The sequence below is a fragment of the Streptomyces sp. NPDC019396 genome (assembly GCF_040632375.1).
Lineage (GTDB): Bacteria > Actinomycetota > Actinomycetes > Streptomycetales > Streptomycetaceae > Streptomyces.
Genome location: NZ_JBEYBS010000012.1, coordinates 1 through 56,854, shown reverse-complemented (window position 1 = coordinate 56,854; position 56,854 = coordinate 1). Strand labels below are relative to the sequence as shown.

General features: G+C 71.3%; 50 protein-coding genes and 1 pseudogene. 33 read left to right on the top strand and 18 right to left on the bottom strand.

The features are described from left to right. Positions 1-3: 3 nt before the first annotated feature. The gene (locus ABZ532_RS15945) at positions 4-984 is read right to left on the bottom strand and encodes a hypothetical protein (protein ID WP_361283030.1); all 981 of its coding nucleotides are present in this window, start codon (positions 982-984) and stop codon (positions 4-6) included. Positions 985-1,065: 81 nt separating this feature from the next. On the opposite strand from ABZ532_RS15945, the gene ABZ532_RS15940 reads away from it, so the two are divergent. Next, positions 1,066-3,630, top strand: coding sequence for a helicase C-terminal domain-containing protein (locus ABZ532_RS15940; RefSeq protein WP_361283028.1), 2,565 nt, complete (start codon positions 1,066-1,068; stop codon positions 3,628-3,630). Positions 3,631-3,761: 131 nt separating this feature from the next. Here ABZ532_RS15940 and ABZ532_RS15935 read toward each other — a convergent pair whose 3' ends face one another. After that, entirely contained in the window at positions 3,762-4,349 is a 588-nt protein-coding gene (locus ABZ532_RS15935) for a winged helix-turn-helix domain-containing protein (RefSeq protein ID WP_361283026.1), read from the bottom strand. Positions 4,350-4,464: 115 nt separating this feature from the next. Here ABZ532_RS15935 and ABZ532_RS15930 point away from each other — a divergent pair, with 115 nt between their 5' ends. After that, the gene (locus ABZ532_RS15930) at positions 4,465-5,412 is read left to right on the top strand and encodes a DUF2218 domain-containing protein (RefSeq protein ID WP_361283024.1); all 948 of its coding nucleotides are present in this window, start codon (positions 4,465-4,467) and stop codon (positions 5,410-5,412) included. 163 nt (positions 5,413-5,575) lie between these two features. Here ABZ532_RS15930 and ABZ532_RS15925 read toward each other — a convergent pair whose 3' ends face one another. Further along, positions 5,576-6,682, bottom strand: coding sequence for a DUF5937 family protein (locus tag ABZ532_RS15925; RefSeq protein WP_361283022.1), 1,107 nt, complete (start codon positions 6,680-6,682; stop codon positions 5,576-5,578). A 200-nt stretch (positions 6,683-6,882) separates the two neighbouring features. Next, positions 6,883-8,154 carry a beta-eliminating lyase-related protein gene (locus ABZ532_RS15920; protein WP_361283020.1) on the bottom strand — a complete coding sequence of 424 codons (1,272 nt, stop codon included), beginning with the start codon at positions 8,152-8,154 and terminating at the stop codon, positions 6,883-6,885. A gap of 204 nt (positions 8,155-8,358) precedes the next feature. Here ABZ532_RS15920 and ABZ532_RS15915 point away from each other — a divergent pair, with 204 nt between their 5' ends. From ABZ532_RS15915 to ABZ532_RS15870, 10 genes are all read left to right on the top strand, one after another. After that, positions 8,359-9,294 (top strand): DUF2520 domain-containing protein, encoded by a 936-nt coding sequence (locus ABZ532_RS15915; protein ID WP_361283018.1) that lies wholly within the window; start codon positions 8,359-8,361, stop codon positions 9,292-9,294. Next, positions 9,291-10,439, top strand: coding sequence for a pantoate--beta-alanine ligase (gene panC, locus ABZ532_RS15910; RefSeq protein WP_361283016.1), 1,149 nt, complete (start codon positions 9,291-9,293; stop codon positions 10,437-10,439). The genes ABZ532_RS15915 and panC overlap by 4 nt, the downstream gene beginning before the upstream one ends. After that, positions 10,436-12,244, top strand: a complete 1,809-nt coding sequence (locus tag ABZ532_RS15905) for an L-aspartate oxidase (RefSeq protein ID WP_361283014.1) — start codon at positions 10,436-10,438, stop codon at positions 12,242-12,244. The genes panC and ABZ532_RS15905 overlap by 4 nt, the downstream gene beginning before the upstream one ends. Further along, positions 12,241-13,284 carry a carboxylating nicotinate-nucleotide diphosphorylase gene (nadC, locus tag ABZ532_RS15900; protein WP_361283012.1) on the top strand — a complete coding sequence of 348 codons (1,044 nt, stop codon included), beginning with the start codon at positions 12,241-12,243 and terminating at the stop codon, positions 13,282-13,284. Before ABZ532_RS15905 ends, nadC begins: the two co-directional genes overlap by 4 nt. Beyond that, entirely contained in the window at positions 13,284-14,081 is a 798-nt protein-coding gene (locus ABZ532_RS15895; RefSeq protein WP_361283010.1) for a type III pantothenate kinase, read from the top strand. Before nadC ends, ABZ532_RS15895 begins: the two co-directional genes overlap by 1 nt. 114 nt (positions 14,082-14,195) lie before the next feature. Further along, positions 14,196-14,837 (top strand): hypothetical protein, encoded by a 642-nt coding sequence (locus ABZ532_RS15890; RefSeq protein WP_361283008.1) that lies wholly within the window; start codon positions 14,196-14,198, stop codon positions 14,835-14,837. 13 nt (positions 14,838-14,850) lie between these two features. Beyond that, positions 14,851-15,048: a hypothetical protein gene (locus ABZ532_RS15885; protein ID WP_361283006.1), complete on the top strand. Its 198-nt coding sequence runs from the start codon at positions 14,851-14,853 to the stop codon at positions 15,046-15,048. A 191-nt stretch (positions 15,049-15,239) separates the two neighbouring features. Continuing rightward, complete coding sequence (locus ABZ532_RS15880) at positions 15,240-15,779, top strand: BlaI/MecI/CopY family transcriptional regulator (protein WP_361283302.1); 540 nt, start codon at positions 15,240-15,242, stop codon at positions 15,777-15,779. Between the two features lie 9 nt (positions 15,780-15,788). Beyond that, positions 15,789-16,328: an amino-acid N-acetyltransferase gene (locus tag ABZ532_RS15875; protein WP_361283004.1), complete on the top strand. Its 540-nt coding sequence runs from the start codon at positions 15,789-15,791 to the stop codon at positions 16,326-16,328. Between the two features lie 167 nt (positions 16,329-16,495). Then, positions 16,496-16,831, top strand: a complete 336-nt coding sequence (locus ABZ532_RS15870) for an Lsr2 family protein (protein ID WP_361283002.1) — start codon at positions 16,496-16,498, stop codon at positions 16,829-16,831. Here ABZ532_RS15870 and ABZ532_RS15865 read toward each other — a convergent pair. Then, a complete protein-coding gene (locus ABZ532_RS15865; RefSeq protein ID WP_361283000.1) occupies positions 16,810-17,421 on the bottom strand; it encodes an SCO3374 family protein in 612 nt (203 codons plus the stop codon). The two genes, ABZ532_RS15870 and ABZ532_RS15865, sit on opposite strands and share 22 nt — an antisense overlap. Positions 17,422-17,894: 473 nt before the next feature. Between ABZ532_RS15865 and ABZ532_RS15860 the strand changes: the two genes are divergently transcribed. Further along, entirely contained in the window at positions 17,895-20,420 is a 2,526-nt protein-coding gene (locus ABZ532_RS15860) for an ATP-dependent Clp protease ATP-binding subunit (protein WP_361282998.1), read from the top strand. Between the two features lie 86 nt (positions 20,421-20,506). Here ABZ532_RS15860 and ABZ532_RS15855 read toward each other — a convergent pair whose 3' ends face one another. Continuing rightward, the gene (locus ABZ532_RS15855) at positions 20,507-23,431 is read right to left on the bottom strand and encodes an NACHT domain-containing protein (protein ID WP_361282997.1); all 2,925 of its coding nucleotides are present in this window, start codon (positions 23,429-23,431) and stop codon (positions 20,507-20,509) included. A 478-nt stretch (positions 23,432-23,909) separates the two neighbouring features. Between ABZ532_RS15855 and ABZ532_RS15850 the strand changes: the two genes are divergently transcribed. Beyond that, positions 23,910-24,518: a M23 family metallopeptidase gene (locus ABZ532_RS15850; RefSeq protein ID WP_361282995.1), complete on the top strand. Its 609-nt coding sequence runs from the start codon at positions 23,910-23,912 to the stop codon at positions 24,516-24,518. Between the two features lie 75 nt (positions 24,519-24,593). Here the strand turns inward: ABZ532_RS15850 and ABZ532_RS15845 are convergent, their stop codons facing one another. Then, the gene (locus ABZ532_RS15845; protein WP_361282993.1) at positions 24,594-25,166 is read right to left on the bottom strand and encodes a helix-turn-helix domain-containing protein; all 573 of its coding nucleotides are present in this window, start codon (positions 25,164-25,166) and stop codon (positions 24,594-24,596) included. A 124-nt stretch (positions 25,167-25,290) separates the two neighbouring features. Here ABZ532_RS15845 and ABZ532_RS15840 point away from each other — a divergent pair, with 124 nt between their 5' ends. Next, positions 25,291-26,970 carry an MDR family MFS transporter gene (locus ABZ532_RS15840; RefSeq protein ID WP_361282991.1) on the top strand — a complete coding sequence of 560 codons (1,680 nt, stop codon included), beginning with the start codon at positions 25,291-25,293 and terminating at the stop codon, positions 26,968-26,970. 127 nt (positions 26,971-27,097) lie between these two features. Here ABZ532_RS15840 and cseC read toward each other — a convergent pair whose 3' ends face one another. The 5 genes from cseC to ABZ532_RS15815 all read right to left on the bottom strand — a co-directional run bounded on the left by cseC (position 27,098) and on the right by ABZ532_RS15815 (position 31,798). Beyond that, complete coding sequence (gene cseC, locus ABZ532_RS15835) at positions 27,098-28,426, bottom strand: two-component system sensor histidine kinase CseC (RefSeq protein WP_361282989.1); 1,329 nt, start codon at positions 28,424-28,426, stop codon at positions 27,098-27,100. 102 nt (positions 28,427-28,528) lie between these two features. Further along, entirely contained in the window at positions 28,529-29,233 is a 705-nt protein-coding gene (gene cseB, locus ABZ532_RS15830; protein WP_361282987.1) for a two-component system response regulator CseB, read from the bottom strand. A gap of 37 nt (positions 29,234-29,270) precedes the next feature. Continuing rightward, the gene (locus ABZ532_RS15825; RefSeq protein WP_361283300.1) at positions 29,271-29,915 is read right to left on the bottom strand and encodes a hypothetical protein; all 645 of its coding nucleotides are present in this window, start codon (positions 29,913-29,915) and stop codon (positions 29,271-29,273) included. A gap of 59 nt (positions 29,916-29,974) precedes the next feature. Continuing rightward, positions 29,975-30,601, bottom strand: a complete 627-nt coding sequence (locus tag ABZ532_RS15820; RefSeq protein WP_361282985.1) for a SigE family RNA polymerase sigma factor — start codon at positions 30,599-30,601, stop codon at positions 29,975-29,977. A 270-nt stretch (positions 30,602-30,871) separates the two neighbouring features. Beyond that, positions 30,872-31,798, bottom strand: coding sequence for an A/G-specific adenine glycosylase (locus ABZ532_RS15815; RefSeq protein ID WP_361282983.1), 927 nt, complete (start codon positions 31,796-31,798; stop codon positions 30,872-30,874). Between the two features lie 295 nt (positions 31,799-32,093). Here ABZ532_RS15815 and ABZ532_RS15810 point away from each other — a divergent pair, with 295 nt between their 5' ends. Next, the gene (locus ABZ532_RS15810; protein ID WP_361282981.1) at positions 32,094-32,894 is read left to right on the top strand and encodes a hypothetical protein; all 801 of its coding nucleotides are present in this window, start codon (positions 32,094-32,096) and stop codon (positions 32,892-32,894) included. Continuing rightward, positions 32,827-33,123 (top strand): annotated as a pseudogene (locus ABZ532_RS15805) (Tn3 family transposase); the annotation flags it as partial. The gene ABZ532_RS15810 and the pseudogene ABZ532_RS15805, both read left to right, overlap by 68 nt. A gap of 211 nt (positions 33,124-33,334) precedes the next feature. Here ABZ532_RS15805 and ABZ532_RS15800 read toward each other — a convergent pair. Beyond that, on the bottom strand, positions 33,335-33,727 hold the full coding sequence (locus ABZ532_RS15800; protein WP_361283298.1) for a DUF302 domain-containing protein: 393 nt from the start codon (positions 33,725-33,727) through the stop codon (positions 33,335-33,337). Positions 33,728-33,906: 179 nt separating this feature from the next. Here ABZ532_RS15800 and ABZ532_RS15795 point away from each other — a divergent pair, with 179 nt between their 5' ends. From ABZ532_RS15795 to ABZ532_RS15780, 4 genes are all read left to right on the top strand, one after another. Then, positions 33,907-35,271: an MBL fold metallo-hydrolase gene (locus tag ABZ532_RS15795; protein ID WP_361282980.1), complete on the top strand. Its 1,365-nt coding sequence runs from the start codon at positions 33,907-33,909 to the stop codon at positions 35,269-35,271. A 36-nt stretch (positions 35,272-35,307) separates the two neighbouring features. After that, positions 35,308-35,673 carry a rhodanese-like domain-containing protein gene (locus tag ABZ532_RS15790; protein ID WP_361282978.1) on the top strand — a complete coding sequence of 122 codons (366 nt, stop codon included), beginning with the start codon at positions 35,308-35,310 and terminating at the stop codon, positions 35,671-35,673. Further along, positions 35,670-36,413, top strand: a complete 744-nt coding sequence (locus tag ABZ532_RS15785) for a sulfite exporter TauE/SafE family protein (protein WP_361282976.1) — start codon at positions 35,670-35,672, stop codon at positions 36,411-36,413. Before ABZ532_RS15790 ends, ABZ532_RS15785 begins: the two co-directional genes overlap by 4 nt. 136 nt (positions 36,414-36,549) lie before the next feature. After that, on the top strand, positions 36,550-37,125 hold the full coding sequence (locus ABZ532_RS15780; protein WP_361282974.1) for a rhodanese-like domain-containing protein: 576 nt from the start codon (positions 36,550-36,552) through the stop codon (positions 37,123-37,125). A gap of 114 nt (positions 37,126-37,239) precedes the next feature. Here ABZ532_RS15780 and ABZ532_RS15775 read toward each other — a convergent pair whose 3' ends face one another. The 3 genes from ABZ532_RS15775 to radA all read right to left on the bottom strand — a co-directional run bounded on the left by ABZ532_RS15775 (position 37,240) and on the right by radA (position 40,744). Continuing rightward, positions 37,240-37,521 (bottom strand): metal-sensitive transcriptional regulator, encoded by a 282-nt coding sequence (locus ABZ532_RS15775; protein ID WP_010358257.1) that lies wholly within the window; start codon positions 37,519-37,521, stop codon positions 37,240-37,242. Positions 37,522-38,156: 635 nt separating this feature from the next. Continuing rightward, positions 38,157-39,290: a DNA integrity scanning diadenylate cyclase DisA gene (gene disA, locus ABZ532_RS15770; protein WP_361282972.1), complete on the bottom strand. Its 1,134-nt coding sequence runs from the start codon at positions 39,288-39,290 to the stop codon at positions 38,157-38,159. A gap of 44 nt (positions 39,291-39,334) precedes the next feature. Beyond that, on the bottom strand, positions 39,335-40,744 hold the full coding sequence (radA, locus tag ABZ532_RS15765; protein ID WP_361282970.1) for a DNA repair protein RadA: 1,410 nt from the start codon (positions 40,742-40,744) through the stop codon (positions 39,335-39,337). A gap of 270 nt (positions 40,745-41,014) precedes the next feature. Between radA and ABZ532_RS15760 the strand changes: the two genes are divergently transcribed. Further along, on the top strand, positions 41,015-42,826 hold the full coding sequence (locus ABZ532_RS15760; protein WP_361283296.1) for a hypothetical protein: 1,812 nt from the start codon (positions 41,015-41,017) through the stop codon (positions 42,824-42,826). A 53-nt stretch (positions 42,827-42,879) separates the two neighbouring features. Here the strand turns inward: ABZ532_RS15760 and ABZ532_RS15755 are convergent, their stop codons facing one another. After that, a complete protein-coding gene (locus ABZ532_RS15755) occupies positions 42,880-43,878 on the bottom strand; it encodes a hypothetical protein (RefSeq protein ID WP_361282969.1) in 999 nt (332 codons plus the stop codon). A 40-nt stretch (positions 43,879-43,918) separates the two neighbouring features. Here ABZ532_RS15755 and ABZ532_RS15750 point away from each other — a divergent pair, with 40 nt between their 5' ends. The 4 genes from ABZ532_RS15750 (at position 43,919) to ilvD (ending at position 48,433) form a co-directional block, all read left to right on the top strand. After that, positions 43,919-44,851: a Ppx/GppA phosphatase family protein gene (locus ABZ532_RS15750; protein WP_361282968.1), complete on the top strand. Its 933-nt coding sequence runs from the start codon at positions 43,919-43,921 to the stop codon at positions 44,849-44,851. Between the two features lie 53 nt (positions 44,852-44,904). Beyond that, positions 44,905-45,777 (top strand): sugar phosphate isomerase/epimerase, encoded by an 873-nt coding sequence (locus ABZ532_RS15745; protein WP_361282966.1) that lies wholly within the window; start codon positions 44,905-44,907, stop codon positions 45,775-45,777. Further along, entirely contained in the window at positions 45,774-46,385 is a 612-nt protein-coding gene (locus ABZ532_RS15740; RefSeq protein ID WP_361282965.1) for a TetR family transcriptional regulator, read from the top strand. Before ABZ532_RS15745 ends, ABZ532_RS15740 begins: the two co-directional genes overlap by 4 nt. Before the next feature lie 197 nt (positions 46,386-46,582). Then, positions 46,583-48,433: a dihydroxy-acid dehydratase gene (ilvD, locus tag ABZ532_RS15735; RefSeq protein ID WP_361282963.1), complete on the top strand. Its 1,851-nt coding sequence runs from the start codon at positions 46,583-46,585 to the stop codon at positions 48,431-48,433. 62 nt (positions 48,434-48,495) lie between these two features. On the opposite strand, the gene ABZ532_RS15730 is transcribed toward ilvD, so the two are convergent. Further along, on the bottom strand, positions 48,496-50,727 hold the full coding sequence (locus ABZ532_RS15730; protein WP_361282961.1) for a serine/threonine-protein kinase: 2,232 nt from the start codon (positions 50,725-50,727) through the stop codon (positions 48,496-48,498). Positions 50,728-50,884: 157 nt separating this feature from the next. On the opposite strand from ABZ532_RS15730, the gene ABZ532_RS15725 reads away from it, so the two are divergent. The 7 genes from ABZ532_RS15725 (at position 50,885) to proC (ending at position 56,539) form a co-directional block, all read left to right on the top strand. After that, the gene (locus ABZ532_RS15725; RefSeq protein WP_361282959.1) at positions 50,885-51,202 is read left to right on the top strand and encodes an SH3 domain-containing protein; all 318 of its coding nucleotides are present in this window, start codon (positions 50,885-50,887) and stop codon (positions 51,200-51,202) included. A 43-nt stretch (positions 51,203-51,245) separates the two neighbouring features. After that, positions 51,246-51,761: a hypothetical protein gene (locus tag ABZ532_RS15720; RefSeq protein ID WP_361282957.1), complete on the top strand. Its 516-nt coding sequence runs from the start codon at positions 51,246-51,248 to the stop codon at positions 51,759-51,761. A gap of 108 nt (positions 51,762-51,869) precedes the next feature. Next, the gene (gene sigJ, locus ABZ532_RS15715) at positions 51,870-52,847 is read left to right on the top strand and encodes an RNA polymerase sigma factor SigJ (protein WP_361282955.1); all 978 of its coding nucleotides are present in this window, start codon (positions 51,870-51,872) and stop codon (positions 52,845-52,847) included. Next, entirely contained in the window at positions 52,774-53,937 is a 1,164-nt protein-coding gene (locus ABZ532_RS15710) for an FAD-dependent oxidoreductase (RefSeq protein WP_361282953.1), read from the top strand. Before sigJ ends, ABZ532_RS15710 begins: the two co-directional genes overlap by 74 nt. 60 nt (positions 53,938-53,997) lie before the next feature. Further along, on the top strand, positions 53,998-54,798 hold the full coding sequence (locus ABZ532_RS15705; protein ID WP_361282951.1) for an ABC transporter ATP-binding protein: 801 nt from the start codon (positions 53,998-54,000) through the stop codon (positions 54,796-54,798). Next, positions 54,795-55,628 (top strand): ABC transporter permease, encoded by an 834-nt coding sequence (locus ABZ532_RS15700; protein WP_361282949.1) that lies wholly within the window; start codon positions 54,795-54,797, stop codon positions 55,626-55,628. Before ABZ532_RS15705 ends, ABZ532_RS15700 begins: the two co-directional genes overlap by 4 nt. Positions 55,629-55,729: 101 nt before the next feature. Continuing rightward, positions 55,730-56,539 (top strand): pyrroline-5-carboxylate reductase, encoded by an 810-nt coding sequence (gene proC, locus ABZ532_RS15695; protein ID WP_361282947.1) that lies wholly within the window; start codon positions 55,730-55,732, stop codon positions 56,537-56,539. Positions 56,540-56,854: the final 315 nt, after the last annotated feature.

The window sequence follows — 56,854 nt, the reverse complement described above, 5'->3', positions numbered from 1 at the left end:
CGGTCAGGACCTGCGGGCGCGATGGACCAGATACAGCGCCGTCGCGATCGCCGCGCCTCGTACCACCCACGGCCATGTCCCCGTGAGGACATCCGCCATGGCGTCGCCGCCGGCCGGGATCGGTTCGCCCCAGCGGCCGTTGACGCGCCCCCACAGCCAGACCGCGGTGCCACCGGCGACCACGCCGGGGAGGCCGAGGACCGCCCATTTCGCCTGGGTGCGACTGAGGGCGCGGGAGGCGTAGGCGAGCAGCCAGCCGAGGCCGAGCGTCAGCCAGGAGCCGAGGATCGTGCCGATGGCCAGCAGGGCGGCGGCGACGAGGAGGAGCGGGCTGCCGAGCGAGCGCCGGGCGGCGGGTGCCCCGACCGCCTCCACGCCACCGCGATGACGGCGCAGCCGGGTCAGCCACCGGTGCCGGGCGGGCGCGGACGGCTCGGCGTCCGCTTCCGCCGCTTCCGCCGCGTCTGCCCCGTCCGCCTCCGCGTCCTCGACCGGCGGGGGCTTCAGTATTTCGGGGATCTCCACGCCGCCGACGAAGCCGCCGATCGCGCTGTCACCCGGCTCGGGCCCGATGCGCCACCAGTCGGGTTCGCCGTCGGACGAGCCGAGTTCGTCCATCCCGGCCAGGTGCGGTGGCGACGCGGCGGACTCCGAAGCCCTGCGCGGACGCGGCACGCGCGGCGGCCGGCCCGGGGCGATCCTGCTGGTCCTTGCTGTTCCGCTGACCTCGCTGACCTCACTGGTCCCACTCGGACCGTCGGGCGACGCCGCCGCCACCACCTCGTCCGGCGTGCCGAGGCGTCCCAGGATGCGGCGTACGGTCGCCGGGCTGTCGGCGCCCTGCTTCGCACGCTGCCGGTCGATCTCGCTCCGCAACGACGACACGAGCTGCATCCTGGTCCCCGAGGGCAGCTGGTGCCGCTGAGCCAGGTCGCCGACCCGGCTCAGATAGTCGAAGACAAGCTGGTCGCTCTCGATCCCCACGGCCGCCCTTCCGCAGCGCGCCCGTACCGGTGGGCGCCCTGGCCCGACGTTAGCGCGCGAGCAGGGGCTAACGTGGGGCGGATGGGGACCGGTGAGCTCGATCGGGAGGCGCACGTGCCCGCACGCACGGTCGGCGAAGACGATGTCAAAGGTGACAACGGAGGCAGCGGCGACGGCGGTACGCCGCGCTCGGCGCCCCGTACCTTGGCGGAGGCGCTGCGCGCCCGCGGGGACGGGGGGCTGGCGGAGCTGCTGCGGGCCCGCCCGGATCTGCTGACCCCGGTGCCGAACGACATCACCCAGCTCGCCACCCGCGCCGGCACCCGCGCGTCCGTCGTACGGGCCCTGGAACGGCTCGACCGTTTCACGCTCCAGACCGCGCAGGCGCTGGCGGTGGCCGCCGAGCCCGCCTCGTACGCCACCGTCCTCGGCCTGCTCGCGGGCGACACCGGCGACACGCGCGAGCCGACCACCGATCCGGCCGCGGATCCGGCGATCGCGGCCGCCCTGCCCCGTGCCCTCGCCGTGCTGCGCGCGCATGCCCTCGCCTGGGGCGACGACGACCAGCTGAGGCTGGTGCGCACCGCACGCGAGCTGCTCACCCCGTCCCCGTCGCACCCCTCGCCGACCGGGCTCGGGCCGACCGTCGCCGAGTCCACGGCGGGTATGTCGCCGGGGCGGCTCCAGGAGATCCTCGCCGCCGTCGGGCTGCCTGCGACGCATGACTCCGTGTCAGCGGTGGGCGAGCTGACGGCGCTGTTCACGGACCGGGAGCGGATGGCGAGGCTGCTGGACACCGCTCCGCCGGAGGCGCTCGCGGTGCTGGACCGGCTGGTGTGGGGGCCGCCATACGGGGAGGTGACCGCGGATCCCACGCCACCCGTGCGCTGGCTGCGGGACCACGGGCTGCTGCTGCCGGCGTCGCCGCGCACGGTGGTGCTGCCGCGTGAGGCGGCGCTGCATCTGCGCGGAGGCCGGGCGCACCGGGAGCCGGAGCCGGTGGCCCCGGAGGTGGTGGTTGCCACCGAACACCGTCCACAGATTGTGGACAGTACGGCGGCCGGTCAGGCGTACACCGCGCTCGCCACCGTGGAAGAACTGCTCAAGGACTGGCAGACGGGCGGGCCCGCGGTGCTCAGGGCCGGCGGGCTGAGCGTGCGCGACCTGAAGCGGACGGCGGCGGCGCTGGACGTGACGGAGCCGATCGCCTCGTTCTGGATCGAACTCGCCTACGGGGCAGGGCTCCTGGCATCCGACGGGGAGGCCGACGAACGTTACGTGCCCACGCCCGCGTATGACGCGTGGCTGGACCTCCCGGCCGCCGAACGCTGGACGGAACTGGTCGCGGTATGGCTCGCCGCGACCCGTGTCCCGGGCCTCGTGGGCGGCCAGGACTCCAAGGGCCGCACTCTCGCGGCGCTCGGCCCGGATCTGGACCGCGGCGCCGCGCCGGAGGTGCGGCTGCGGGTGCTGCACCTACTGGCGGAGCTCCCGGCCGGTGCTTGCGCCGACGCGGACTCGGTGCTGGCCCGGCTGCGCTGGGAGCGGCCGGCGCGGCCCGTGCGTGTGGACGCCGTGGACCTGCGCTCGCGGATCGCGGGCTGGACCCTCATGGAGGCCGAACTCCTCGGTCTCACGGGCCGCGGCGCCCTCTCCGCGGCGGCGCGCGCCCTGCTCGCCGCGGACACGCCCGCCGACCAGGCCAGGCTCGCGGCCACGGCCATCGCGCCGCTGTTCCCGCCCCCGCTGGACCATGTGCTGCTCCAGGCCGACCTCACGGCGGTCGCCCCCGGCCCGCTGGAGAGACCGCTCGCCGACGCCCTCGACGTACTCGCGGACGTGGAGTCGAAGGGTGGCGCGACGGTGTACCGGTTCACGCCGGCCTCCGTACGACGCGCCCTCGACGCCGGGCAGGCGGCGGCGGATCTGCACGCCTTCCTGACCAGGCACAGCCGTACGCCCGTGCCGCAGCCGCTGAGCTATCTGATCGACGACGTGGCCCGCAAGCACGGCCACCTGCGGATCGGCGCGGCCTCCGCGTACGTACGCTGCGACGACGACGCCCTGCTCGACGAGATCCTCGCGGACCGCCGCTCCCAGCCCCTGCGCCTGCGCCGCCTCGCCCCCACGGTGCTGGCCGCCCAGGCCGACCCCGCGAGCCTGCTGGAGGGGCTGCGCGCGATGGGCTACGCACCGGCCGCAGAGTCCGCCGAAGGCGATGTCCTGATCACCCGCGCCGACAGCCGCCGCACCCCGCCCCGCACCCCACCGGTTCCGGTCCCCGACGGCCCCCCGTCCCCGGACGACACCCTGCTCGCCGCCGCCGTGAAGGCGATCCGCGCCGGGGACCTGGCCGCCACCGCCACCCGCAAGCCCGCAACCACCGAGACCGCGGCGGACGGCCGGCTCCCCCGCACCACCCCCGCCGAAACCCTCGCCACCGTCCAGGCCGCGGCCCTCACCGGCTCCGCCCTCTGGATCGGCTATGTCAACGCGGAAGGCGCCGCCAGCCAGCGGGTCATCGCACCCGTGCGCGTGGAGGGCGGCTTCGTCACCGCCTACGACCACACGGCCGACGAGGTGCGCACCTATCCGCTGCACCGCATCACGGGCGTCGCGGAACTCGCGGACGAGCCGCACTCCTGACTGCGCGGGACCGCCCGGTCCGGTTCGTGGCCTGAGCGGGTCATGGCAAAGGCCGCGTATCCCGGATCAGGATCCGTCGCCGGTACGTGGCCGGAGCACGGCCACGGTGAAGGCCGCGTACCGCGGGGTGATCAGTGCGCGTCGTCCGGCGGCAGGCTGGGGACGTCGGCACGGAAGAGGCTGACCAGCAGCCCGTACGGCCGGCCGTGTGCGGGGTCCGCCGGATGCGGTTCCGAGGTCATCGCGCGGAGGCGGGCCTCCAGCGCGTGAGCCTCGGTGTCGGTGAGCCAGAGGTGGCGCAGCGCGGTGTGGGAGGGTTCGCCGGGCCGGTCCGGTGCCATCTCGCCGAGTGCGGCATTGATCAGGAACTCCCGCCCGACGGGCGCGTCCTCGTGGACCTTGAAGCTGCGGCTGACCAGTGCGAAGTACTGCTCGGTGCCGCCGCGCACCCGGCGGGTCTCGGTGAGCCGGACCAGTCCGGCCTCGCGCAGGACACGCACGTGATAGCCGATGGTGCCCTTGCTCATGCGCAGCACCTCGGCGAGCTGACGCAGCGTCGCGGGCCGCTGGCGCAGCACGTTGACCAGGCGGTGGCGCACCGGGTGCCCGAGAGCCTTGAACTGCTCGGCCGAGCGCAGCACCAGGGGGTTCTGCTCATCGTGTTGCCGCCGGCTGCTCTGGTCGGTGCTGCTTTCGGGCGGGGGCTGATCGTGTGCCATGGCGGAAGTGTCTAGGAAAACAAACACTTTTGACAACCGCGTCGCGCCGGGCTCAGAATCCTTTCCAGAAGTGGCGAGGATTCTCGCCACTTAACGGGAGACCCCAAGGAGTCCCATGCCCCTCGCCACCGCCCGTGTCGTGACCGCCCACCCCGCCCGCTACATCAAGCAGCTCGTGTCGCACATGGGCCACAAGGCCACCACCACCCTCCGCCCCGACGGCCGTGGCACGATCACGGTCTCTTCCGGGACCTGCGTCCTCACGCCCGCCCCGGACCGGCTGGAGCTGACCGCAACGGCGGTTGACGCCGAGTCCCTGGCCCGGGTCCAGGACGTCATCACCCGCCACCTGATGCGCTTCGCCACCCGGGAGGAGCTCGTCGCCGACTGGACCGCCGCGATCGACGGCGGCGAACTGGAGCCCACCGAGCCCGTCGTCGGCGAGTATCTGCTCAGCCACCACACGCCGGCCGACGACATCCTCGGCGAGCTGGCCGCCGCCACCAGAGAGGCCACCGCCGACGCCGCGTGCATGCAGGTCTCCGCCGACGAAGGCACGCTGCTCACGATGCTGACCCGGCTGACGGGGGCCCACTTCGCGGTCGAGGTCGGTGTGTTCACCGGCTACTCGACCCTCTGCATCGCCCGCGGCCTGGCCGACGGCGGCCGGCTGCTCGCCTGCGATGTCAGCGAGGAGTGGGCCGCCATCGGCCGGCCGTACTGGGAGCGTGCGGGCGTCGCCGAACGGATCGACCTGCGTATCGCCCCCGCCCTGGAGACGCTGCGCGCGCTCGACAGCGAGCCGGTCATCGACATCGCGTTCATCGACGCCGACAAGGGCAACTACCCGGCGTACTACGAGGAGATCGTGGACCGACTGCGCCCCGGAGGGCTTGTGGTGCTGGACAACGTCTTCCTCGGCGGCCGTGTGCTCGACCCCGCCTACCAGGAAGAGCGTCACGTGGCGATGCGGCGGCTCAACGACCTGATCGCGGCCGACGAGCGGGTGGATGCGGTGATGCTGCCGGTGCGCGACGGAGTGACCATCGCCCGGCGCCGGTGACCCGGTGACCTGGTGACCCGGTGACCCGGTGACCTGGTGACCCGGTGACCCGGTGGCGCGGTCAGACGGTCCCCCGCCGGCGCGGTGAGCGGTCACCCGCTGACGCGGTAAGCCGGCCACCGGCGCGGTGGCGCGGTGACCTCCGGGCTCTGCCCTGAGCCGGTCAGCGCAGGACCGTCTCCAGGAAGTCGCTGCCCAGCCGGGCCACCACCGGGACGTTCAGCTGGTGGAGCACATAGCGGCCCCGGCGCCGTGTGGTGATCAGGCCCGCCTTCTTGAGGACCGACAGATGGCGTGGGACCTCCGGAGCCGTGATGCCGTGGGCGTCGGCCAGTTCGCCGGTGCTGTACGAGGTGCGGGCGAGGTTGCGGCACAGGCGCATCCTCATCGGGTGGGCGAGCGCCTCCATGCGGAGCTTGAGCACGTCGACGGAGGCCGGGCCGGGCAGCTCCGGGGCCCCGACGGGGTAGTGGATCACGGGACGCCAGCCCGGGGCGTGCAGCACCATCAGATGGGGCCAGCCGAAGCTGGATGGCACGAGCGTGAGCCCGGCCCCCACCTGCTGGTCGACGGCGGTGGTCTGGCCCTCCACCAGTTTGTCCACCGCGATCCTGCCCGCCGACTCGTCGAGCGAGAGCGCGGGCGAGACGGCACGCAGCGCCTCCGCCAGGCCCTTGCGGCGCAGCAGCTCCGTCTTGTGCCGGGCGTCGGCGGCGAGCTGGATGCGCACCCGCTGCCAGGTCTCGGCGAAGAAGGCCTGGTCGCAGTCCTCGAACAGGCGGCGCAGCCAGGCGCGCACGGGCGCGGGATCGTCCAGCAGCCGTCGGGTGAACTCCAGCGGCCCGGGGCCGCGGACCGCCGCGAGCTCCAGTGCCCGGCAGGCGTCGACCGGGCCGCCGCTGTCGTAGGTGGAGCATGTGAGCTCCAGAGCCGCGCTGACGAAGCGCTCGTCCGAGAGCCGCTCGAGCAGATCCAGCTCTTCGGCGAGCGTCACCCCGGTGCTTCCGTCGTGGCCGGGCACACCGGCGAACGGCGTGAACACGTCGGAGAACGTGGTGCTCCACAGGAAGTGCGCCTCGTGCAGCCGGTCGGCCAGATCCTGCTTCAGCCCGGCCGCGGTGGCCGTGGCCCAGCCGTGCAGCCCCGGATGGTGTCCGGGCTCGGCCAGCGCGTGCAGGGCCACCCCCAGCTCGGCCAGCGGGGATATCGAGAACACGATGCGCTCGGGCGGCAGGCCCGCGATGTCGATGGAGACGCTCACGCCTCCCATGGTGCGCGGTCGCCCACACGACGTCGCCCCGATTGACGCCGCTGGTCAATCGGTGCGCGCGCACCGGGCCTGCCGACGCAGCCTTGGGCATGTGGACGCCATTCAGCAGCACCTCCTCGACTCCTGCCGCGCCACCCGCACGGGTGCGTCGCTCCCTCCTCCTCCAGGACGCCACGACTGGGAGGTCCTCCGCGAGGTATTCAACCGGCTGCTTCGCCGCCGCCATCGGCAACCGGAGCCAGGAACCGTATGAAGTCACCCACCGCCGCCCGAACATCCTCAGCGGTCCACTCCAGCCCCTCCGAGGCCACGGTCACCTCCGTGACCGAGACACCGGGCGGTCCCCAGGGCTCTGGCGCGAACCACCTCCGGAACAGCGTGACCCCCGTCTGCTCAGCCTGCCGCAGCGACGCCTCGGACAGCGCATCAGCCTCGTACGGCAGCCACACCTGGAACTGGTGGGTGTGCGGTGGATCGGGGTGGATCCGGAACCAGCCGATCTCCGGTGCGGACCGCAGCCCCTCCGCCAGCGCACCCGCCACGATCCCCGCGTGCGCCACGTACGCGGGCAGCCGCGGCAGCTCCCGGTCCAGGCCGAGCAGCGCGGAGAGAGCGGCCGGGTACTGCTGGAAGAGCTGCCCGCCATAGCGGTGCCGCCAGGCCCTGGCCTCCTCGACGAGCGTTTCGGGCCCCGCCAGAACGGCCCCGGAGAGCCCGCCCAGGGACTTGTAGAAGGACACGTACACGCTGTCCGCGAGCTGGGCGATCTCGTCCATGCCCCGCCCGAAGTGGGCCGTGCACTCCCACAGCCGGGCGCCGTCGATGTGCACCACCGCCTCCCGCTCGCGGGCCGCTGCCACCACCTCCACCAGCTCGTCCCAGGACGGCAGCAGAAAACCGGCCTCACGCAGGGGAAGTTCCAGCATCAGCGTGCCGAACGGCTCCTCCAGGTCCCGGACCTCATCGGCCGTGGGCAGCCGGGGCGCCCGGGTCGGATGGACCGTGCGCAAGCCGCTCACCAGCCCGAGCGCGCCCCGCTCATGCACCTCGGGATGCGCCAGCGGATGCAGTGCGACCGCGTGATTGCCCGTGCGCCCAGCCCAGCATCTGAGGGCTACCTGCTGCGCCATCGTCCCGGTCGGGAAGAACGCCGCGGCCGGGAAACCCAGCAGCGCCGCCACCCGGCACTCCAGCGCCTCGACGACCCCGTCGCCGTAGACGTCGACCTCCTCCTCCAGGTCGTGGACCGCGCCCGCGTCCGCAGCGAGTGCCGTCAGCCGCTCACCCAGGCGGTATTCCCCCGTGGCGCGCGACAGGACCCGTTTCGAGGCCCGCCAGGCAGCGAGCCTGCGCCGTGTCCCGTCCGGCCCGCTCCGCGCTGTATGCGTTGCGTCGGCCGCGTTCTTCGTCGTGTGCGTGGGTGCCGTCGGTTCCATTGGTGCCGTCGGTTCCGTCGTGTTCGCAGTCGTCATCTCCGCCGCTCCCCTCGTCTTCCGGCGTACTGAGATCTTCGCGGGTCCCGGCCCCGATCCGCACGGCCTGTGGATAACCGCACGGAGGGCTTCCCGACCGACTCCATGGCCTGTGGACGACCGAGGGCTCCCCGAGGCGCTGGCGTAGCATGACGAGGAATCGTCCGGTACCCCCCGCGGACTGGAACGGAAGGCCGTCGCCGCGTGAACGCACCACCGTCAGCACCTCACCCAGGATCCGAGCCCGTCGACCCCAGGGACCGACCGGCCCGGCTCACCGTTGGTGTCGTCGGAGCCGGCCGCGTCGGCCCCGCTCTCGCCGCGTCCCTCCAGCTGGCCGGGCATCGCCCGGTCGCCGCTTCCGGCGTATCGGACACCTCACGGCGCCGTGCCGCGGCCCTGCTGCCCGATGTGCCGCTGGTGACTCCCGCGGAGGTGCTGGCCCGCGCCGAGCTGGTGCTGCTCACCGTGCCCGACGATGCCCTGCCCGCCCTGGTCGGTGGACTCGCCGAGACCGGGGCCGTCCGCCCCGGCCAGCTCCTCGTTCACACGTCCGGGCGCTATGGCACGGCCGTGCTCGATCCCGCCCGCCGGGCCGGTGCCCTGCCGCTCGCCCTGCATCCCGCGATGACGTTCACGGGGACGAGCGTGGACGTCCAGCGGCTGGCCGGCTGCTCCTTCGGGGTCACCGCGCCCGAAGAGCTCAGACTGGCCGCCGAGGCGCTGGTCATCGAGATGGGCGGTGAACCGGAGTGGATCGACGAGGATGCCCGCCCGCTCTACCACGCAGCCCTCGCCCTCGGCGCGAACCATCTGGTCACCCTGGTCGCCCAGTCCATGGAGCTGCTGCGCACCGCGGGGGTCGCGGCGCCCGACCGGATGCTCGGCCCGCTGCTCGGCGCCGCACTCGACAACGCCCTGCGCTCAGGCGACGCCGCCCTCACCGGCCCGGTGGCCCGCGGCGACGCCGGCACGGTCGCCGCCCATGTCACCGAGCTGCGCAAGCACGCGCCGGGGGCGGTCGCCGGGTATCTGGCCATGGCCCGTACGACGGCCGACCGCGCCCTGGCGCACGGACTGCTCAAGCCCGAGCTCGCCGAGGACCTGCTGGGCGTGCTCGCCGAGGGGGACAGCCGATGAGCCAGGACGCGGGCAACACCGTCCGCCCCGCCGGGGCGTACGAGCCCGACCCGCACGAGCCGGACGGGACCTACGCGTCTCAGGAGACGTACGAGCCCGGCGGGTCGCACGAGCACAGCGGTGAGGACTCCGCCGTGGCGGCCACGCGGGTGCTGCACAGCCGTCAGGACCTGGACCGGGCCCTGGAGCAGCTCGCGCCCCGTGGCCGCGTCGCCGTCGTCATGACCATGGGAGCCCTGCACGAGGGCCATGCCACCCTCGTGCGCACGGCCCGCTCCCATGCCGGTGCCGACGGCTTCGTCGTCGTCACCGTCTTCGTCAACCCGCTCCAGTTCGGCCCCAGCGAGGATCTCGACCGCTATCCCCGCACCCTGGACGCCGATCTGAAGATCGCCCGGGAGGCGGGCGCTGACGTGGTGTTCGCCCCGTCCACCGACGAGGTCTACCCGGGTGGGCAGCCGCAGGTCCGTATCACCGCGGGCCCCATGGGCGAGCTCCTCGAAGGCGCCAGCCGCCCCGGGCACTTCGACGGAATGCTCACCGTCGTCGCCAAGCTCCTCCACCTCACCCGGCCGGACGTGGCCTTCTTCGGCCAGAAGGACGCCCAGCAGCTCGCGCTGATCCGGCGGATGACCCGCGATCTGAACTTCCCGGTGGAGATCGTCGGCGTGCCCACCGTGCGCGAGCCGGACGGCCTCGCATTGTCCAGCCGCAACCGCTATCTCGCGCCCGATGAGCGCAGCGCCGCGCTGGCCCTGTCCCGGGCCCTGTTCGCGTCCCGCGACCGGCTCGCCGCGCAGCAGGCGCTGCGGGCTCGGGCCGAGTCCGCGCCGGCCCCGCTGGCGCGTGCCGCCGCGCTGTCCGCGCTCGGGGAGGCCCGCGCCGCGGCGGACGCGCACGCCGTGGCGGCGGCCCAGCCGGGCGGCGGGGCCGATGCCGTGCGCGCCGCGGCCCGTGCCGTGCTGGACGAGGCGGCCACGGCGGTGCCGCGGCTGGAGCTGGACTATCTGGCGCTGGTCGACCCGACCGACTTCACCGAGGTCCCGGACGGCTACGAGGGCGAGGCGATCATGGCGGTCGCCGCGCGGATCGGCACCACGAGGCTGATCGACAACATCCCCCTGACTTTCGGAGCGCCGGTATGACCGTCGGAACCGCCGGAGATGTCGGAACTGTCGGCACGAGCGGAATACGCCTGGACGCCCCCGCACCCGGCTGGGCCATCGAAGCCGATGTCGTGGTGATCGGCTCCGGCGTCGCCGGACTGACCGCCGCACTGCGCTGTACGGCCGCGGGGCTGCGCACGGTCGTGGTCACCAAGGCTCTTCTGGACGACGGCTCCACCCGCTGGGCCCAGGGCGGCATCGCGGCGGCGCTCGGCGAGGGCGACACTCCCGAGCAGCACCTGGACGACACACTGGTGGCAGGCGCCGGGCTCTGTGACGAGGAGGCCGTGCGCACCCTGGTCACCGAAGGCCCGGACGCCGTGCGGCGGTTGATGGAGACCGGCGCCCGTTTCGACACCGAGTCGGACGGCGGGATCGCGCTCACCCGCGAGGGCGGTCACCACCGGCGCCGTATCGCCCACGCGGGCGGCGACGCCACCGGAGCCGAGATCTCCCGGGCACTGGTCGCCGCGATACGCGAGCGGGCCGTACGCATCATCGAGCACGCCCTCGTCCTGGACCTGCTGACCGACGACGAGGGCCGCACGGCCGGAGTCACCCTCCATGTCATGGGGGAGGGCCAGCACGACGGAGTGGGCGCGGTGCATGCGCCCGCCGTGGTCCTGGCGACCGGTGGCATGGGCCAGGTCTTCGCCGCCACGACGAATCCCGCCGTCTCCACCGGTGACGGCGTGGCTCTGGCGCTGCGCGCCGGGGCCGAGGTGAGCGATCTGGAATTCGTGCAGTTCCACCCGACGGTGCTCTTCCTCGGGACGGACTCCGAGGGCCAGCAGCCGCTCGTCTCCGAGGCGGTACGGGGCGAGGGTGCGTTTCTGGTCGACGCCTCCGGTACGCGCTTCATGGTCGGCCAGCACGAGCTGGCCGAGCTCGCCCCGCGCGACATCGTGGCCAAGGGCATCATGCGCCGGATGCAGGAGCAGGGCGCCGACCACATGCTCCTCGATGCCCGCCACTTCGGCGCCGAGATGTGGGAGAACCGTTTCCCGACCATCCTGGCTGCCTGCCGCGCCCATGGGATCGACCCTGTGACGGAGCCGATACCGGTCGCCCCCGCCGCCCACTACGCCTCCGGTGGCGTACGCACCGACCTGCACGGCCGGACCACCGTCCCCGGCCTCTACGCCTGCGGCGAGGTGGCCTGCACGGGCGTCCACGGCGCCAATCGACTGGCCTCCAACTCGCTGCTCGAGGGCCTGGTCTTCGCTGAGCGCATCGCCACGGCCATCGTCGCCTCCGCCCCGGCCGGCCCGGTCCCGACGCCTTCCGTGCCCCCGGCCGGCGCCCCGGCCCCCCGGTCTCCCGGTGCCGACGACAGGCCCGTCCCGCTGCTCGCGCCCGAGACCCGCCACGAGATCCAGCGGATCATGACCCAGGGCGCGGGCGTCCTGCGCTCCGCTGCCAGCCTCGACGCGGCCGCGCAGGCACTGGAGGGGCTCTACCAGGCGGCTCGGCACGACGCCGAGGACGACACCCCGGCCCGGGGCGCCAAGGCCGCCGAGCCCGGAGTGGAGTCCTGGGAGTCCAGCAATCTGCTGCTGGTGTCGCGGGTGCTGGTCGCCGCCGCGCGCGAGCGCGCCGAGACCCGCGGCTGCCACTGGCGCGAAGACCACCCAGACCGGGACGACACGCGGTGGCGCCGCCATATCGTCGTACGGCTCACCCCCGACCGGCGTCTCGTCGTCAGCCGCACCGACAGCGAGTCGCTGCCTCCCGTCACGTCCACCCGCCCAACCCCCCTTCCCCCCAGGGAGCCGCAACCGTGAGCACGCCCGAAGAACGTCCCGAGCCCGTGGACGTACCGCTGATCCACATCGGCGCACCCTCCTCCGCAGCCGACGGCGCGGCGGGCTGCGGCGACGGCTGCGGCTGCGCAGGCGGCGCGGACGAGGTGTACGAGTGCGGGCTCGACCCCGCGCTCGCCGAGCTCCTGGCCGAAGCGGGGCTCGACCCCGTGCAGGTCGAGGACATCGCGCACCTGGCCATCGAGGAGGACCTCGACGGCGGCTTCGACGTCACGACGGTCGCCACCGTGCCCGAGGACGCCGTGGCCACCGGCGACTTCACCGCACGCGAGGCCGGAGTGGTCTCCGGTCTGCGCATCGCCGAGGCCGTGCTGTCCATCGTCTGCACCGACGAGTTCGAGGTCGAACGGCACGTCGAGGACGGCGACCTGGTCGAAGCGGGCCAGAAGCTGCTGTCCGTCACCGCCCGCACCCGCGATCTGCTCACCGGCGAGCGCAGCGCGCTGAACATCCTGTGCCGGCTCTCCGGTATCGCCACCGCCACCCGTGCGTGGGCCGACCTGCTCGAAGGCACGAGCGCGAAGGTGCGTGACACCCGCAAGACCACGCCAGGACTGCGCGCGCTGGAGAAATACGCCGTGCGCTGCGGCGGCGGCGTCAACCACCGGATGTCCCTTTCCGACGCCGCCCTGGTGAAGGACAACCACGTCATCGCCGCGGGCGGGGTCGCCCAGGCCTTCAAGGCCGTACGGGAGACCATGGCCGCGATGGGCACCCCCGATCTCGCCATCGAGGTCGAGGTCGACACCCTCCACCAGGTCCGGGAGGCCCTGGACGCGGGCGCCGACCTGATCCTGCTGGACAACTTCACCCCCGCCGAGACCGAGGAGGCCGTCACCCTTGCCAAGGGGCGTGCGGTGCTGGAGTCCTCGGGCCGGCTCGCGCTCGCCAACGCCCGTGCCTACGCCGAGACGGGCGTCGACTATCTGGCCGTCGGGGCCCTCACCCACTCGTCGGCGATCCTCGACATCGGCCTCGATCTGCGAGAGGCCCAGGACTGATGCTGCTCACCATCGACGTCGGCAACACGCATACCGTCCTCGGCCTGTTCGACGGCGAGGAGATCGTGGAGCACTGGCGTGTCTCCACCGACCCGAGGCGTACCGCCGACGAACTCGCGGTGCTCCTCAACGGTCTGATGGGCATGCACCCGCTGCTCGGCGAGGAGCTCGGCGACGGCATCGAGGGCATCGCGATCTGCGCCACCGTCCCCTCCGTGCTGCACGAGCTGCGTGAGGTCACCCGCCGCTACTACGGGGACGTCCCGGCGGTCCTGGTCGAGCCCGGGGTCAAGACGGGCGTGCCGATCCTCATGGACAACCCCAAGGAGGTCGGCGCGGACCGCATCATCAACGCGGTCGCCGCCGTGGAGCTGTACGGCGGCCCGGCGATCGTCGTCGACTTCGGCACGGCCACCACCTTCGACGCCGTCAGCACCCGCGGCGAGTACGCGGGCGGGGTCATCGCCCCCGGCATCGAGATCTCGGTCGACGCGCTCGGCGTCAAGGGCGCCCAGCTCCGCAAGATCGAGCTGGCCCGGCCGCGCAGCGTGATCGGCAAGAACACGGTCGAGGCCATGCAGGCGGGCATCGTGTACGGCTTCGCGGGGCAGGTGGACGGTGTCGTCCAGCGGATGAAGCGCGAGCTGGCCGACAACCCGGACGACGTCACCGTGATCGCCACCGGTGGTCTGGCTCCTATGGTGCTCGGTGAGTCCTCGGAGATCGACGAGCACGAGCCCTGGCTGACGCTGATCGGGCTGCGTCTCGTGTACGAGCGCAACGTCTCCCGCATGTGACCGATCCCGTATGCGACCGACGCCTGCCGGCCCGCCGGGTGGCGGTGAACCGGCACGCCGCGCCGTAGATGCGCGCTAAACGAATTTTGTCCGATTAGCGCGTATCGTCGGCCCATGCCCACGCCATACGGATCCCGCGGCGGCATGGCGTTCAGCGCAGACGAACTGCGTGTGCTCCGACGCGCCCTCGCCATCGCCCTCAATCCCGACCAGCCCCGCGAGAGCGACGCCCTCGTCCAGGACTGTCTGCGGCTCGCAGAGTCCGTGGACGAGGCCGTGCGCGAGGCGGACCGGCAGCGCGCGTTCCTCATCGCCGACCTGGTCCGTTACCGCGATGCCCTCCCCGGCTCGGCAGGGGGCTATCTGGAGCTGCTCCAGGAGGCCCTGGCCGCCGGGTACGACCCAGGACCCGACGACCTGGCGGCCCTGCGCACCCTCCCGCACCGCACGCCGGCCGTGCAGGCCCTGCTGGAGCGCTGCCGCAGGCTCGCCGAGGACTCGGTGCGAGCCCGGCTGGCCGCCCGCGTCGCTCCGGCCGCCGCTGGTGCCCACCGGGCCTCCCGCGCCCGGCTGCACGCGCTGCCGGGAGGACGGTCGCTGGCGCGGTCCGGCGACAAACAGGACCCGCGCCCGGTACCCCCCAAGCCGGCCCCGGACCCCACGCCGAGGCCTGAGCGCCCTATCCCGACGCCCGGCGAGGTCTTCCCGCCCCGCCGGAAGCCCGCGCCCCCGGCGAAGAAGCGGGCTGCCGGATAGCTACTCTGGGGGCATGGACTACGTATCCGCGCTCCTGCCCCCCGTCGTGATGGCCTGCTTCTTCATCGGCCTCGTCGTGACGATCGTCAAGAGCCAGGGCGGCCCGAACAAGGCCAAGGAGGACGCGGCCGTGGACGCGGCGCTGGCCCGTGCCGAGGGCGCCCGGCAGCACGGGTCGTCGGCCGTGGCGGAGCGCCCGACCGGGGCCTGAGCGGTGGCTGACCGAAGCCGATCGGTTTTTGGCGGTTTCGCCAAGGTGTGGTGGAACCCGATGGGGTTCTGATCGGGGCTTCATCCCGGCACACTCAGGGGACGTGCGGCCGTCTACGGCCGTACGTCCTTTTTCGTGCGCGAACTACGTCAATAGCCATTCTTTCCGACATCTCCGACTATGGTGGCGATGTGCCCCGCCAATTGGGAGAGCTCGAAGACGCCGTCATGACGCGCATCTGGCAATGGAACCGCCCGGTGACGGTCCGGGAAGTCCTGGAAGATCTCCAGCAGGAACGCTCCATCGCCTACACCACAGTCATGACGGTAATGGACAATCTCCATCAGAAGGGCTGGGTGCGCAGGGAAGTCGAAGGGCGCGCCTATCGATATACCGCCGTCTCCACGCGTGCCGCCTACTCGGCCGCACTGATGAACGAAGCCTGGTCGAAGAGCGACAGCCCTGCGGCGGCTCTTGTCGCGTTCTTCGGCATGATGTCGCCGGAGCAGCGCGAGGCGCTCCAGGACGCGATCCGCGTGGTTCAGCCGCGGATGGCGGAAGCCGCCCCCGAAGGCGGGGCGGCACGGCCGGCGGAACGCGAGGCGCAGCGGGGCCCGCGATCCCCCCGGGAAGAAGACCCGGGAGGCGGCGAAGGCCGGGAACAGGGCCGGGAACAGGGCCGGGAAGAGGATCGGGAGCCCGGGGGCGAAGCGGACGGCGCGGGGCGATAGCGTCCGCTCATGTCCCCAGCGCATCCGCTTCCCAATGCCGTAGCAAATGCCGTGACCGTCCGGCGGGCCAGGACCAGCGATGTGCCGGCCGTTCGCGGGCTCGTCGATCCGTACGTAAGCGAAGGCATCCTGCTCGACAAAGCAACGGTGACGCTTTACGAAGACATCCAGGAGTTCTGGGTGGCGGAACGGGATGCCGATGCCCGAGTGGTCGGTTGCGGTGCGCTCCACGTGATGTGGGAAGATCTCGCGGAAGTCCGCACCCTGGCCGTGGATCCCCAAGTCAAAGGCGGGGGTGTGGGTCATCAGGTGCTGGGCCAGCTACTGCACACGGCCCGCTGGCTCGGAGTGCGGCGGGTGTTTTGCCTTACCTTTGAAGTGGACTTCTTCGCGAAGCACGGCTTCGTGGAGATCGGGGAGACCCCGGTTGACGGAGATGTCTACAGCGAGCTGCTGCGCTCCTATGACGAGGGAGTCGCCGAGTTCCTCGGTCTCGAACGGGTGAAGCCGAACACCTTGGGCAACAGCCGCATGCTTCTGCACCTGTGATCGAACCCGTCCGGAACGTGAACGGAACGGCCGGGCGGAACGCCAGATGTCCGAATCGCGCACGTTTCCCGCGTTCTCGAGGTTCTGAACCTCTCCCAGGGGTTTGTGTTTTTCCGGGAAAAGCGGTTTCCTTTCCGCGTACTGCATTTTCGATGAAAGGAAATCCGGTGGCACAGAAGGTTCAGGTCCTTCTTGTCGACGACCTCGACGGTGGCGAGGCCGACGAGACCGTGACGTTCGCGTTGGACGGTAAGACCTACGAGATCGACCTCACCACCGCCAACGCCGACAAGCTCCGCGGTCTGCTCGAGCCGTACACCAAGAGCGGCCGGAAGACCGGTGGCCGGGCCGCGACCGGCCGCGGCAAGGGCCGTGTCGCCGTTTCGGGCAACAAGGACACCGCCGAGATCCGCAAGTGGGCCAAGGAGAACGGCTACAGCGTGAACGACCGTGGCCGCGTCCCGGCCGAGATCCGCGAGGCCTACGAGAAGGCCAACGGCTGATTTTCGCGCTGATTGCGGGAACTGCGGTGGGGGACCGCAGCGGCCGCGGTCGCACGCAGCAGCCGGGCCCGGTGGCACGCAGTCGCCGCCGTGTCCACGAGCCGCACGAGGTCGGGCACACCCACGGAGCCGTTACGGCGTCCGACGGGGGACATCGCCGGCAGCGAGGGCTCGACCTCGCGCCCGGGCTCCGGGGGCCGCAGCCAGCCCGCGGCCCCCTGAGGGGCGGCGATCCGCCCGTCGGCGCCGATGGCGGTCAGCTCCAGACCGATGCCGCCCCACTCCAGCCAGTCGAGCAGCCCGGGCAGCTCGTCCGCGCTGCCCACGGCCACCAGCAGCCGCATTCTGCGCCCCGCGAGGGCGACCGGACCCGTACGGGCGTACCGCCTGAGCAGGATCAGTCCGGCATCGGCGGGCAGCTCCAGCACGTCGAAGCGCAGCCCGGTCAGCAGCTGCACGGGCGGCCCGTGCGCAGTGGCCCAGCCCAGCTCGTTCTCGTACCAGCGCGCGATGCCGTCGGGGGACGGCAGCGGCGCACGGGGGGACGGCACAGCGGGGACGGTGGGCGCGGAGGGCGCGGTGACGGCCATGCCCGGGGAACTTCCCCGACCTCTCGTTGGTTACGCGTTGTGGGCTAATGATCGCTCACCGTATGGAATGCGGGACGGGAGAGGCCGGAAGGGGCCGGCTAATGGAGCGCGAAAAGGGCGCGAAGGGGGTGTCCGGGGGCGCAAGGATGTTCGCCCGTAGCTGAGGGAACCGGCGTGCGCGGCATGGACTGTCGGTGCATACGGGTAAGACATCCCTAGTGGGGACGGACGGACACGCAGGCTCGGCAGTCTCACGTTCGCCATCGGCGTACATACAGCGGGGCTAACGGCTTGGCCTGCGGGAACATCGTCTCGCACCATCGGGTTGGAGCAATTGTCGGCGTTCGGGGCAGGAGGCCAGCGACGGGTGTCGGCAGTTGGAATGAGCGGTCCCCGCTTGCGGGACTAAGCTGCGGAAGGACAGGGAGGGGATCGACCCCTAACTGACTGACCGCTCTGAGGAGCGATTAACGATGTTCGAGAGGTTCACCGACCGCGCGCGGCGGGTTGTCGTCCTGGCTCAGGAAGAAGCCCGGATGCTCAACCACAACTACATCGGCACCGAGCACATCCTCCTGGGCCTTATCCATGAGGGTGAGGGTGTCGCCGCTAAGGCCCTGGAGAGCCTCGGGATTTCGCTCGAGGCGGTCCGCCAGCAGGTGGAGGAGATCATCGGCCAGGGCCAGCAGGCCCCGTCCGGGCACATTCCCTTCACCCCTCGTGCCAAGAAGGTCCTGGAGCTGTCGCTCCGGGAGGCTCTTCAGCTGGGCCACAACTACATCGGCACCGAGCACATCCTGCTCGGCCTGATCCGCGAGGGCGAGGGCGTCGCCGCCCAGGTCCTCGTGAAGCTGGGCGCCGATCTCAACCGGGTGCGGCAGCAGGTCATCCAGCTGCTCTCCGGTTACCAGGGCAAGGAGGCCGCCACGGCCGGCGGCCCGGCAGAGGGCACGCCCTCGACCTCCCTGGTCCTCGACCAGTTCGGCCGGAATCTCACCCAGGCCGCCCGTGAGTCCAAGCTCGACCCGGTCATCGGGCGCGAGAAGGAGATCGAGCGGGTCATGCAGGTGCTGTCCCGCCGTACCAAGAACAACCCGGTGCTCATCGGCGAGCCCGGCGTCGGCAAGACGGCGGTCGTCGAAGGCCTGGCGCAGGCCATCGTCAAGGGCGAGGTGCCCGAGACCCTCAAGGACAAGCACCTCTACACCCTCGACCTGGGCGCGCTGGTCGCCGGCTCTCGCTACCGCGGTGACTTCGAGGAGCGCCTGAAGAAGGTTCTCAAGGAGATCCGCACCCGCGGCGACATCATCCTGTTCATCGACGAGCTCCACACCCTGGTGGGTGCGGGTGCCGCCGAGGGCGCGATCGACGCAGCCAGCATCCTGAAGCCGATGCTCGCCCGCGGTGAGCTCCAGACCATCGGTGCCACGACGCTCGACGAGTACCGCAAGCACCTGGAGAAGGACGCGGCCCTGGAGCGCCGCTTCCAGCCCATCCAGGTCGCGGAGCCGTCGCTGCCGCACACCATCGAGATCCTCAAGGGTCTGCGCGACCGCTACGAGGCGCACCACCGCGTCTCCATCACGGACGAGGCCCTGGTCCAGGCGGCCACCCTGGCCGACCGGTACATCTCGGACCGTTTCCTGCCCGACAAGGCGATCGACCTGATCGACGAGGCCGGATCCAGGATGCGCATCCGCCGGATGACCGCTCCGCCGGACCTCCGCGAGTTCGACGAGAAGATCGCCGGCGTCCGCCGGGACAAGGAGTCCGCGATCGACTCCCAGGACTTCGAGAAGGCGGCTTCCCTCCGTGACAAGGAGAAGCAGCTGCTGGCGGCGAAGGCCAAGCGGGAGAAGGAGTGGAAGGCCGGCGACATGGACGTCGTCGCCGAGGTCGACGGCGACCTGATCGCCGAGGTCCTCGCCACGGCCACCGGTATCCCGGTCTTCAAGCTCACCGAGGAGGAGTCCTCCCGGCTGCTCCGCATGGAGGACGAGCTCCACAAGCGCGTCATCGGCCAGAAGGACGCCATCAAGGCGCTCTCCCAGGCGATCCGCCGTACGCGAGCCGGTCTGAAGGACCCGAAGCGTCCCGGTGGCTCGTTCATCTTCGCCGGGCCGTCCGGTGTCGGTAAGACCGAGCTGTCCAAGACGCTCGCCGAATTCCTCTTCGGCGACGAGGACGCGCTGATCTCCCTCGACATGTCGGAGTTCAGCGAGAAGCACACGGTTTCCCGTCTCTTCGGTTCCCCGCCCGGATACGTGGGTTACGAAGAGGGCGGCCAGCTCACCGAGAAGGTGCGCCGCAAGCCGTTCTCCGTGGTCCTCTTCGACGAGGTCGAGAAGGCCCACCCCGATATCTTCAATTCCCTTCTCCAGATCCTGGAGGACGGTCGTCTGACCGACTCCCAGGGCCGGGTCGTGGACTTCAAGAACACGGTCATCATCATGACGACCAACCTCGGGACCCGGGACATCTCCAAGGGCTTCAACCTGGGCTTCGCCGCCCAGGGTGACGTCAAGACCGGCTACGAGCGGATGAAGGCGAAGGTCAACGAAGAGCTGAAGCAGCACTTCCGGCCCGAGTTCCTCAACCGCGTCGACGACACGGTCGTCTTCCACCAGCTCTCGGAGGAAGACATCATCCAGATCGTCGACCTGATGGTCGCCAAGGTGGACGAGCGGCTCAAGGACCGCGACATGGGTATCGAGCTCAGCCAGGAGGCCAAGCTCCTCCTGGCGAAGAAGGGCTACGACCCGGTCCTGGGTGCCCGGCCGCTGCGCCGCACGATCCAGCGCGAGATCGAGGACCTGCTCTCCGAGAAGATCCTCTTCGGCGAGCTGCGTCCCGGTCACATCGTGGTGGTCGACACCGAGGGCGAGGGTGAGGAGAAGAAGTTCACCTTCCGAGGCGAGGAGAAGTCGGCACTGCCCGACGTTCCCCCGATCGAGCAGGCGGCCGGCGGCTCCGGGCCGAACCTGTCCAAGGACGCGTAAGCGCACTGAGCGCGCGAGTAGCGTCAAAAGGGGGCTGCCCCGGACGAAGGTCCGGGGCAGCCCCCTTTTGCGAGCCCTGACCGCTTTTACGAGCCCTGACCGCGAACGCTCACCTGGGGCGGAAAGCCGTCCAGGCCCAGGAACGCGGAGCGGTGGGCGCCGCGGAGGTGCACCGATCTGAGGCATGCCATCTCATGCAGCGGGCTCAGATCGACGGCGTGGGCAGGCCGAAGACGATGGATCGTGAGGTGCTCGATCGCCGGGAAGAGAGAGGGAATCGCCTTCAGGGAAGGGCTGGTGCCGTGAACCTGGAGAACGAGAGCCTGGGTGGGCGGGCCGGCCTCGGCCAGCGCCAGCTGGGCGTCGTCCATCAGGAAATGTCTGAGCCGGACGCCGTCCGGAAGTGACAGATCCGTCAGGTTCGTGCAGCGGTTGAGCGTGAGGTGGTCGAGCCGCGGCACCCACCGCAGACAGCCGAGATCGCGCAACCCTGGATTGTCGGAGATCCATACCGCGGTCGGTGAGCACGCGCGGACCGTCTCGGCGATGAGTTCCGCAGGCAGCTCTCCCTTGAACTGGAGGTCGCGTGCTCCGCCCAGGGCGATGAGGGCGCGGGCGTGTTCCGCACGGCGAACCGTGTACTGGAGGCCGGTGGGGTCAAGGGCCGCGACGACTTCGTCGGCGTACCGTTCGGTGTCGTAGCGGTCCCAGGCCCAGACGAGCTGGGAGCGCAACGCCACAGACGGATGCGAGGCATATTGCGCGAGGAAGGGGATCGCGGCGTCCGACGCGACATGGGAAGCCGTGATCACGGCCATCTGGGCCGACTGGATGCCGGGGGCGTCCTCAGGGCCGGGCAGCAGGTCGAGCACCAGGGGGCCGGCAGTCGCCAGTGCGCGGGCCTCCTCGCGGGTGCGGGGCGGAATGACCTCCGCGGTGCGGCCGAGCAGTTCCTCGCGGATGGCGGGGGCGATCTCGGTCGCCTGCTCCATCGCCGCCGCGGCCACGACGAGGATCCTCAACTGCGTTGCGCGGTCCGGTGCGGCGTCCGCCTTCTTCATCAGCTCGGTGAATATCTCGGCGCATTCACGCGGCCTGGCATGGGCGACCGCCATGCGGATGACGTCTTCCCACTGGTCGTCGGCCGCGTGCTGGGCCAGCAGGCCGATATGCCAGTCGTCGATGACGGCCTTGGCCGCGAGGTAGTCCTGGAAGGTCCGGTGGGCGAAGTCCACGGAGTCCGTGGTGGGTTCGCGGAGCAGCCCGCTGCGGTGCAGCAAGTGGCGGAAGACCGCCTCGGGTTCACCGGCGCTCGCTGCTTCCGGTACGGCCGGAATCGCGCCGCGCACCAGTGCCTCGGCACGTGAACGGTCCATCACCGTACGGCCGTTGAGGGTGAGCCAGTAGGCGAGGCGCTGGATGAGCTGGATCTGTGCCGCCTCGGGGAGGTCGACCCCGGACGGTGTCCCCATGTCCCGTTCCCGGTCGCGGCGGTCGAGCAGCATCGACAGCGCGGCCTCGTACAAAGCTTTGCGGCCACGAGGCAGGAAGCCGCGCCGGTCTCGGTGCAGTGCGCACATGAGGCCGCACATCAGAGGGTTGGTGGCGAGCAGCGCGAGGTCACGCTTGGTGCGCAGGGCGTGGAGCAGCGGTTGCTCGTATGCCGCGGCATCCGGTCCTGCGGCCCGGTGCCAGCGCTGTACGAAGGAGGTCACGGCGGCGTGGCTCATGGGGGAGAGGGTGAGCTCGGTGAAGCCGTCGGGGGCGAGCCAGTCGTCGCGGACGGCGGAGGGGCGGGAGGTGACCAGCCAGCGGTTGCCGTCGTCGTAGACGGCGAGCAGTTCGCGCAGCCAGCGGCGGGTGCGGTCGCGCTCGGCTTCGGGGACCTCGTCGATGCCGTCGATCAGGACGAGCCCCCGCCCGGCGCTGAGCACCCGGTCCGCCCAGCCGTCCGGTGCGCTGAGCGCGCACCCGACGGCACTGAGGAAGTGCTCGGGGGCGGGGAGCCGCTCGCCGTGCCGGGTGAGGGTGCGCAGGGGGAGCACGAAGGGGATGCGGTCGCGCAGGCAGGACATACGGCCGTCCAGGTCGCGACCGGTGGTGGAGACGGCCAGCCATTGAACGAGCGTGGTCTTGCCGGAGCCCGCGACTCCGCGCAGCAGGACCTTGCCGTGCTGGGCGAGGGCTTCGTCGGCGGGCTCGGGGGCGGCGGGCTGTGCCGCGACGAACGGGGCGAGCCCTTCCTCCGCCAGATACCGGGAGAAGGGGCCCTTCCCCTGGCCGGTGCGGTGCTCGCCGCCCGTCGCTTCCAGGCTCAGATAGGCCACGTCCAGCGGCCAGACGTCCGGTGAGTAATGCAGATCGATGCCGTAGATGGTCAGGCTGCCGTGCTTCTTCGCGAGGTACGCGAGATAGCGCCGCTCGAAGGGGAGGTCCCGGCCGTCGGGCCGGGGAGTGCGCCGGATCAGCTCGTCCAGCGTGGCGAGCAGCTCCGCCTGCATCCGGCTCTGCTCGACCAGCGTGCGGGTGACGAAGGACGAGCGCTGGGTGAAGAACTGGAGGATGTGCAGGCAGGCCCACTCGGTGACCGAGTCGAGATAGAGGGTGGCATCGGCGGAGAGTCCTGCCGCTGCCCGGACCGCCGGGCCCTCGGTGCGCAGCCTCCGCGCCAGCTCGCGGTGGCCGAGGTGGACGGCCTGGACGTCGTCCATTTCCAGGTCGCCGAGTGCGAACAGGGTGCGGGTCAGAGCTTGTGTGACGGCCTCGGTCTCGTCCGCCGGGAACGGGGACTCGCCCGGGCTCTCCAGGGACCGGCTCACCAGGGTGCCGGCCAGCTTGCGTACGTCCTTCTCCGTGAGGGTGCGCTTCTCGCCGCGGAAGGAGAGGAGGCCGGAGAGCGGTACGGGGCGGTCCGCCAGGTCTGCGCCCCGGCCCTCCTGCACCAGGAGCTTCTTGAGCACGGGCGCCAACGCGGCTGAGGCCAGCCGGGCGCCGATCAGTGCGGGCTCCACAGTCCGTCCCCCTGAAGTCGCAACAAGGACATTTACCCCCCTTGGCGCGGGCCCTAAACGCGTGACCCAGGTCGCATTGGTGCCACGTCGGCCGTGACAAGGGGCACAGGCGATTCCGAGCCTACTAGGGGACTTAGTGGGGGTGTCCCGGCTTTCGGCGGGCCGTGAGGGCGAATCCGGCCGCTATTCCGAGCCGATCAAATCGGACGTATCGGAAATCTCAGGCGGAAGTCGGTCTTCTCGGGCCTATATCTAGGCCTAAACCAGGTGCGATATGAAGAAGTCTGTCGAAACCGGACATCTCGGAGGGTGAGGCCGGGTTGTGTCAAGGGCCCCGCTCACAAGGGGGTCTGGCTACGACGAGATGTCGTAGATGGGGGGTTTGAGGTGGATTGCCGATCCGGGTTACCAAGGTTCGGCACCCGGTGCTCCTGCGCCGGGTCGGTTCATGCCCGATCAGCCCGGAGGTTCTCCCCGCATGTCGAAGCGCAACATCAACCGTCTCCGCCCGTCCGTGCTCCGTACCCGTGGCGCCGTCGTGGCTGCCGGACTCAGCGCCGCGATGGTCATCGGAGCCGGCGCCGGTGTCGCCGCCGCCGACACGGGCAAGGTCGCCCCGGTCGCCGCCAAGGCCGTCCAGGCGAAGTCGAAGGCCGCGAAGAAGGCTCCCTCCTGGGTCAAGCCGGTGAACGGCTACACCCTGAGCGCCAGCTTCAACCAGGGCGGTGCCATGTGGTCCCACAAGCACTCCGGCCAGGACTTCGCCGTGCCGACCGGCACCCCGGTCAAGGCCGCGAACTCCGGTGTCGTCGTGAAGGCCGGCCCGGGTGGTGGCGGCGACGGCTCCGCGTACGGCAACGCCATCGTGATCAAGCACGGCAACGGCAAGTACTCGCAGTACGCCCACCTGTCGAAGGTCAACGTTTCCATAGGTCAGACCGTGAAGACCGGCCAGCGGATCGCGCTCTCGGGCAACACCGGCAACTCGTCCGGCCCGCACCTGCACTTCGAGATCCGTACGACCCCGAACTACGGTTCCGCGCTGAACCCCGCCAGCTTCCTGCGCTCCATGGGCGTCGCCATCTGACGCGCACCGGATGCATGAGCGCTCCGGCGCTCACGGCTCAGCGCTCACGGCTCCGTGTGCTGCGCGGAACGGCGCTCAGGACCGGGGCCCGTGATGGGCCTGGGTCATCAGATCGATGGCGACCTCGAGGACGGCTTCCCGCTTCTCCTCGGGGTCGCCTTCGATACTTTGCGTGAAGAACATCCCGGCGTGCATGGTGAACAGCGCGCTCACGCAGCGCACGCGGTCCGCGATGCCGAGGTCGGGACCCTGGAGCAGCTGGGCCATGGTCATCATGCGCTCCTTGAACGTCTCGCCGATGCTCAGCTCGCGCACAGTGGCCTGGTTCTCCTGCATGAAGCGGAAGAGCGGCGCGGCGCCGGTGAGCGCCACCTGGTAGCGGCGCAGGATCTCCTTCTTGATCTCCAGGGTGCGCGGCTGCGGCTGGTCCTCCGCCCAGGCGATCAGCTCGTCGAGCGGGCGGGTCAGGTCCTGGAAGAGGCTGATGACGATGTCTTCCTTGGTCTTGAAGTGGTAGTACAGCGCCGCCTTCGTGACCTCGAGCTTCTCCGCTATCTCACGCAGCGAGGTCTTCTCGTAGCCCTGCTCGGCGAAGAGTCCCAGGGCGACGTCCTGAATGCGCTGCCGGGTGTTGCCTCTGGTGGTCATGGACTCTCCTGGGGGCGCTCAGGCGTACACGTATTTACTTACTTGACGCCCGGCTAGTGACGGGTCTACCGTCCCTCAGTGTAGTGAACTAGCCGGGCGGCAAGTAAGTGCCCAGGGGGAGTGGATGACGGTGGCAGGACAGAAACCTGAGAAGGCGGCGGCACAGGTCTCGCAACAGGCGGCCGGGACATCACCGGCACCGGATGGACCGCGACCCCGAAGCGTGCGCGTCGTCCTGCTCGCCCTGATGATCGCGATGCTGCTCGCGATGCTGGACAACATGATCATCGGTACGGCGATGCCCACGATCGTCGGCGAGCTCGGCGGGCTCGAGCACCTGTCCTGGGTCGTCACCGCCTACACCCTCGCCACCGCCGCCTCCACCCCTATCTGGGGCAAGCTCGGTGACATGTACGGCCGCAAGGGGATCTTCCTCACCTCGATCGTGATCTTCCTGATCGGCTCGGCGCTCAGCGGCATGGCCCAGGACATGGGTCAGCTCATCGGCTTCCGCGCCGTACAGGGCCTGGGAGCCGGTGGTCTGATGGTCGGCGTCATGGCGATCATCGGCGACCTGATACCGCCACGGGAGCGCGGCAAGTACCAGGGCATGATGGCCGGGGTCATGGCCCTCGCCATGATCGGGGGCCCGCTGGTCGGCGGCAGCATCACCGACCACTGGGGCTGGCGCTGGAGCTTCTACATCAACCTGCCGCTCGGTGCCGTCGCGCTCACCATGCTCACCGCCGTGCTGCACCTGCCCAAGCGGGAGCCCGGCGCGCGGCGGGACCCCATCGACTACCTCGGCGCCGCCCTGCTGACCGTCGGCATCACCTCGACCGTGCTGGTCACGACCTGGGGCGGTACGGAGTACGCCTGGGACAGCGCCGTCATCATGGAGCTCATCGCCATCGGCGTCGCCTCGCTCGTCGGCTTCGTGTTCGTCGAGACCAAGGCCACGGCACCGATTATTCCGCTGCACATCTTCCGCAGCAGGAACTTCACGCTCATGTCGGTGATCGGCTTCCTCACCGGCTTCGTGATGTTCGGCGCCGTGCTGTTCCTGCCGCTCTACCAGCAGTCCGTGCAGGGTGCCTCGGCGACCAACTCCGGGCTGCTCCTGCTGCCGATGCTGCTGTCGATGATGGTCGTCTCGCTGTTCGCGGGCCGGGTCACCACGAACAGCGGCAAGTACAAGATCTTCCCGATCATCGGCGGCGCGCTGATGGTGGTCGGACTCTTCCTGCTGGCGCAGATGGACACCGGTACCACCCGTCTCACCTCCGGGCTCTACATGGCCGTACTCGGCGCGGGCATGGGCTTCCTGATGCAGATCACGATGCTGGTCGCGCAGAACAGCGTCGAGATGAAGGACATGGGCGTCGCGTCCTCGTCCACGACCCTGTTCCGTACCCTCGGCTCCTCCTTCGGCGTCGCGATCATGGGCGCGCTGTTCACCTCGCGGGTGCAGGACGAGATGGCCACCCACGGCGGGGCCGCGGTCACCCAGCAGTCCGCGCAGCTCGATGCGGCGAGCCTGGCGAAGCTGCCCGAGCAGGTGCGCGAGGCGTACCAGTTCGCGGTGTCGGCGGGCACGCACAACGCGTTCCTGCTCGGCTCGGCGGTCGCCGTGATCGGCTTCCTCGCGGCGTTCTTCGTCAAGGAGGTGCCGCTGAAGGGCGCCGGCCCGGCGAAACCCGAGGCGGCTGAGGCTGCTGACGCGGCGGAGCCGGCCGGGGCTGCGGAGCCGGCCGGGCCGCGCGACGGAGAGCCGGCGGGGCTGGCCACCGCGAAGACCAGCTGAGTCGAAAGCGGTCCCAGGTGGTGGTGGTCTGAGGCCTCAGACGGTCTGAGCAGGCGACCGTCTGAGGTGAAGTCCGACTGATGACACCGCACGCAGGGGGCTGACTGCCCGGGTTCACCCCGGCCGGTCAGTCCCCTGCGAGCTGCGGCAGCGCGAAACTGCCGCTGTTGGTCGGGGCGTGCTCCGGGAGCCAGAGCACCGCGATCGCCCCACTCGTCCCGTCCCCAGGGCCGGTCACATCGTGGTTGGCGTTACGGAAGGTCAGCCGAGCCCCGAGCACGCGCGCCTGGCCCGCCGCGATCGTCAGACCAAGACCGTGGCCCTGCCCCGCCCGGTCGCTCGCGCCGGTACGGAACCGGCTCGGACCGTCGTTCAGCAGCGCCTCCGGGAAACCGGGACCGTGGTCCCGTACCCGTACCACCCGGCCCTCCACGGTGATCTCGACCGGAGTGCCCCCGTGTTTCGCCGCGTTGGCGAGCAGATTGCCCAGGATCCGCTCAAGCCGCCGAGGGTCGGTGTTGACCCACGACTCATGGACGACGCGTATCACCACGGCCGGGTCCAGCACGCTGATCCGGCGGCTGACGAACTCGCCCAGCGCGATCTCCTGCAACTCGGCACGCTCGGACGCGCCGTCCAGCCGCGCCACCTCCAGGACGTCCTCGACCAGGGTGCGCATGGCCTGGGCCCTGTCCCGCACCAGTTCGCTGGGCCGGCCGGGCGGCAGCAGTTCAGCGGCCGTGAGCAGCCCGGTCACCGGGGTGCGCAGCTCATGGGCGATATCGGCGGTGACCCGGCGCTCCGCCTCTATACGGGAGTTCAGGGCGTCGGTCAGGGCGTCGACGGCACGCGCCAGCTCGTCCGTCTCATCCCGTACGACCCCGCCCACGGCCTCGCCGACCCGCACTTCCGTGTTCCCCTGGGCGACTTTGCCCGCAGCGGCGGCGGCCTTGCGCAGCCGTCGCGAGAGCTGCCCGCCGATGAGCACCCCGAGGGCCGATCCCGCGAAGACCACCGAGACCGAACCGATGATCAGGGCGCGGTCGAGGTCCTTCATGATCGCGGCGCTGCGCGTGGGGAACCGGCTGTGCAGCGACAGCACATCACCGTTGCCGAGCGGCACGGCCGCCCAGATCTCGGGCGGGCCGCCGTGGTGCGCCTGCACGAAGGTGGCTTCGTGGTCGGTTTCGAGCAGGTGCCTCAGCTCACGGGGCAGCGCCGGGTCGTTGAGCTTGGCCCCGCCGAACTTGGGCACCGTCTTCGGCTTGCTGGTCTCGTAGACCCGCTGGGCCAGCGTCAGCCGGTCCATGTACAGATCGCGGGCGTTGTCGAGCATCGAGACCCGCGCCGAGTTGTGCACGACCAGGCTCAGCGCGAACGCGATCAGCGCACCGACGCCGGCGATCGCGAAGCTGATCTTCCACCGGACGCCGGTGCGCAGGGCGAGGCGCGTCATGCGGGGTCCTGTTCTGGTGTGGTGTGCGGTGCGTGTGGGTCGTCAACAGCCGAGACGCACGCGCGGGTGCCGGGGGTTGCCCCCGGAGGAATCGGCATGGGCTCAGGCCTTGAGCTTGTAGCCGAAGCCACGGACGGTCTCGATCCGATCCTGGCCGATCTTGGTGCGAAGCCGCTGCACATGGACGTCCACGACGCGGGTGTCCCCGCCCCAGCCGTAGTCCCAGACCCGCTCCAGCAGTTTGTCCCGCGACAGCACCGTGCCAGGCGCGGAGGAGAACTCCAGCAGCAGACGCATCTCCGTCGGGGTCAGTGCGACGGGCTCGCCCGCGCGGCGCACCTCCATACCTTCGGTGTCGATCTCCAGGTCCCCGAAGGTCAGCACGGCGTCCTCGCCCGCCTGCCCCGGCTCGCCCGGGTCCCCGGGCGAGCCGCCCGCGTGGCCGAAGCGGCGCAGCACCGCCCGGATCCGGGCGACCAGCACCGCGCCGTCGAACGGCTTGGTCACATAGTCGTCGGCGCCCGCCTCGAGCCCCAGCACGACGTCGATCGAGTCCGCACGGGCGGACAGCATGATCACGGGCACGGTCGACTCGTCCCGGATACGGCGGCACAGGCTCACCCCGTCGAGCCCGGGCAGCATCACATCGAGCAACGCGATGTCGGGCCGGTCGGCGCGAAACGCCTCCAGCCCGCTGAGCCCGTCCGGCATGGCGGTCACCATGAAGCCGTCGCGCTCCAGCGCGAGCTGGGTGGCCTCACGGATGACGTCGTCGTCCTCCACGAACAGGACATGTGTCTCGGCCATCGGGCTTGTACTCCGCTGCTCTCTCGGTTCTCGGTTCTCAGCTGTTCTGCGGCGCGCTCGGGACCGGCTCGTCCCCAGCGCCGTCGCCGCCGATACCCCTGCTGTACTCGTTCTCCACCCGGTCGTGCTCGGCGAACCCGTTCCCCGACCAGCGATACGTGATCACTATCTGGCCCGAGGGATACGACACCGTGTCCCCCTTCGCGTACACCTGCTTGGTGACGACCAGGTCGCCCCGGTCGATGGTCGCGTAGACGGCGGGCTCCTCGGCGGCGAAGACGTTCGCGTAGTCGTCGCCGTCCTTGCGGTACACATAGGTGCCGAGGCCCACGGCCGAATCCCCGCACATCAGCACGTTGACCACCACATCCGGCACGGAACCGCCGGTGACGCTGCCGTACGAGGTGTCGATCGGGTAGGCGTCCCCCGAGCAGCGCTTCAGGTCGGCCTTGACCCGCTGGCTGACCTTGGGGTCCTCCAGGACCAGCTTGAACGCGTCGACCTTCTTCGCCGGTGTCGAGCTGACCGAGGGCTCCGGGGTCGACCGCTGCTGCGCCACCGGGTCGTTGCGGGCCGGGCCCTCGTCGCGGGCGCCCGTACCGCCGGTCGAGCAACCGGCCAGAAGCAGCCCGAAGGCGGCGAGTGCGGCCGTTGCCGTACCACTCGCCGCCCACCGGACGATGCGTTTTCTGGCGCTGTCCCCATCTGCGTCCGCGTCTGGGTCTGCTACGGAGTCCTCGGCTAGGCCGCGCACCGCTCCCGCCCCCGTTCCTCACGACGTGCGTACGTACGATCCCCACGCTGCGCGGGCACCCGCGGTGCCCTGGCCTCCGCCAGCCCGGCCACCGCCCTGCGGCTCTCGAGACCCCGGCCCTCCCGCTCACGCGACTCCAGCTCCTGGCGGAGCCGGGCGAGCGCGCGGTGCAGCGTGCTCTTCACGGTACCGGTCGACATACCGAGCGCGGCGGCGGTCTCCTCGGTGCTCATCTGCTCCCAGTGCCGCAGCACGACGACGCTGCGCTGCTTCGGCGCGAGTACCTTCAGGACGTCCATCAGCAGCGCCCGGTCGGCGTGCTGCTCCGTGGTGTCCTCCACGCTCGCGTCGGGGAGCTGCTCGGTCGGCACCTCTTCCAGCTTGCGGGCGCGCCACCACTCGGTGCGGGTGTTGATCATGACGCGGCGGAGGTAGGCGTCGGCGAGGGACTTGTCCGCGATCCCCTCCCAGCGGCCGTACGTCCGCACCAGCGCGGTCTGGAGGAGGTCCTGGGCGTCAACCGGATCCGGGACCAGCCGCCGCGCACTGCGCAGCAGCGCGTCCTGCCGGGTGCGTACGTACTCCTCGAACTCGAGCACCTCGCCATGCGCCATTTCCAACCGCCTCCGTCCCCGTAAGCAAGCCCCGTGACAACCGCGTGGGTTCGCGTGTGTTGTCGTGCGTTCTCGTGTCCGACATCTGCTGACGTCTGTCTGCTGACATCTGTCTGTCGACGTCCGTCTGTCGGCGCCGGGTGGTCGTTCCCGACGTCACAAGAAGCTACGGAGTTGTTGTCACGGGGCTGTGCGAGGAAGCCGTCGGAGTCCGCACGGCCACCCATCGGTTGTGTAACAGAGGCACTGGTCGGGGATTACCGGAGAATCTCAGGTGGTAGGCAGTCGGAACCGGTCATTCTCCAGCGGTTCGACCAAACCGTCAGCAACCAGCCCGTCCAGGGCGCGGGCCCGCTGCACCGGATCGTCCCAGACCCGGTCCAGGACCGCCCGTGGCACCGGGGCGACCCCCTCGCGCAGCACCGCCAGCAGCTTGCCGCGCACCTGGCGGTCCGTGCCCGCGTACGTCTGCCCGCGCCGCGGCGGACCGTCGTGCGCCGGTTTCCCGGCCAGCCGCCAGGCGCACAGCCCGGCGACCGGGCACCGACCGCAGTCCTCGTTGCGGGCCGTGCACACGAGCGCGCCCAGCTCCATCGAGGCCGCGGCCCAGCGCGCCGCCGTCGCCTCGTCGTCCGGCAACAGGGCACGCGCAAGACGGCGTTCGGCGGCCGTCGTCGCGTTCGGCGGGTACTGGATACCGGTGGCGGCGCGGGCGAGCACCCTGCGGACATTGGTGTCGAGCACCGGGTGCCGCTGCCCGTACGCGAACGACGCCACGGCCGCCGCGGTGTACTCGCCGATGCCGGGCAGCGCGAGCAGCTGCGCGTGTTCCCGGGGTACGTCCCCGCCGTGCCGCTCCGTTATCGCGACCGCGGCGCCGTGCAGCCGCAGCGCACGGCGTGGATAACCGAGCCTGCCCCAGGCCCGTACGGCTTCGCCGGGCGCCTCGGCGGCCAGGTCCGCAGGGCGTGGCCAGCGGGCCATCCACTGCTCGTACACCGGGAGCACCCGGCTGACCGGGGTCTGTTGCAGCATGAACTCGCTGACCATCACGCCCCAGGCGCCCGCATCGGGGCGGCGCCAGGGAAGGTCGCGGGCGTGCTGGTCGAACCAGGCGAGGACGGGGGAGTGCAGCGCTGTCGCGCCCCCGGTCGTCGCGTGCGGGGTCTTGGGGGAGGGCATGTCTGTCGCAGTCATGGCACTTCCGATCCTGACACGGTCAGCGCCGAGTCCGGCGCATGCGCTCCGCGCGTGGCCGAGCGGCTGTCGAAAGGTGATCGAGCGGTGGCGGTCGTCCGGTGGTCGTCAGGTGGTCGGGGAATGGTCGGGGAGTGGTCGAGGAGGCGTACATGTCACCGGACTCACGTATGTAGGCGAAGAGGGACGTTGCGACGGCTGATCCCTACGACCCGTGATGATGATCGACAGAATCGCGCCCCATGGGCGGCGGATGGGGCGGGAGTTGCCCCCGATCTCTCGTACAGTTCGGTACGTGGGATCACTGCGCAATCCGATCGGGCCGCTTCCCTCCTCCATCTACTGGCGTCGGAGGGCGGTCGCGCTGTCCCTCCTGGCGCTGCTCACCATGCTGGTCGCCTGGGCCGTCAGCTTCGGTGACGGCGGGACCAGGACCGGCGACGACGGCAAGCCGGGCGCGGGTCCCGCGCCCTCCATCACGCCTGGCGACGAGCCGTCGGGTCCCGCGATCAGCGAACGCCCCGGTGGCCGTGACGAGTCCGACGGCGCTTCGGGCGGCAGCGCCGGAAGCGACGGAGACGGAAGCGACGGCGGCACGGAGGGCGGCGACGCCAGTGGCAAGAACGGTGACGGTGACCCGAGCACCAGTGCCGGCGCCACCGCCGGCCAGCAGGTCCCCGCAGGCTCCAAGCTGCCGAACTGCGCTTCCGGTGCACTCAAGTTGACACTGCGCAGTGCCAAGGTGTCGTACGCCCCCGGGGAGAAGCCGCGGTTCGAGCTCATCGCGACGAACACCTCGGCCGTCACCTGCAAGGCGGACTTCGGCCCCAAGGCCGCGGTACTGACGATCACCGATGACGCGGACGACGCCGTCTGGTCCACGAAGGACTGCCCGCAGGGCAGCGGCAGCATGCTGCTGAGCGTCCCGGCGAACTCGACCGTGACCCATCTCGTCGACTGGGACCGCCGTCGCAGCGCCCCGGCCCGCTGCGCCACCCCGCCCGCGGGCCAGGCGCCGACCGGCACGTATCTGGTGGAGGCCAGCTTCCCGGGGACGACGGTCGCCCGGGCGTCCTTCCGCCTGGAAAAGGACTGAAGGACCGTCCCGCACTCCCCAGCGGGCACGACGCCGGCTACGGCACTCCAGGCTTCGCCGGGCGGTACCCACACCGAACCTCGCACCGGTGCTGTCCACCAAGACGATCAACTGGGACCCGGTCCGCCAGCAGTACGACCAGAACGTGAAGTACACCACAGCCCTGCGCCTGGGCACCGCCGAGGCAGGGCAGGTCCTGCGCCGCTTCACCCGCGGCGGTCCCAGGCACGACGCGGACCGGCGGGCCTTGTCACGCCTTTCCGGACGCACGTGAACCCCTACGGCCGGTCCGAGCTGGACATGAACAGCCGCCTGCAGCTGGACCTGACCGCCACGGTCGTGCCCGGTCCACGCAGTCCGCAGGGCCAGGCGGCACCGGCCGGGACATGAGACTGCGGCACCGCGTGCCGAGGTCGGCCAGGTGCCGAACCGGGGAGAGGTCAGGTGGTGGCCAGGGCGCTGAGCGCGGCGTCCAGTCGGGTGGTGGCGTCGTCGGCGACGGGCTTGAGGGCGTCCAGCCCGGTGAGGGTGACCATGGTGCCCGGGTCGAGGGCCTGGACGAGCGTGTGGTCGCCGTCGCGGCGGACGACGACGTTGCAGGGCAGGAGCAGGCCGATGGAGCGGTCGGCCTCCAGGGCCTGGTGGGCGAGCGGCGGGTTGCAGGCGCCCAGGATCAGGTAGTCCTCCATGTCGTGGCCGAGCTTGGCCTTCAGTGTGGCCTGGACGTCGATCTCGGTGAGGATGCCGAACCCCTGATCGGCCAGGGCCTTGCGTACGGCGGTGACGGCGGTGTCGAAGTCGGCGTCGAGGCGGACGGTGCGGTCGTAGGACACGGACACTCCCGGATAGTGCGGAACGACTGATTCCTCTATACCCCGCCGGGTACCCGAAAGGCGTCAGGCGATGCCTTGAACGGGGGGCCTTCCGTCTCCGGAATACCCCCCCGGGTATGACTGTTAGGGTGAGTGCCAGATACCCCCCGGGGTACACCGTTCGAGAGGAGTCGTGAGTCGTGTTCTTCGTTGACACCCTGGAGTTCGAGGGCCTGGGCAACCGCAGCTACGTGGCTGGCGGAACCAGTGCCGCAGTGGTCATCGACCCGCCGCGCGACATCGACCAGGTCATCGCCGCAGCGGCCCGCCGCGGGGTGCGCATCGTTTTCGTGGCCGAGACCCATGTGCACAACGACTACGTCACCGGCGGCCTGGAGCTGGCCCGCGTCACCGGCGCCTCCTATCTGGTGCCGGCCGGGGCACATGTGTCCTTCGCCCGCACCCCGGTCGCCGACGGCGACACCGTAGACGTGGACGCGGGTCTGGCCCTGCGTGCGATCGCCACGCCCGGGCACACCCCGCACCACACCTCCTACGTCCTGGAGCAGGACGGGCGCGGCGTGGCGGCGTTCACCGGCGGATCGCTGCTGATCGGCACGGTGGGCCGCCCCGACCTGGTGGAGCCTCGGCTGACCGAGCAACTGGCCCGGGCCCAGCACGCCTCCGCCCACCGCCTGGCCGCCGAGCTGGACGACGAGGTGCCGGTGCTGCCCACCCACGGGTTCGGCAGCTTCTGCTCCTCCGCCCAGGCCGAGGGGGACACGACCACGATCGGCAAGGAACGCACCAGCAACGACGCGCTCACCCTGGACGTGGACACCTTCGTTCAGCGGATGCTCGCAGGGCTGGAGGACGTGCCCGCCTACTACGCGCACATGGGCCCGGCCAACGCCGCCGGCCCCGCCCCCGTCGACCTCACCCCGCCGAGGCGTGCGGACGCAGGCGAGATCTCCTCCCGGCTGGCCGCGGGTGAATGGGTGGTGGACCTGCGCAGCCGCATGGCCTTCGCCGAGGGACACGTGGCCGGGTCGTTCAACTTCGAGGGCGAGGGCAAGCTCGCCACCTACCTGGCCTGGCTGATCCCGTGGGGCAAGCCCGTCACCCTGCTCGCCGACACCCCCGCGCAGATCGCCGACGCGCAGCGGGAGCTGGCGCGGGTGGGCATCGACCGCCCGGCCGCCGCCGCCACCGGCGACCCGGCCGGCTGGATCCGCTCCGGCGAGCAGCTCGGTTCCTTCCCGCGCGCCCGCTTCGCCGACCTCGCCGATGTCCGTCAGCGCGGCGACGAGTTGGTCGTCCTGGACGTGCGCCGGAACTCCGAGCGCGCGGGCGGCTACATCGACGGCTCGGTCCACATCCCGATCCACGAGCTGCACGGCCGTATCGGCGAGGTGCCGGACGGGACGGTGTGGGTGCACTGCGCCGGCGGGATGCGCGCGGCGATCGCCGCCTCCCTGCTGGATGCCGCCGGCCGCGACGTGGTCGCCGTCGATGACGGCTTCGACGCTGCGGTGGATGCCGGGTTGTCCCTGGCCTCCGGCTGATTCCGACCGTTCTCCCCGCAAGGAAGGAAGCGTGTGATGTTCCTCTTTCGCCGCAACGGGCCCCGTTTCACGGTCGATGAGGCACGCAGCCGTACCAGCGGCGACCGGCCTGTCGCTGTCCTGCTGGACGTCCGTGAGAAGCCCGAATGGACCGTGGGCCACGCCCCGGGCGCCGTCCACGTACCGCTGACGAAACTGGTCGCAGGCGCCACCCTGCCCGCCGAAGCGCAGGGCCGTCCGCTGGTGGTGATCTGCCGCAGCGGTCATCGCTCCCGGCAGGCGGCGAAGCTCCTCACCGAACGCGGAGCGCAGGCGGTGGACGTCGAGGGCGGCATGAACGCGTGGGCCGCCGCCGGGCACCCGGTCGTCGACGAGCGCGGGAACAGCGGCCGGATAGCGTGACCGTACTCGTTCTCGCCCTCATCGCCGGGGCCGTCATCGGTCTCGCCCTCGGAGCCCTCGGCGGCGGTGGCAGCGTCCTTGCCGTGCCGGCACTGATCTACCTGCTCGGCTTCACCCCGGCCGCCGCCACCACCGCCAGCCTGATCATCGTTACCGCCACCTCCGCCACCGCGCTGTACGCCCACACCCGCGACGGGAACGTGGCAGGGAAGACAGGGGCGCTGTTCGCCGCGGCGGGCATCGTCCCCGCCTTCCTCGCCGGCGCTGCCGCCGGGCGCCTGCCCGAAGCCGTGCTGACGGCGGCGTTCGCGGTCATCGCCGCACTGGCGGCCCTGCGCATGCTGCGTCCGTCCATGTCCGAGCCGCCGGACCGGATCCGTCCAGGCAAGGCGGCCGGCGCCGGTGCCGGACTCGGCGCCGTGACGGGCTTTCTGGGGGTCGGCGGGGGATTCCTCGCCGTGCCCGCCCTGGTGAGCGTCCTGGGACTGGCCATGCGCCGGGCGGTGGGCACCAGCCTGCTCGTCATCACAGTGAACTCACTCGCCGCGCTCGCCGCTCGCACCGGCACCAGCAGCGGTCTCCACTGGGAGATCATCGGCCCCTTCACCGGAGCCGCGATCCTCGGCGCCTGGGACGGCAAACGCCTCGCGACGAAGATCTCCGGCACCACCCTTCAGAAGATCTTCGCCGCCGTCCTGCTGGCGGTGGCGGCCTTCATGCTCGTTGACGTGATCGTCTGAACATGAGGACCCGCAACGGCTCGCACCAGGGACCGGGAGAGCTTCTCCAGCCCACCGCGCGTCCCAGGACCGCCTTCAGCCCGGCTCCCGTCAGATCAAGCTCCAGCACACTCCGACACACAAGGATGGCTCTGCCATGACCACCCCCAAAGCCCTCGCCACCGGCGAGGCGCGCACCCGCCTGCACGAACTGACCGTCATTGACGTGCGTACCCCGGGCGAATACGCCGGCGGCCATCTCCCCGGCGCGCTCAACATCCCCCTAGCCCAGATCCAGCGCGCGCTGCCCAACATCCGTCACGCCACCGACCGCGGCGACGTCCTGGTCGTCTGCGCCTCGGGCGCCCGCTCCGAGAACGCCTGCAAGATCCTCGCGGAGAACGGCATCACCGCCGCCACCCTGTCGGGAGGCACCGGCGCCTGGGCGGCCGACGGCCACGAGCTCCACCGCCCCCAGGGCGCCTCCCGCGTCACCTGGGGCATGGAGCGGCAGGTAAGGCTCACCGCAGGAGCGAGCGTGCTGCTCGGCCTGCTGCTCGGTCTCGTCGTACACCCCGCCTTCCAGCTCGTCTCCGCCGGCATCGCGGGCGGTCTGGTCTTCTCCGCCCTGACCAACACCTGCGGCATGGCGGCCATGCTCGCCAAGCTCCCCCACAACCGCCCCCGCGCCGCCGACCTCGACAACACGCTGGCCGCACTGCGTAACCGCTGAACCGCACCACAAAGGCAGGGACCCGGCTCCGGATCCCTCCCCTTTCGTATGCCGGGCCATGCGGCCAACCGCCCCCTGAACCGGGCGGGTGATCCGGCACCGCGGCACCACAACTCAGGCCAGAGAAAGGAACAGCTTCTCCAGCCGAGTACGCATCTGCTCCCGGTCACCGGAAGCAGCCATGTCCGCATCGGTCAGGCAGTGCTGCAGCCCCGTGGCGATGATCGCGAAACCGGCCTTGTCCAGAGCCCTGGACGCCGCGGCGAGCTGGGTGACGACGTCCTCGCAGTCCCGCCCCTCCTCAATCATCTTGATCACACCGGCGATCTGACCCTGTGCCCGGCGCAGCCGGTTGACCACCGTCTTCAGTTCCTCAGCCGCCATCGCCAGTTCCACAACCCACACTCCTTCGAGATACCCCCTTGGGTATCCTATCGAAGGGGTAACCCCAACCGGGCAAAGGAAAATCCCCGTCGCTCCACCACCGCCCTCAGCGCCGATGAGACAACCGCCCGCCCGTGCGAGCTGACCGTCATCGACGTGCGCACACCCGGCGAATACGGGTATGCACAGTCGCGGTACAGGAAGTGCCACGAGCGAGGCGCACGGATGAGTTCTCGGGCACTCTCACAAATGGCCTTTTGTCGGAGCAAGATCGACAATGGCACGCCATCACGCGCTGCGGGTGCCGACCCCGGCCGACCGCGGCCCGGGCTGGCCGTGGCAGCCCGGCACCCCGTCGGCGACGTCGGCCCCGGAGGGCCGGGGAGACCTGTGCATCCGATGCCGCACGCTGATCCAGTGAGGATTGCGGGAAAGCCCTCAGGCCCTGTCCGGGCGTGCTTCTCCGGGCCCGCGACGCCAGCTACGGCACTCCCAGGAGAATTGCCGTAGCTGATCGCGCGGTCCCGCGTCCGTTCGAGGCGCGGGAAGCCGCACCGGACTTCGCCGACCCGACCCGCTCGCGGCCGGGTTCGCCGCCCGGTCTTCCGCGGAGACCTTCAGCGGCGGAGAACCGAGCTCCGGAAGGATCAGACGTACCGCTCCAGGATCGAGGACTCCGCCAGCCGCGACAGGCCCTCGCGGACGCTGCGCGCCCTGGCCTCGCCGACGCCGTCGACCGCCTGGAGGTCGTCCACGCTCGCGGCCAGAAGCTTCTGGAGGCCGCCGAAGTGCTCGACGAGCCGCTCGATGATGGCGCCGGGCAGCCGCGGGACCTTCGCCAGCAGGCGGTAACCCCGGGGCGACACCGCGGAGTCCAGGGTCTCGGGGGATCCGGTGTAGCCCAGCGCCCGTGCCACGGTGGGCAGTTCCAGGAGCTCCGGGTGCGTCAGGTCGTTCAGCTCGGACAGGGCCTCGTCCACCGTGCGGGACCGCTTCGCCGTCGGCTCCGGGACATAGTCGCGGATGACCAGCTCACGCTCCGGCTCCACACCGGCGATCAGCTCGTCGAGCTGGAGGGTCAGCAGCCGGCCGTCGGTGCCCAGCTCCACCACGTACTCGCTGATCTCCGTGGCGATCCGGCGCACCATCTCCAGCCGCTGCGCGACCGCCGTGACATCGCGGACCGTCACCAGGTCCTCGATCTCCAGCGCGGACAGCGTCCCGGCGACCTCGTCCAGCCGCAGCTTGTAGCGCTCGAGAGTCGCCAGTGCCTGGTTCGCCCGGGACAGGATCGCGGCCGACTCCTCCAGGACCCGCCGCTCCCCGTCCACGTACAGCGCGATCAGGCGCATCGACTGAGACACCGACACCACGGGGAAGCCGCACTGCTTGGACACCCGGTCGGCGGTCCGGTGCCGAGTGCCCGTCTCCTCCGTGGGGATGGACGCGTCGGGGACGAGCTGCACACCAGCCCGATGGATCTTGGTGATGTCCTTGTCGAGGATCAGGGCTCCGTCGAGCTTGCACAGCTCGCGCAGCCGCGTCGCCGTGAAGTCCACGTCCAGTACGAAGCCGCCGGTGCACATCGACTCGACCGTCTTGTCCATACCGAGGACGAGCAGACCGCCGGTGCTACCTCGCAGAATGCGCTCCAGTCCGTCGCGCAGGGCGGTGCCCGGAGCGACCGCGCTCAGAGAGGCGCGGATCAGCCACTCCTTGCCGGATCCCCCGGAGCCTCCGCCGGACTTTCCGGGGGCCGAGCCCCGGTCGTTGGCTGCCACTGCTCTCCTCCGGCTCGTACGGATGGGCGAGACCAGGGCAAAGTCTACCGGCGTACCTCGTCCGTCCGGGGGGCCTCTGCTCTGCGCCCGCGCGGGAGCACCCTCAGCGCGTCCCCCATGTCGGCGACTTCCGTGACCTTCATACCAGGCGGGACCTTGCCGGGGTCGGTGGGAACAAGGGCGTGGGTGAAGCCGAGACGGTGCGCTTCGGCCAGCCGGCGCTGCACACCAGTGACCCGTCTCACCTCGCCCGCCAGGCCGACCTCGCCGATCGCCACCAGGTTCTTGGGCAGCGGGGTATCGCTCGCCGCCGAGGCCAGCGCCAGGGCGATCGCGAGGTCGGCAGCGGGCTCGGAGAGCTTCACCCCGCCCACGGTCGCGCTGTAGATATCCCTTTTACCCAGCGAGCTGATACGGCCCCGCTGCTCCAGCACGGCCAGCATCATCGAGACCCGGGACGTCTCCAGGCCTGAGGTGGTGCGCCGGGGCGAGGGGATCTGGGTGTCCACCGTCAGCGCCTGGACCTCGGCGACCAGCGGGCGGCGGCCCTCCAGCGTCACCGTGAGGCAGGTGCCGGGCACGGGCTCGTCGCGCCGGGTGAGGAACAGGCCGCTGGGGTCGGCGAGCCCGGTGATGCCTTCGTCGTGCAGCTCGAAGCAGCCGACCTCGTCCGTTGCCCCGTAGCGGTTCTTGATCCCCCGGACCAGCCGCAGCCGGGCGTGCCGGTCGCCCTCGAAATGCAGCACGACGTCCACGAGATGCTCCAGCAGCCGGGGACCCGCGATCGCGCCGTCCTTGGTGACATGGCCCACCAGCAGCGTCGACATCCCGCGCTCCTTGGATGCGCGGATCAGTGCCCCCGCCACCTCGCGCACCTGCGCCATGCCGCCCGGGGCCCCGTCGATCTCGGGGGATGCCACCGTCTGCACCGAGTCGAGGATGAGCAGCGAGGGCTTCACGGCGTCGAGATGACCGAGGATCGTGGAGAGATCGGTCTCGGCGGCCAGATACAGGTGGTCGCTCAGTGCGTTGATCCGGTCCGCGCGCAGCCGCACCTGGCTCGCGGACTCCTCACCCGTGACATAGAGGGTGCGGTGGTCGTCACTCGCGGCCTTCGCCGCGACGTCGAGCAGCAGCGTGGACTTGCCCACACCCGGCTCGCCTGCCAGCAGCACCACCGCGCCCGGCACCAGACCGCCGCCGAGCACCCGGTCCAGCTCGTCGACACCGGTCGTGCGGGCCGCGGCCTGGCGGCCGTCGACCTGGCCGATGGGCACCGCGGCGCTGGTGACCCGCCCGACCGCCGTCGTGCGGACCGCGGGCGCGCCGTACTCCTCGACCGTGCCCCATGCCTGGCATTCGGGGCAGCGGCCGAGCCACTTGGCGGTCGTCCAACCGCATTCGGTGCAGCGGTAGGACGGCCTGTCCTTGGCGGATTTCGTACGGGCAGCCATGCGGAGAACCGTAGCGGTCGCCACTGACAGCGGAGGACGCCCGGGGAACCATCCGGAGGACGGCCGGGGAAGCAGCCGGGCCCGGCCGGGAAACCAGCCGGGGGCCGGGCCTGAAAGGCGGCAAAAAGGGTGCAGGACGCGGGGGCATCGGCGCCGGGCACATGCCTCGGTCCTCTTTTAAGAGAAACGTTCACCCGTAAGGAGTAAATGCCCCTATGTGGCGCGAAGTGAGTGCCTTCCCGAGCCTACGGTCGGCGGGTGACGAGCAGCATGCTGGAACCACCCGAGACCCTCGTACAGGCGCCACCCGCGCGCTACGAGGCGTATCTGGACGGGCTGTTCACGTACTGTCTGTCGGCGCTCTGCGACCACGAGGCGGCGACGGCGGTGCTCGGAGACGTCCTGGCCATCTCCGAGCGCCAGCACCGGCGTTGCCCGGCCGGTGAGGCCGAACGGAAGGCGTGGCTGTACGCGCTGGCCCGTTGGGCCTGTCTGCGGGCCCTCGCCGAGCAGCGGCGGCACAGGCGCCGGGGTGCGGGCGGGGCGCACAGCAAGCGCGCCGGGACCGGATTACGCACGGGCTCCCACGGATCGCAAGGGTCCCGTGCGCGTGCCCGTACCGTCCACCCCCGTTCCCATGCCCGCTGCAGCCAGGACGAGACCGCGCCCACGGAGGTCCTGTGCACGATCCCGTCCGAGATCGCCGAGCGGCACCGAGCCGAACTGGCCAGGCTCGCCTGGCCGGAAGCCGCCGGCACCACCCCGGAGCAGCGCGAAGCGCTGGAGCTCGCCGTGCGCCACCGGCTCGCGCCGCGCGAAGTCGCCGCCGTACTCGGCATGGACCCCGTGCGCACCCGTGAGCTGCTCGCATCGGCGGCCTGCGAGGTGGAACGCACCCGCGCGGCGCTCGCAGTCGTGGAGAGCGGCAACTGCCCCTCGATCGCCCGGCTCACCGAGGACCACCAGGTGCTGCTCTCGGCCGGTCTGCGGCGCGAGCTGGTGCGGCATGTGGACGACTGCCCCCGCTGCCGCCGAGCGGCCGAGCGGGCCGGGGCGGCGGGACCCTGGCCCGGTTCGTCCGTCACCCCGCCGGACGGCACGGAGGAGTCACCCGGCGGGCCCGGGGGAGCCTCCGGGGAGCTGCCCCTCGTCCCCGCCCCGCGCGCTGAGGCGTACGCCGCGATGCTGCACGTCCCGCGCGAGCGCGCCGGGTCACCCCGCTTCGGACGGGACGGGTTCCCGGTGGATCCCAAGGACCACGCGGCCCAGCGCGGCCGGCTGCGGACCAGGGCGGTCACCACGACCATCGTGGCCGCGGTCGTGGCCGCGCCCGTGCTCGCGCTCTGGGCGGCCTACCGCGGAGCCCCCACCACCGGCGAGGCCCATGGCGGTTCCCCCCTCTTCGCCGGGGAGCTCGAAGACGCGGCCGGCGGGGAGTGGACGCAGGGCCCGGGCGGCTCCCCGTACGACGACTACGAGACCGCCGGGAACGCACAGCGCAGCCCCGGCGGCCTGCCGGGCGCGCGCAACCACCCCGGCGCGGCGCCGGGCGGGGTGTCCGTCGAGGTCATCAGCGCGGGACAGCCTCCGGTGGGGTCCACCGCCCCCGGCCGGGGGCCGGGCCGCCTCACGGTCGAGGCACAGCCGTCCGGCGAGACCACGATGATCACCCTCACCGCATCGGGCGGCGCCCCCGTCGCCTGGTCGCTGTGGACCGATGCGCCCTGGCTCTACGCGAGCGTCACGTCCGGCATCCTGCGGCCGGGCGAGTCCTTCACGGTGTACGTCCAGGTGGACCACGCTGCCGAGCCCGAAGGCCCCTGGACGGCACGGGTGGGCGTCGATCCCTCGGGCGCGGTCATGGAGATCGACGGCCATGGCGAGACCAGCCCGGCTCCGTCCACCGAACCACCCGCCCCGACCGAGCCGACGCCACCGTCGGAGCCGCCCCCGGCCACGGAACCGCCGCCGGCCACCGAGCCGCCCCCGGCGACCGAGCCCCAGCCCTCTGAGCCCCCGCCGTCAGAACCGACGGATCCGCTGCCGAGCGAGCCTTCGGAGCCCTCGGCCCCGCCGAGCTGAGGAACCGATTCACCGCGGTACACGCGCCCGCCCGCCGGGCGCGTGTACGCGGATCAGGCCGGATCGCTGCGGCCCGCCGACCGGTCCCCGTGCTCCACCGGGTCCGCACGTTTCGCCGGTGCCGCGGGATCCGCCGGATGCGGAGCCACCAGCGGCAGCCCCCTGGCCAGCCGTGCCTCGCACAGCTCCACCAGCACGTCGTACGCCGCCTTGCCCATCAGCTCCACGAGCTCCGGGCGGTACGTCACGTACACCGGATCTCCCGCACCGTGCGCCGAGGTCGCGGACGTGCACCACCAGTGGAGGTCATGCCCGCCCGGGCCCCAGCCCCTGCGGTCGTACTCACCGATCGAGATCCGCAGGACCCGGGTGTCATCGGGGCGGTCGATCCAGTCGTAGGTCCGCCGCACCGGAAGCTGCCAGCACACGTCAGGCTTGGTCTCCAGCGGCTCACGGCCCTCCTTCAGGGCCAGGATGTGCAGCGAACAGCCCGCGCCGCCCGCGAACCCCGGACGGTTCTGGAAGATGCAGGACCCCTCCCAGCGCCGGGTCTGGAGCTCACCGTCCTCGTCCTTCTGGGTCCAGCCCGTGCCGGTGCCCACATCATGGAACTGCCACAACTCGGGCGTGAGCCGTGCGACATGCCGGGCGACCCGTTTCTCGTCTTCCTTGTCCGAGAAGTGCGCCCCCAGCGTGCAGCAGCCGTCGGCGGCGCGCCCCGCCTGGATGCCCTGGCAGCCGCTGCCGAAGATGCAGTTCCAGCGCGAGGTCAGCCAGGTCAGATCGCAGCGGAAGATCTGCTCGTTGTCCGCCGGGTCGGCGAACTCCACCCAGGCTCGGGCGAAGTCAAGACCGCGCTCATCGGGCTCGCCCGCCGGCGAACCGATCCGCGCGTCCGCCGACCGCCCGGGGTCCCCGGCTCCTCCCGTCGGTGCGGACTCCACCGACTGCGCGGGTTTCCCGAGCTTCGCGGGCTCAGCGGCGGCCTTCGCGGCCTCCGCGGCCTGATCCCGGCTTGCTTTGCCCTGCTTCGTCTTTTTCGTCTTCGGCACGAGTCAAGGGTATGCGCGCGACCGCAGTAGCGTTCCGTTCATGAGACTCGGAGTCCTCGACGTCGGTTCGAACACGGTGCACCTTCTGGTGGTGGACGCGCACCCCGGTGCGCGCCCCCTTCCCGCCCATTCGCACAAGGCGGAACTGCGCCTCGCCCAGCTCCTCGACGATCAGGGCGCCATCGATCCCAAGGGCATCGACCTGCTCATCTCCACCATCGAGGACGCCCTGCAGGCGGCCGAGGACAAGGGCTGCGAGGACGTCCTTCCCTTCGCCACCTCCGCGGTGCGCGAGGCCACCAACGCCGATGCCGTGCTCGAGCGCGTCCGCAGCGTGACCGGGGTCGACCTGACCGTCCTCACCGGCGAGGAGGAGGCCCGGCTCACCTTCCTGGCCGCCCGTCGCTGGTTCGGCTGGTCCGCCGGGCGGCTGCTGGTCCTGGACATCGGGGGCGGCTCGCTGGAGATCGCGTTCGGGATCGACGAGGACCCGGACGCCGCGGTGAGCCTGCCGCTGGGCGCCGGGCGGCTCACCGCCTCGATGCTGCCGGGCGACCCGCCGCAGCCCGACGACGTCCGTGCGCTCCGCCGCCATGTGCGGGCGCAGATCGCCCGTACGGTCCATGAGTTCAGCCGCTTCGGCCGCCCGGACCATGTCGTCGCCACCTCCAAGACGTTCAAGCAGCTCGCCCGGATCGCCGGGGCCGCCCGCACCGCCGACGGCCTGTATGTGCAGCGCGGGCTGAACAGGGGCGCCCTGGAGGAGTGGGTGCCCAAGCTGGCCACCATGACCGCCCCCCAGCGCTCGATGCTGCCCGGAGTGTCGGAGGGCCGCTCGGGCCAGCTGCTGGCCGGGGCGCTGGTCGCGGAGGCCGCGATGGACCTCTTCGGCATCGATGAGCTGGAGATCTGCCCGTGGGCGCTGCGCGAGGGCGTGATTCTGCGCCGCCTGGACCATCTGCCCACCGACTGATGCCGTCCGCCCACCCTCAGTCGCAGCACCCCAGGGCCCGTACGCTGTCCCTCGTGGCAGATCCAGTGGTGCGCATCCCGGATGCGAAGGTCGCCCTGTCGACGGCCTCCGTCTATCCGGAGTCGACGGCGACGGCCTTCGAGATCGCCGCGCGCCTCGGGTACGACGGGGTCGAGGTCATGGTCTGGACCGATCCCGTCAGCCAGGACCTCGAAGCGCTCCGCAGGCTCTCCGACTACCACGAGGTGCCGATCCTCGCCGTCCACGCGCCCTGCCTCCTGGTCACCCAGCGGGTCTGGTCGACCGACCCCTGGGTGAAGCTCCAGCGGGCACAGGCCGCCGCCGAGGAGCTGGGCGCGTCGACCGTGGTGGTCCATCCGCCGTTCCGCTGGCAGCGGCAGTACGCCCGCGACTTCGTGTCCGGGATCTGGCGGATGGCCCATGAGACGGACGTGCGGTTCGCCGTCGAGAACATGTACCCGTGGCGCTACCGGGACCGCGAGATGCTGGCGTACGCACCGGACTGGGACGTCACCAAAGAGGACTACCGGCACTTCACGGTCGACCTGTCGCACACGGCCACCTCCCGTACGGACACCCTTGCCATGGTCGACCGGATGGGCGACCGGCTCGCCCATGTCCACCTCGCGGACGGCAAGGGTTCGGCGAAGGACGAGCACCTGGTACCCGGGCGGGGCGACCAGCCGTGCGCCGAGCTGCTGGAACGCCTGGCCCGCAGCGGCTTCGACGGGCATGTCGTCATCGAGGTCAACACGCGGCGGGCGATGTCGGCGGCGGAGCGCGAGGCGGACCTCGCGGAGGCACTGGCCTTCACCCGGCTGCATCTCGCCTCGGCAGCCGCTTCGGACGACGACGCGGAGGGCGCGGCGGCGGACGCCGTCGGCGGCACCGCGAGCGGATCATGACCGCCGCCGCCCCGAGACGGCGCGGCCGCCCAGCCCGTACGGAGTCGGACACCGGCCCCGGTGCCCGTGAACGCATCCTCCAGGCGGCCCGCGCCGAATTCGCCGAGCGCGGCTACGACAAGACCTCCGTGCGCGGAATCGCCAAGGCCGCGCATGTCGACCCGGCCCTCGTCCACCACTACTTCGGCACCAAGGACGAGGTTTTCGCCGCGGCCATCGAGGTCAGCTTCGAGCCCGCGCTACTGGTCCCGGTGATCCTCGAAGGGGGCACCGAGCACATCGGGGAGCGGCTCGTACGCCACTTCATCGGTGTCTGGGAGAACCCGGCGACCAGGGCTCCGCTGCTGGCGATACTCCGGTCCGCGCTGACGCACGACGCGGCGGCGAAGGTACTTCGCGTCTTCGTCCTGCGGCGGCTGCTGGAACGGGTGGCGGCGGATCTCGATGTGCCGGATCCCAAGTTCCGCGCGGAGCTGGCGGCCTCGCACATGATCGGTATCGCGGTGCTGCGCTATGTGATCCAGGTGGAGCCGCTGGTCAGCGCGGACCCCGAGGAGATCATCGCGATGGTCGCGCCCACGCTTCAGCGGTATCTGACAGAGGACTGAGGCGGGGGGCCGCGGGAGTACCGGGGGCAGGGGCTGAGGCGCACGCGAGTCCCTTCCCAGGGGAGGCCGTGAGACTGGCTGCTCGACCGGATGCCCGAAAGGCGGAACCCCGTCCCGCATTCCGGACCGGATGTCCAGATCTTGGAGCAGCGGCGTAGGCTCGATGAAGCCAGCACTGTCAGAAGGAGCGAGCGACGATGCCCGAGCTGAGGTCCCGCACAGTCACCCACGGCCGCAATATGGCGGGCGCCCGCGCCCTGATGAGGGCTTCGGGCGTAGCGAGCGCGGACATCGGGAAGCCGATCATCGCGGTCGCCAACTCCTTCACCGAGTTCGTGCCCGGTCACACCCACCTGGCACCCGTCGGCCGGATCGTCTCCGACGCGATCCTCGCCGCGGGCGCCGTTCCACGCGAGTTCAACACCATCGCCGTGGACGACGGCATCGCGATGGGCCACGGCGGCATGCTCTACAGCCTGCCGTCCCGCGACCTGATCGCCGACTCGGTCGAGTACATGGTCGAGGCGCACTGCGCGGACGCCCTGATCTGCATCTCCAACTGCGACAAGATCACCCCCGGCATGCTGATGGCGGCGATGCGCCTCAACATCCCGGCGATCTTCGTCTCGGGCGGTCCCATGGAGGCCGGCCAGGCCACCCTGGTCGACGGCACGGTCCGCAAGCTGGACCTGATCAACGCCATCGTGGACGCGGTCAACGAGAACGTGTCGGACGAGGACGTGCTCCGCATCGAGGAGAACGCCTGCCCGACCTGCGGCTCCTGTTCGGGCATGTTCACCGCCAACTCGATGAACTGCCTCACCGAGGCCATCGGCCTCTCCCTCCCCGGCAACGGCTCGACGCTCGCCACCCACACCTCCCGCAAGGCCCTCTACGAGACGGCGGGCCGCACGGTCGTCGAGATCACCCAGCGTTACTACGGGCAGGGCGACGAGTCCGTCCTGCCCCGCAACATCGCGACCCGCGCCGCGTTCGAGAACGCCATGGCCCTCGACATCGCCATGGGCGGCTCGACCAACACGATCCTGCACCTGCTGGCCGCAGCGCAGGAGGCCGAGCTCGAGTACGACCTCACCGACATCGACGCCGTCTCCCGGCGTGTCCCCTGCCTGGCCAAGGTCGCGCCGAACATCGCCCCCGGCGGCACGTACTACATGGAGGACGTCCACCGGGCCGGCGGCATCCCCGCCATCCTGGGCGAGCTCTACCGCGGTGGGCTGCTCAACGAGGACGTCCACACCGTGCACTCCGCTTCACTGGCCGACTGGCTCAAGACCTGGGACGTGCGCGGCGGCTCCCCCTCCGCCGAGGCCGTCGAGCTGTGGCACGCGGCGCCCGGCTGCGTCCGATCCGCCACCGCCTTCTCTCAGTCCGAGCGCTGGGCGTCCCTCGACACCGACGCCGAGAACGGCTGCATCCGCTCCGTCGAGCACGCCTACTCCAAGGACGGCGGGCTGGCCGTGCTGAGGGGCAATCTCGCCGTCGACGGCTGCGTGGTGAAGACCGCGGGCGTCGACGAGTCGATCTGGACCTTCGAGGGCCCCGCCGTGGTCTGCGAGTCCCAGGACGAGGCCGTCGACAAGATCCTGTCCAAGGTGATCAAGGAAGGCGATGTCGTCGTCATCCGCTACGAGGGCCCGCGCGGCGGCCCCGGCATGCAGGAGATGCTCTACCCGACCTCCTTCCTGAAGGGCCGCGGCCTCGGCAAGGCCTGCGCCCTGGTCACCGACGGCCGCTTCTCGGGCGGCACGTCGGGCCTGTCGATCGGCCACGCCTCGCCCGAGGCGGCGTCCGGGGGCACCATCGCCCTGGTCGAGGACGGCGACCTGATCCGTATCGACATCCCGAACCGCTCGATCGAGCTCGTCGTCGACGACGCCACCCTGGCCGCCCGGCGCGAGGCGCTCGGCGGGGTCTACGCGCCCAAGGATCGCGAGCGCAAGGTCTCCGCGGCCCTGCGGGCCTACGCGGCCATGGCCACCAGCGCGGACAAGGGCGCGGTCCGCGACGTCTCCAAGCTCGACTGAGCAGCCCCGTCGCACGGTGCGGGTTCGCGGTGTGCCGCACACCGCGAACCCGCACCGTGCGGTTACCAGCGCGCCGGATCCCCCGCGTCCACGGCGAACACGGAGCCGTCCGGGGCGCTGGCGAAGACCTTGCCGGCCGCGTCCACGGCCACCGGCGCGGGCAGCGACGAAGCGACGGTGGCCCCGGCTCCGGCCATCCTGGGCCGGGTCTGGCCGAGTAGCGCGCCCCGTTCGGCGTCGACGGCCAGCAGTCGCCCGTCGGCTCCGCTCAGATAGACCCGGCCGCCCTGGACCACCGGCTGCGACGCCGGGGTCATGTACGTCTCCAGGCGCCACCGCTGAGCCGCGCCTGCCGCGCCTTCCGTGGTCACGGCCGTCAGCGCACCCCCCGCGCCCACGAGGTACACCGTCCCGCCCGCCGCGGCCGCCTGCGCCTGGTCGACCCGTACCGGCAGCGGGACCCGCCTGACCTGGCGGGTCGTGGTGTCGAGACGGACGACGGCGTCGGCGAAGCCGTCCCGGTCGGCAGCCAGCAGCAGGAGCGCCTGCGTGTCCGCCGCACCAGCGGCGTCCGACGACGGCTGCGCCACAGGCGAGAGCCTGCCCTGCAGCCGCTTCTCCCAGCGAACCTCGCCGCTGTCGGCGGCGACGCCACGCACCAGGGTGCTCCGGCCGTCTGCCCCGGGCGTGACGGCGACGACCTCGTCCGACACGCCCGGCGCGGGCGCCCAGCGCGTGCCGGGGGTGCCGATCGTGCCGTGCGCCTTGCGCCAGCGCTGCGCACCGGTCGCGCCGTCCAGGGCCCGTACGGTCCCGTCCGCGGTCGCGACGAGGACCGCTCCCGCGCCGAAGCCGATCGCCCCGTCCGAGCCGATGTCGCGGCCCCAACGGGGGGCGCCGGTCCCCGGATCGACGGCGTCGAGCCGTCTGCCCCCGTTCGTGGTGACGTACAGCAGCCCGCCCGCGAGCACCGGCGCCCGGCCCGCCGTGCCGGCCCCGGCCGGGGCCTCGCGGGACCAGAGCCGGGCGCCGTCCACGAGGGACAGCCGCGCGGCCATGACGCCGGGCGCCGAGCAGTACAGGGCATTGCCGTCGGAGGCGCAGGCAGGTGTGGCCTGTGCGCCCCCGCTGCCTCCGTCCGCAGCCGCAGCTGTGCCCGTGCCTCTCGCGAACTGGGTCTGCCAGGGTGCCGTGGCGGCCGTCCGGCCGCTGGACGGACCACCGGCCGTCGCCCGGACGGGGTCCCATGTGGCCGTACGCATGCCGGCGTAGGCGGCGGTGAGCAGGCCGGCGACGGCGAGACCCACGACGGCGTACCGCATGCGTCGCTGCCGACCGGCGCCCCGCCCCGGTGTCCCGGCGCCCGTGCCCGGCTCGCGGACCGGCTCGGCGGCCGGCCCGTCCGCCATGCCCGCGGCCGTCAGCGACAGAGACGCCGTGTCGACCTCCCCCACGGGTGACCGGAGCTCCGCCATCACCTCGCCCGGAGTGGGCCTGTCCACGGGATCCTTCGAGAGGCACCGGGTCAGCAGCGGTACGAGCTCCGCGGGCACCCCCGCCAGCTCCGGCTCGTTGTGCACGACCTGGTACGCCACTATGTACGGGCTGTCCGATCCGAAGGGTCCACGCCCGGTCGCCGCGTGCACCAGCACCGCCCCCAGCGCGAACACATCGGCTGCGGGACCGACGTCGCGCGGCCGCTGGAACTGCTCCGGGGCCATGAACGGCGGGGTGCCGATGAGTTTCCCCGTCTCCGTCCGCAGATCGCTGTCCGAGGGACGCGAGATCCCGAAGTCGATGACCTTGGGCCCGTCGGACGCGAGCAGCACATTGCTGGGCTTGAGGTCGCGGTGGACCACACCCGCGCGATGGATGTCCCGCAAGGCCTCGGCCAGTCCGGCGCCGATCCTGCGCAGCTCGCCGAGCTCCAGTGGACCGTTCCGCTTGACGCGCTCGGCGAGGGTCGGACCGTCGATGAACAGCGTGGCCATCCAGGGCCTGGGCGCGTCCGGGTCGGCGTCCACGACCGGCGCGGTGAAGGCGCCGCTGACCCGGCGAGCCGCGGTCACCTCCTGCCGGAAACGCGCCCTGAACTCGGGATCCGTGGCGTGCTCGGCATGGACGACCTTGATGGCGAGCCGCAGCCCCGACACGGACGTGGCCAGATGCACGACACCCATACCGCCCGAGCCGAGGCAGTCCCCGAGTCGGTACTGCCCGGCGTGTTCCGGCTGCCCCGGGCCGCCCGGCCGTTCCGCTTCCGGAGCCGGCCCGGCGCTGCGCAGCGGTGGCATCGCCCACCCCCGTGTTTCTCGTCCGCACGCGCGACGCACGGAGCCTAGTCGATGGTTCGTACGAGACCGAGGCGGCTTGCTAGCCTGCGCGGCGCACAGTTCCTGAGCCGGCATCAGCCGGCGTCAGCCAGTGACGGACAAATGGGGGAGGCCGTTCATGGCCATCGAGGAAACCGGAGCGGACGCGGGGGCGGCGAGAGCCGCGGAGGCCGCCGGTACGTATGCCACACGGCGCTACCCGGTCGCCTCGGGCTACCGGGTGAACGTACGCAGCGGCCCCGGGACCAACTACGGCATCGTGGACGTGCTCCCGTACGGAGCCCGGGTGCCGGTCAACTGCCAGAAGCCGGGCGAGTGGGTGACCGGTCCGTACGGGACGTCGAACCTCTGGGACAACATCGCCAACGGCCAGTTCGTCTCCGACGCGTATGTGAACACGGGCAGCGACGGCTACGTGGCAGGCCGCTGCACCTGACGTGTGACCTCTGCCCCCGCCCGTCACGGGGATAATCGACCTCGTGAGCGAAAACCACGACGTCCCAAGCGGCGGGGGCGGCGGCCCGCAGCCCGAGCCGATCCGTTTCTTCGGCACCACCTGGGTCGCCCACGAAGGCGGCTACGCCCTGCGCCGTGTCGCCGTCGCCGCCGGTTCCCTGGCGGCGGCGGTCGCGGGCTGCCTGATCCTGCGGTTCGCGTACCAGGGTCTGACGACCGCCGACATCGGCGACTTCGTCAATCTGCTGCTCGTCGTCACGTTCGCCGTATGCAGCGCGATCGCCTTCCGCAAGACCTGGGAAGGCTTCACCCGGCGCCCCGCCGACCCCGCACGGGACGAGGCGCTGCGCAGCCTGAAGATGATCGGCTTCATCGGCTCGCTGCTCGCCTACTTCATCCGCTCCCTCACCGAGGCCCCCGGCGAGAAGCTGCACCGCACGGAGTACGAGACGGCCCTCGCCCAGTACGAGAAGCGCAGGACGGGCCGCACCGGCAACCCTGCGGCCCGGCAGAAGAAGCCGAAGCCCCGCCGCCGCTGAATCCGCCGTCGCCGGGGACGTCACACTTCGCCGCCCCGCGTCGTCTCTCCGGAGGGCCCAAGGCGCACCAAGGCGCGAGGCAGGCAGAGCAGGAGGAGAGACCGGAACATGGCAGAGCTCACGCTCTTCGAGGAGCAGCGCGACCGTCTCTGGGGCATCGCCTACCGCATCACCGGATCGGTCGCGGACGCCGATGACGCCGTACAGGAGTCCTGGCTGCGCTGGCAGCGCCTGCGGGACGGGGAAGCCCGGGACCCGCGGGCCTATCTGACCACCGTCGTCAGCCGGATCTGCTACGACCAGCTCGGCTCGGCCCGTGCACGCCGCGAGGCATACGTCGGCCCCTGGCTGCCCGAACCGGTGATCAGTGAAGCCGGGCCCGAGGACCGGGTGACCCTCGACGAGTCGGTCGGGATGGCGATGATGACGGTCCTGGAGCGGCTGACTCCCGCCGAACGCACCGCCTTCGTCCTGCACGACGTCTTCGCCGTGCCCTTCACGGAGATAGCCGACGCGGTCGGCCGCACCCCCGATTCCGTACGCCAGCTCGCCTCGCGCGCCCGCCGCCGGGTGCGGGCCGAGGCGCCGCGCCGTTCCGTGGACCGGGGCGAGCACCGGCGCGCCGTGGACGCGTTCCTCGCGGCGGTGATGGGCGGGGACTTCGACGGCCTGCTGGAGATCCTCGACCCCGATGTGGTCTGGCGCTCGGACGGTGGCGGCAAGGTCACCGCGGCGCGGCTGCCGGTGCTCGGCCCGGTGAAGGTCGCCCGCTTCACGCAGGGACTCATGCGTGCCTTCGACCCGGCGACGATGCGGTTCACGGTGCGGGACGTGAACGGCGCCCCCGGGCTGGTCTTCACCGACAGCGCGAGCGGACTGACCGGCGTGTACGCGTTCACGGTGCACGGTGGGCGGATCACCGAGATCGACGCGGTCATCAATCCCGACAAGCTGCGCCACCTGTCGGGCGCGGGCGCTGTCACACTTCCCGGGCCTGTGTCGTCCCCCCTGCATGACGACGCGAACAACGAACACGCCGAACACGCTGAACGCGACGAACGCGACGAACGCGACGCACAGCGATAAGGCACCGCACGTCCTGGTCATCGGCGCGGGCTACGCGGGTCTCATGGCCGCACTGCGGCTCGACCCGCACGCCCGCGTCACCCTGGTCGATCCGAGCGACCGCTTCACCGAACGCATCCGCGCGCACGAACGCGCCGCCGGACGTCCCGATGTGACCCACCCGCTCGGCGGATTCCTGCGCTCCACCGGCATCCGGCACGTGCCGTCCCGCGCCACCGCCATCGACCTGGCCGCCCGCAGGGTGACCACTGACGACGGACAGCGCCTCCGGTACGACCGGCTGGTCTACGCACTGGGCAGCCGTACCTCGGCGCCGGTCGCCGGAATCGGCGAACGCGCCCACACCCTGGAAGCCGCCGAATCCCTGGCCAAGCGGCTCCGGGACGGCCCCGGCTCCCTCGCGGTCGTGGGCGGCGGGCTCACCGGTGTCGAACTCGCCGCCGAACTCGCCGAGTCCCACCCGGACTGGAGCGTACGGCTGCACTCGGACGGCGACATCGGGGCAGGTCTCTCGGCGCGTGGGCGCGACCACGTCCGCGAGGTACTGACGGCGCGCGGCGTACGGATCCACGAAGGGCACCGGATCGCGCGCGCCGACGACCTCGAGGCGGACGAGGTGGTCTGGACGGCCGCGATGGCGCCCAACAGCGAACTCGCCGCAGCGGCCGGGCTCTCCCTCGACGCCTCCGGCAGGATCGCGGTCGACGCCGTGCTGCGCTCGGTCTCGCATCCCGAGGTGTATGTGGCGGGCGATGCCGCCGCCGCCCACTCACCGAAGGTGGGCGCGCTGCGCATGGCGTGTGCGACGGCGATCCCCACCGGCTCGCACGTCGCCACGTCGCTCATCGCCGAGTTCCGCGGCAGGCAACCACGCCCGCTGGACTTCGGGTTCCTGGTGCAGTGCGTGAGCCTGGGCCGCCACGACGGCCTGGTGCAGTTCGTCCGCCCCGACGACAGCCCGCGTGACCGGCTCCTCAAGGGCGCCTTGGCCGCCCGGGTCAAGGAACGCGTGGTGCGCTCCACCGTCGGCACGCTCCGGCTGGCCGCCCGGTGGCCGTGGACGGTTCCCCTGATCCCGGGTATGTCCTGAGCCGGTAGCCGGGCCGTGAACTCCTTGACGCCCCCCGCACCCCGGAGCATTATTCATCGCATGATGAATAATGCTCCGGGGTCTGCCGAAAGCACCGGCGGCGCAGAGGACGCGGCCGTGCACGCCCGCGCCCTCACCGCCGTCCGCGGCACACGCACCGTGCTGCGCGGCCTTGACTTCGACGTCCCACGCGGCCGGATCACCGGTCTTCTCGGCCCCTCGGGCTGCGGCAAGTCGACCCTCATGCGCGCCATCGTCGGCACCCAGGCCAAGGTCGCCGGCACCCTCGAAGTCCTCGGCCGCCCCGCGGGCGACGCCGCACTCCGCTCCCGGATCGGCTACGTCACCCAGGCACCCTCCGTCTACGACGACCTGACCGTCCGCCAGAACCTGGAGTACTTCGCCGCGATCCTCGACCCCGGCCGGGCCGCCGCCGAACGCCGCCGCGGGCACGTCATCCAGGCCATCGCCGACGTCGACCTCAGCGACCACGCCAGCGCCCTCGCCGGAAACCTCTCCGGAGGCCAGCGCAGCCGTGTCTCGCTCGCCGTCGCCCTGCTCGGAGCCCCCGAGCTCCTCGTACTCGACGAGCCCACCGTCGGCCTCGACCCCGTGCTGCGCCGCGATCTGTGGGACCTCTTCCACCGCATCGCCGCCGAACGCGGCACCACGATCCTGGTCTCCTCGCACGTCATGGACGAGGCCGAGCGCTGCCACCGGCTGCTGCTCCTGCGTGAAGGAGAGCGCCTCGCCGACGACACCCCCGAGGCCCTGCGCCGCCGCCACGACACCCCGACCGTCGAAGGCGCCTTCCTCCACCTCGTCGACACGGCCAAGGCCCTCCAGGAGGCTTCCCGGTGAACGCCCACCCGTCGCCCGCGACCACCACCACAGCCACGAGCGCGACCGGGCCGGCGCCCGCCCCCGGCACCCCGGGGCCCTCCCGCACGGCGCTCTCGCTCTCGCGCGCACTCGCCACCGCAGCCCGCGTCCTGCGCCAGCTGCGCCACGACCCCCGCTCGATCGCCCTGATGCTCCTCGTGCCCTGCGTGATGCTCCTCCTGCTGCGCTTCGTCTTCGACGGCAGCCCGCGCACCTTCGACTCCATCGGAGCCTCACTGCTCGGCATCTTCCCGCTGATCACCATGTTCCTGGTGACCTCCATCGCCACCCTGCGCGAGCGCACCTCCGGAACCCTCGAGCGGCTCCTCGCCATGCCCCTGGCCAAGGGCGACCTCATCGCCGGCTACGCCCTCGCCTTCGGCCTGCTCGCCGTCATCCAGTCGGCCCTGGCCACCGGCCTCGCCCTGTGGTTCCTGGGACTCGACGTGGTGGGCCCGCCCTGGCTGCTGCTGCTCGTCGCCCTGCTGGACGCCCTGCTCGGAACGGCCCTGGGCCTCTTCGTCTCCGCCTTCGCCGCGTCGGAGTTCCAGGCGGTCCAGTTCATGCCAGCCGTGATCTTCCCCCAGCTGCTGCTCTGCGGGCTGTTCGCGCCCCGAGACACCATGCATCCCGTGCTCGAAGGCATCTCGAACGTGCTGCCGATGTCGTACGCCGTCGACGGCATGAACGAGGTGCTCCGGCACACGGACATGACCGCGGACTTCGTCCGTGACGTCGCCGTCGTCGGCGCCTGCGCGCTCCTGGTACTCGCCCTCGGCGCGGCCACCCTGCGCCGCCGCACCGCGTGACCGCGCAGGTGACCGCCCGTCGGACACCACCCGCACCGGCAGGTGTCCGATGCAAGGATGTCCATGTCCAGAAATGCACCACACCGGCGAGGTGACCCCGCATGCCCCAGACCGTCGCAGTGCTAGGAACCGGAAAGATCGGCGAGGCGCTGCTCAGCGGCATGATCCGGTCCGGCTGGCCGACCGGCGCGCTCCTGGTCACCGCACGCAGGACGGAAAGGGCGGAGGAACTCCGCAGTCGCTACGGCGTCGAGGTCGTCGGCAACGCCGACGCCGCCAAGCGCGCCGACACCCTCATCCTGGCCGTCAAGCCCCAGGACATGGGCCGCCTTCTCGACGAGCTCGCCCCGCACGTCGACCCGGACCGCCTGGTGATCAGCGCAGCGGCCGGTATCACCACGACCACCATCGCGGACCGCCTCGCCCCGGGGACCCCCGTCGTCCGGGTCATGCCGAACACCCCCGTCCTCGTGGACGAGGGCATGTCGGTGATCTCCGGCGGCAGCCATGCCACCGCCGAGCACCTCGCCCACACGGAGGAGATCTTCGGTGCCGTCGGCAAGACCCTCCGCGTCCCCGAGTCCCAGCAGGACGCCGCCACCGCACTCTCCGGCTCCGGCCCCGCGTACTTCTACTTCCTCGTCGAGGCCATGACCGACGCGGGCATCCTCCTCGGCCTGCCCCGCGCCCAGGCCCACGACCTGATCGTCCAGGCCGCCATCGGCGCCGCCGTGATGCTCCGCGACTCCGGCGAACACCCCGTCAAGCTCCGCGAGGCCGTCACCTCCCCGGCGGGCACCACCATCAGCGCCATCCGCGAGCTGGAGAACCACGGGGTACGCGCGGCCCTCATCGCCGCCCTGGAGGCGGCCCGTGACCGCAGCCGTGAACTGGCCTCAGGCAACGGTTGACATGCCCCTCTCGCGTGCGTAGTGTTCTCCGAGTTGTCCGACGTGAGCACCGACTCCTGTCGGCCCCGGACAGCCATTCCGCAAGACCCACTCCAAGCGAGCGACGTACTGTCGCCCCGCTTTTCGTGCGCTTTTGCGAAATGAGGAATCCGCGTTCGAATGATTGGGCGCGAACGGAGCCGATTAGCGTCGGAGCCCGGGATTCCGCTAGGGTCTCACTCGTCGGAACGGCCGCGAGGCCGGGAAGGCGAACCCCCTCTGACTGGGAATCAGGCCCGAAAGGATCTGATAGAGTCGGAAACACCGGAAAGGGAA

What these genes read in the sequence shown, in the direction of transcription:
- ABZ532_RS15940 (WP_361283028.1), top strand. Translation starts at nt 1,066, where the DNA reads ATGGGGACCGGTGAGCTCGATCGGGAGGCGCACGTGCCCGCACGCACG.
- ABZ532_RS15935 (WP_361283026.1), bottom strand. Translation starts at nt 4,349, where the DNA reads ATGGCACACGATCAGCCCCCGCCCGAAAGCAGCACCGACCAGAGCAGC.
- ABZ532_RS15930 (WP_361283024.1), top strand. Translation starts at nt 4,465, where the DNA reads ATGCCCCTCGCCACCGCCCGTGTCGTGACCGCCCACCCCGCCCGCTAC.
- ABZ532_RS15925 (WP_361283022.1), bottom strand. Translation starts at nt 6,682, where the DNA reads ATGGGAGGCGTGAGCGTCTCCATCGACATCGCGGGCCTGCCGCCCGAG.
- ABZ532_RS15920 (WP_361283020.1), bottom strand. Translation starts at nt 8,154, where the DNA reads ATGACGACTGCGAACACGACGGAACCGACGGCACCAATGGAACCGACG.
- panC (WP_361283016.1), top strand. Translation starts at nt 9,291, where the DNA reads ATGAGCCAGGACGCGGGCAACACCGTCCGCCCCGCCGGGGCGTACGAG.
- ABZ532_RS15905 (WP_361283014.1), top strand. Translation starts at nt 10,436, where the DNA reads ATGACCGTCGGAACCGCCGGAGATGTCGGAACTGTCGGCACGAGCGGA.
- ABZ532_RS15895 (WP_361283010.1), top strand. Translation starts at nt 13,284, where the DNA reads ATGCTGCTCACCATCGACGTCGGCAACACGCATACCGTCCTCGGCCTG.
- ABZ532_RS15890 (WP_361283008.1), top strand. Translation starts at nt 14,196, where the DNA reads ATGCCCACGCCATACGGATCCCGCGGCGGCATGGCGTTCAGCGCAGAC.
- ABZ532_RS15885 (WP_361283006.1), top strand. Translation starts at nt 14,851, where the DNA reads ATGGACTACGTATCCGCGCTCCTGCCCCCCGTCGTGATGGCCTGCTTC.
- ABZ532_RS15875 (WP_361283004.1), top strand. Translation starts at nt 15,789, where the DNA reads ATGTCCCCAGCGCATCCGCTTCCCAATGCCGTAGCAAATGCCGTGACC.
- ABZ532_RS15865 (WP_361283000.1), bottom strand. Translation starts at nt 17,421, where the DNA reads ATGGCCGTCACCGCGCCCTCCGCGCCCACCGTCCCCGCTGTGCCGTCC.
- ABZ532_RS15860 (WP_361282998.1), top strand. Translation starts at nt 17,895, where the DNA reads ATGTTCGAGAGGTTCACCGACCGCGCGCGGCGGGTTGTCGTCCTGGCT.
- ABZ532_RS15850 (WP_361282995.1), top strand. Translation starts at nt 23,910, where the DNA reads ATGTCGAAGCGCAACATCAACCGTCTCCGCCCGTCCGTGCTCCGTACC.
- ABZ532_RS15845 (WP_361282993.1), bottom strand. Translation starts at nt 25,166, where the DNA reads ATGACCACCAGAGGCAACACCCGGCAGCGCATTCAGGACGTCGCCCTG.
- ABZ532_RS15840 (WP_361282991.1), top strand. Translation starts at nt 25,291, where the DNA reads ATGACGGTGGCAGGACAGAAACCTGAGAAGGCGGCGGCACAGGTCTCG.
- cseC (WP_361282989.1), bottom strand. Translation starts at nt 28,426, where the DNA reads ATGACGCGCCTCGCCCTGCGCACCGGCGTCCGGTGGAAGATCAGCTTC.
- cseB (WP_361282987.1), bottom strand. Translation starts at nt 29,233, where the DNA reads ATGGCCGAGACACATGTCCTGTTCGTGGAGGACGACGACGTCATCCGT.
- ABZ532_RS15820 (WP_361282985.1), bottom strand. Translation starts at nt 30,601, where the DNA reads ATGGCGCATGGCGAGGTGCTCGAGTTCGAGGAGTACGTACGCACCCGG.
- ABZ532_RS15815 (WP_361282983.1), bottom strand. Translation starts at nt 31,798, where the DNA reads ATGACTGCGACAGACATGCCCTCCCCCAAGACCCCGCACGCGACGACC.
- ABZ532_RS15790 (WP_361282978.1), top strand. Translation starts at nt 35,308, where the DNA reads ATGTTCCTCTTTCGCCGCAACGGGCCCCGTTTCACGGTCGATGAGGCA.
- ABZ532_RS15780 (WP_361282974.1), top strand. Translation starts at nt 36,550, where the DNA reads ATGACCACCCCCAAAGCCCTCGCCACCGGCGAGGCGCGCACCCGCCTG.
- radA (WP_361282970.1), bottom strand. Translation starts at nt 40,744, where the DNA reads ATGGCTGCCCGTACGAAATCCGCCAAGGACAGGCCGTCCTACCGCTGC.
- ABZ532_RS15760 (WP_361283296.1), top strand. Translation starts at nt 41,015, where the DNA reads ATGCTGGAACCACCCGAGACCCTCGTACAGGCGCCACCCGCGCGCTAC.
- ABZ532_RS15750 (WP_361282968.1), top strand. Translation starts at nt 43,919, where the DNA reads ATGAGACTCGGAGTCCTCGACGTCGGTTCGAACACGGTGCACCTTCTG.
- ABZ532_RS15740 (WP_361282965.1), top strand. Translation starts at nt 45,774, where the DNA reads ATGACCGCCGCCGCCCCGAGACGGCGCGGCCGCCCAGCCCGTACGGAG.
- ilvD (WP_361282963.1), top strand. Translation starts at nt 46,583, where the DNA reads ATGCCCGAGCTGAGGTCCCGCACAGTCACCCACGGCCGCAATATGGCG.
- ABZ532_RS15730 (WP_361282961.1), bottom strand. Translation starts at nt 50,727, where the DNA reads ATGCCACCGCTGCGCAGCGCCGGGCCGGCTCCGGAAGCGGAACGGCCG.
- ABZ532_RS15725 (WP_361282959.1), top strand. Translation starts at nt 50,885, where the DNA reads ATGGCCATCGAGGAAACCGGAGCGGACGCGGGGGCGGCGAGAGCCGCG.
- sigJ (WP_361282955.1), top strand. Translation starts at nt 51,870, where the DNA reads ATGGCAGAGCTCACGCTCTTCGAGGAGCAGCGCGACCGTCTCTGGGGC.
- ABZ532_RS15710 (WP_361282953.1), top strand. Translation starts at nt 52,774, where the DNA reads ATGACGACGCGAACAACGAACACGCCGAACACGCTGAACGCGACGAAC.
- ABZ532_RS15705 (WP_361282951.1), top strand. Translation starts at nt 53,998, where the DNA reads ATGATGAATAATGCTCCGGGGTCTGCCGAAAGCACCGGCGGCGCAGAG.
- proC (WP_361282947.1), top strand. Translation starts at nt 55,730, where the DNA reads ATGCCCCAGACCGTCGCAGTGCTAGGAACCGGAAAGATCGGCGAGGCG.